The sequence below is a fragment of the Pseudomonas sp. B8(2017) genome (assembly GCF_002113575.1).
In the GTDB taxonomy this organism is placed as follows: domain Bacteria; phylum Pseudomonadota; class Gammaproteobacteria; order Pseudomonadales; family Pseudomonadaceae; genus Aquipseudomonas; species Aquipseudomonas putida_Z.
This window is the reverse complement of record NZ_NEIO01000001.1, coordinates 1-57,018: the sequence shown is the minus strand read 5'-3', so window position 1 is coordinate 57,018 and position 57,018 is coordinate 1. Positions and strand designations below refer to the sequence as shown.

General features: G+C 59.9%; 52 protein-coding genes (1 of these 52 only partly in view). 19 read left to right on the top strand and 33 right to left on the bottom strand.

Annotated features, from left to right (window positions below):
- Positions 1–1,632, bottom strand: partial view of a sodium-extruding oxaloacetate decarboxylase subunit alpha gene (gene oadA, locus CAG22_RS00260; RefSeq protein ID WP_025341144.1) — the 5' portion only. The gene continues 177 nt to the left of window position 1, outside the view; 1,632 of the gene's 1,809 nt are visible here — the first part of the coding sequence; it begins with the start codon at positions 1,630–1,632; its stop codon lies beyond the left edge, outside the window.
- Positions 1,633–1,643: 11 nt separating this feature from the next.
- Positions 1,644–3,059 carry an acetyl-CoA carboxylase biotin carboxylase subunit gene (locus CAG22_RS00255; RefSeq protein ID WP_013974837.1) on the bottom strand — a complete coding sequence of 472 codons (1,416 nt, stop codon included), beginning with the start codon at positions 3,057–3,059 and terminating at the stop codon, positions 1,644–1,646.
- A gap of 189 nt (positions 3,060–3,248) precedes the next feature.
- Here CAG22_RS00255 and CAG22_RS00250 point away from each other — a divergent pair, with 189 nt between their 5' ends.
- Entirely contained in the window at positions 3,249–4,211 is a 963-nt protein-coding gene (locus CAG22_RS00250; protein ID WP_046615347.1) for a LysR family transcriptional regulator, read from the top strand.
- Here the strand turns inward: CAG22_RS00250 and CAG22_RS28665 are convergent.
- Both CAG22_RS28665 and hexR read right to left on the bottom strand, forming a co-directional pair.
- Entirely contained in the window at positions 4,153–4,371 is a 219-nt protein-coding gene (locus CAG22_RS28665; RefSeq protein ID WP_080563834.1) for a PA3496 family putative envelope integrity protein, read from the bottom strand. The genes CAG22_RS00250 and CAG22_RS28665 overlap by 59 nt on opposite strands.
- Before the next feature lie 211 nt (positions 4,372–4,582).
- Positions 4,583–5,449: a transcriptional regulator HexR gene (gene hexR / locus CAG22_RS00240; RefSeq protein WP_011536461.1), complete on the bottom strand. Its 867-nt coding sequence runs from the start codon at positions 5,447–5,449 to the stop codon at positions 4,583–4,585.
- A gap of 103 nt (positions 5,450–5,552) precedes the next feature.
- Here hexR and zwf point away from each other — a divergent pair, with 103 nt between their 5' ends.
- The 5 genes from zwf to CAG22_RS00210 all read left to right on the top strand — a co-directional run bounded on the left by zwf (position 5,553) and on the right by CAG22_RS00210 (position 11,379).
- Positions 5,553–6,995, top strand: a complete 1,443-nt coding sequence (gene zwf / locus CAG22_RS00235; protein ID WP_085588862.1) for a glucose-6-phosphate dehydrogenase — start codon at positions 5,553–5,555, stop codon at positions 6,993–6,995.
- 88 nt (positions 6,996–7,083) lie between these two features.
- The gene (locus CAG22_RS00230) at positions 7,084–7,398 is read left to right on the top strand and encodes a hypothetical protein (RefSeq protein ID WP_085588863.1); all 315 of its coding nucleotides are present in this window, start codon (positions 7,084–7,086) and stop codon (positions 7,396–7,398) included.
- A gap of 130 nt (positions 7,399–7,528) precedes the next feature.
- Entirely contained in the window at positions 7,529–9,715 is a 2,187-nt protein-coding gene (uvrD, locus tag CAG22_RS00225) for a DNA helicase II (protein ID WP_025341147.1), read from the top strand.
- Positions 9,716–10,002: 287 nt separating this feature from the next.
- Entirely contained in the window at positions 10,003–10,857 is an 855-nt protein-coding gene (locus CAG22_RS00215; protein ID WP_013974842.1) for a Tim44 domain-containing protein, read from the top strand.
- A gap of 114 nt (positions 10,858–10,971) precedes the next feature.
- The gene (locus CAG22_RS00210; protein WP_025341149.1) at positions 10,972–11,379 is read left to right on the top strand and encodes an SMI1/KNR4 family protein; all 408 of its coding nucleotides are present in this window, start codon (positions 10,972–10,974) and stop codon (positions 11,377–11,379) included.
- A 261-nt stretch (positions 11,380–11,640) separates the two neighbouring features.
- Here the strand turns inward: CAG22_RS00210 and CAG22_RS00205 are convergent, their stop codons facing one another.
- Positions 11,641–13,401: a cation:proton antiporter gene (locus CAG22_RS00205; RefSeq protein WP_085588866.1), complete on the bottom strand. Its 1,761-nt coding sequence runs from the start codon at positions 13,399–13,401 to the stop codon at positions 11,641–11,643.
- A 343-nt stretch (positions 13,402–13,744) separates the two neighbouring features.
- On the opposite strand from CAG22_RS00205, the gene CAG22_RS00200 reads away from it, so the two are divergent.
- Positions 13,745–14,230 carry an acyl-CoA thioesterase gene (locus CAG22_RS00200; RefSeq protein WP_003260046.1) on the top strand — a complete coding sequence of 162 codons (486 nt, stop codon included), beginning with the start codon at positions 13,745–13,747 and terminating at the stop codon, positions 14,228–14,230.
- Here the strand turns inward: CAG22_RS00200 and pdxY are convergent.
- Positions 14,227–15,099 carry a pyridoxal kinase PdxY gene (gene pdxY, locus CAG22_RS00195; RefSeq protein WP_085703954.1) on the bottom strand — a complete coding sequence of 291 codons (873 nt, stop codon included), beginning with the start codon at positions 15,097–15,099 and terminating at the stop codon, positions 14,227–14,229. The two genes, CAG22_RS00200 and pdxY, sit on opposite strands and share 4 nt — an antisense overlap.
- A gap of 120 nt (positions 15,100–15,219) precedes the next feature.
- On the opposite strand from pdxY, the gene CAG22_RS00190 reads away from it, so the two are divergent.
- Positions 15,220–15,612, top strand: coding sequence for a DUF3301 domain-containing protein (locus CAG22_RS00190; RefSeq protein ID WP_015272369.1), 393 nt, complete (start codon positions 15,220–15,222; stop codon positions 15,610–15,612).
- Here CAG22_RS00190 and CAG22_RS00185 read toward each other — a convergent pair whose 3' ends face one another.
- The 3 genes from CAG22_RS00185 to zigA are packed head-to-tail and all read right to left on the bottom strand — an operon-like array spanning position 15,613 to position 18,456.
- Positions 15,613–16,584: a GTP-binding protein gene (locus tag CAG22_RS00185; RefSeq protein ID WP_085703952.1), complete on the bottom strand. Its 972-nt coding sequence runs from the start codon at positions 16,582–16,584 to the stop codon at positions 15,613–15,615.
- A gap of 40 nt (positions 16,585–16,624) precedes the next feature.
- Positions 16,625–17,251 carry a DUF1826 domain-containing protein gene (locus CAG22_RS00180; protein WP_075046795.1) on the bottom strand — a complete coding sequence of 209 codons (627 nt, stop codon included), beginning with the start codon at positions 17,249–17,251 and terminating at the stop codon, positions 16,625–16,627.
- Complete coding sequence (gene zigA / locus CAG22_RS00175) at positions 17,248–18,456, bottom strand: zinc metallochaperone GTPase ZigA (protein ID WP_085703950.1); 1,209 nt, start codon at positions 18,454–18,456, stop codon at positions 17,248–17,250. Before zigA ends, CAG22_RS00180 begins: the two co-directional genes overlap by 4 nt.
- A gap of 201 nt (positions 18,457–18,657) precedes the next feature.
- On the opposite strand from zigA, the gene folE2 reads away from it, so the two are divergent.
- Positions 18,658–19,563, top strand: a complete 906-nt coding sequence (gene folE2 / locus CAG22_RS00170) for a GTP cyclohydrolase FolE2 (protein WP_085703948.1) — start codon at positions 18,658–18,660, stop codon at positions 19,561–19,563.
- Here the strand turns inward: folE2 and CAG22_RS00165 are convergent.
- Positions 19,547–20,074 (bottom strand): DUF3617 domain-containing protein, encoded by a 528-nt coding sequence (locus tag CAG22_RS00165; protein ID WP_015272374.1) that lies wholly within the window; start codon positions 20,072–20,074, stop codon positions 19,547–19,549. The genes folE2 and CAG22_RS00165 overlap by 17 nt on opposite strands.
- A gap of 131 nt (positions 20,075–20,205) precedes the next feature.
- On the opposite strand from CAG22_RS00165, the gene cls reads away from it, so the two are divergent.
- Entirely contained in the window at positions 20,206–21,645 is a 1,440-nt protein-coding gene (gene cls / locus CAG22_RS00160; protein ID WP_084785309.1) for a cardiolipin synthase, read from the top strand.
- Between the two features lie 141 nt (positions 21,646–21,786).
- On the opposite strand, the gene cfaB is transcribed toward cls, so the two are convergent.
- Positions 21,787–22,971 (bottom strand): C17 cyclopropane fatty acid synthase CfaB, encoded by a 1,185-nt coding sequence (cfaB, locus tag CAG22_RS00155; protein ID WP_085703947.1) that lies wholly within the window; start codon positions 22,969–22,971, stop codon positions 21,787–21,789.
- A gap of 207 nt (positions 22,972–23,178) precedes the next feature.
- On the opposite strand from cfaB, the gene lpdA reads away from it, so the two are divergent.
- Entirely contained in the window at positions 23,179–24,585 is a 1,407-nt protein-coding gene (lpdA, locus tag CAG22_RS00150) for a dihydrolipoyl dehydrogenase (protein WP_085703945.1), read from the top strand.
- Positions 24,586–24,711: 126 nt separating this feature from the next.
- On the opposite strand, the gene glmS is transcribed toward lpdA, so the two are convergent.
- The 22 genes from glmS to CAG22_RS26925 all read right to left on the bottom strand — a co-directional run bounded on the left by glmS (position 24,712) and on the right by CAG22_RS26925 (position 45,614).
- Positions 24,712–26,547 carry a glutamine--fructose-6-phosphate transaminase (isomerizing) gene (gene glmS, locus CAG22_RS00145; protein ID WP_085703943.1) on the bottom strand — a complete coding sequence of 612 codons (1,836 nt, stop codon included), beginning with the start codon at positions 26,545–26,547 and terminating at the stop codon, positions 24,712–24,714.
- A gap of 3 nt (positions 26,548–26,550) precedes the next feature.
- A complete protein-coding gene (locus tag CAG22_RS00140) occupies positions 26,551–27,327 on the bottom strand; it encodes a DeoR/GlpR family DNA-binding transcription regulator (protein ID WP_015268400.1) in 777 nt (258 codons plus the stop codon).
- Between the two features lie 306 nt (positions 27,328–27,633).
- Positions 27,634–29,001, bottom strand: coding sequence for a bifunctional UDP-N-acetylglucosamine diphosphorylase/glucosamine-1-phosphate N-acetyltransferase GlmU (gene glmU / locus CAG22_RS00135; protein WP_085588874.1), 1,368 nt, complete (start codon positions 28,999–29,001; stop codon positions 27,634–27,636).
- Positions 29,002–29,122: 121 nt separating this feature from the next.
- Positions 29,123–29,542: a F0F1 ATP synthase subunit epsilon gene (locus CAG22_RS00130; protein ID WP_003260039.1), complete on the bottom strand. Its 420-nt coding sequence runs from the start codon at positions 29,540–29,542 to the stop codon at positions 29,123–29,125.
- Positions 29,543–29,585: 43 nt separating this feature from the next.
- Positions 29,586–30,962 carry a F0F1 ATP synthase subunit beta gene (gene atpD / locus CAG22_RS00125; RefSeq protein WP_013974904.1) on the bottom strand — a complete coding sequence of 459 codons (1,377 nt, stop codon included), beginning with the start codon at positions 30,960–30,962 and terminating at the stop codon, positions 29,586–29,588.
- 27 nt (positions 30,963–30,989) lie between these two features.
- Complete coding sequence (gene atpG, locus CAG22_RS00120) at positions 30,990–31,850, bottom strand: F0F1 ATP synthase subunit gamma (protein ID WP_013974905.1); 861 nt, start codon at positions 31,848–31,850, stop codon at positions 30,990–30,992.
- A 48-nt stretch (positions 31,851–31,898) separates the two neighbouring features.
- Positions 31,899–33,443, bottom strand: coding sequence for a F0F1 ATP synthase subunit alpha (gene atpA, locus CAG22_RS00115; protein ID WP_013974906.1), 1,545 nt, complete (start codon positions 33,441–33,443; stop codon positions 31,899–31,901).
- A gap of 21 nt (positions 33,444–33,464) precedes the next feature.
- Complete coding sequence (locus CAG22_RS00110) at positions 33,465–34,001, bottom strand: F0F1 ATP synthase subunit delta (protein WP_003253191.1); 537 nt, start codon at positions 33,999–34,001, stop codon at positions 33,465–33,467.
- 12 nt (positions 34,002–34,013) lie between these two features.
- Positions 34,014–34,484, bottom strand: coding sequence for a F0F1 ATP synthase subunit B (locus tag CAG22_RS00105; protein WP_003260032.1), 471 nt, complete (start codon positions 34,482–34,484; stop codon positions 34,014–34,016).
- Between the two features lie 56 nt (positions 34,485–34,540).
- Positions 34,541–34,798 carry a F0F1 ATP synthase subunit C gene (atpE, locus tag CAG22_RS00100; protein WP_003097235.1) on the bottom strand — a complete coding sequence of 86 codons (258 nt, stop codon included), beginning with the start codon at positions 34,796–34,798 and terminating at the stop codon, positions 34,541–34,543.
- 144 nt (positions 34,799–34,942) lie between these two features.
- Positions 34,943–35,812 carry a F0F1 ATP synthase subunit A gene (gene atpB, locus CAG22_RS00095; RefSeq protein ID WP_003260030.1) on the bottom strand — a complete coding sequence of 290 codons (870 nt, stop codon included), beginning with the start codon at positions 35,810–35,812 and terminating at the stop codon, positions 34,943–34,945.
- A 16-nt stretch (positions 35,813–35,828) separates the two neighbouring features.
- Positions 35,829–36,236 (bottom strand): F0F1 ATP synthase subunit I, encoded by a 408-nt coding sequence (locus CAG22_RS00090; protein ID WP_008092225.1) that lies wholly within the window; start codon positions 36,234–36,236, stop codon positions 35,829–35,831.
- Between the two features lie 149 nt (positions 36,237–36,385).
- On the bottom strand, positions 36,386–37,258 hold the full coding sequence (locus CAG22_RS00085; RefSeq protein WP_075046821.1) for a ParB/RepB/Spo0J family partition protein: 873 nt from the start codon (positions 37,256–37,258) through the stop codon (positions 36,386–36,388).
- A gap of 9 nt (positions 37,259–37,267) precedes the next feature.
- Positions 37,268–38,059: a ParA family protein gene (locus CAG22_RS00080; RefSeq protein ID WP_012274913.1), complete on the bottom strand. Its 792-nt coding sequence runs from the start codon at positions 38,057–38,059 to the stop codon at positions 37,268–37,270.
- A gap of 18 nt (positions 38,060–38,077) precedes the next feature.
- On the bottom strand, positions 38,078–38,728 hold the full coding sequence (gene rsmG / locus CAG22_RS00075; RefSeq protein WP_085703941.1) for a 16S rRNA (guanine(527)-N(7))-methyltransferase RsmG: 651 nt from the start codon (positions 38,726–38,728) through the stop codon (positions 38,078–38,080).
- Entirely contained in the window at positions 38,725–40,617 is a 1,893-nt protein-coding gene (gene mnmG / locus CAG22_RS00070) for a tRNA uridine-5-carboxymethylaminomethyl(34) synthesis enzyme MnmG (protein ID WP_015268403.1), read from the bottom strand. The genes rsmG and mnmG overlap by 4 nt, the downstream gene beginning before the upstream one ends.
- Before the next feature lie 635 nt (positions 40,618–41,252).
- The gene (mnmE, locus tag CAG22_RS00065; RefSeq protein ID WP_085588876.1) at positions 41,253–42,623 is read right to left on the bottom strand and encodes a tRNA uridine-5-carboxymethylaminomethyl(34) synthesis GTPase MnmE; all 1,371 of its coding nucleotides are present in this window, start codon (positions 42,621–42,623) and stop codon (positions 41,253–41,255) included.
- An 88-nt stretch (positions 42,624–42,711) separates the two neighbouring features.
- On the bottom strand, positions 42,712–44,394 hold the full coding sequence (gene yidC, locus CAG22_RS00060; RefSeq protein WP_085703939.1) for a membrane protein insertase YidC: 1,683 nt from the start codon (positions 44,392–44,394) through the stop codon (positions 42,712–42,714).
- Between the two features lie 2 nt (positions 44,395–44,396).
- Positions 44,397–44,642 carry a membrane protein insertion efficiency factor YidD gene (gene yidD / locus CAG22_RS00055; RefSeq protein ID WP_015268406.1) on the bottom strand — a complete coding sequence of 82 codons (246 nt, stop codon included), beginning with the start codon at positions 44,640–44,642 and terminating at the stop codon, positions 44,397–44,399.
- Positions 44,635–45,039: a ribonuclease P protein component gene (gene rnpA / locus CAG22_RS00050; protein WP_003253166.1), complete on the bottom strand. Its 405-nt coding sequence runs from the start codon at positions 45,037–45,039 to the stop codon at positions 44,635–44,637. The genes yidD and rnpA overlap by 8 nt, the downstream gene beginning before the upstream one ends.
- A gap of 13 nt (positions 45,040–45,052) precedes the next feature.
- Positions 45,053–45,187, bottom strand: a complete 135-nt coding sequence (gene rpmH / locus CAG22_RS00045; protein WP_003253163.1) for a 50S ribosomal protein L34 — start codon at positions 45,185–45,187, stop codon at positions 45,053–45,055.
- Positions 45,188–45,272: 85 nt separating this feature from the next.
- Positions 45,273–45,614, bottom strand: coding sequence for a hypothetical protein (locus tag CAG22_RS26925; RefSeq protein WP_139833368.1), 342 nt, complete (start codon positions 45,612–45,614; stop codon positions 45,273–45,275).
- Positions 45,615–45,782: 168 nt separating this feature from the next.
- Here CAG22_RS26925 and dnaA point away from each other — a divergent pair, with 168 nt between their 5' ends.
- From dnaA to CAG22_RS28910, 8 genes are all read left to right on the top strand, one after another.
- Positions 45,783–47,321: a chromosomal replication initiator protein DnaA gene (gene dnaA / locus CAG22_RS00040; protein ID WP_085703937.1), complete on the top strand. Its 1,539-nt coding sequence runs from the start codon at positions 45,783–45,785 to the stop codon at positions 47,319–47,321.
- Between the two features lie 40 nt (positions 47,322–47,361).
- Complete coding sequence (gene dnaN / locus CAG22_RS00035; protein ID WP_003260019.1) at positions 47,362–48,465, top strand: DNA polymerase III subunit beta; 1,104 nt, start codon at positions 47,362–47,364, stop codon at positions 48,463–48,465.
- Positions 48,466–48,478: 13 nt separating this feature from the next.
- Complete coding sequence (gene recF, locus CAG22_RS00030) at positions 48,479–49,582, top strand: DNA replication/repair protein RecF (protein ID WP_003260018.1); 1,104 nt, start codon at positions 48,479–48,481, stop codon at positions 49,580–49,582.
- Positions 49,583–49,586: 4 nt separating this feature from the next.
- The gene (gene gyrB, locus CAG22_RS00025; protein ID WP_013970249.1) at positions 49,587–52,007 is read left to right on the top strand and encodes a DNA topoisomerase (ATP-hydrolyzing) subunit B; all 2,421 of its coding nucleotides are present in this window, start codon (positions 49,587–49,589) and stop codon (positions 52,005–52,007) included.
- Between the two features lie 822 nt (positions 52,008–52,829).
- The gene (locus CAG22_RS00020; protein ID WP_085703935.1) at positions 52,830–53,468 is read left to right on the top strand and encodes a TnsA endonuclease N-terminal domain-containing protein; all 639 of its coding nucleotides are present in this window, start codon (positions 52,830–52,832) and stop codon (positions 53,466–53,468) included.
- Positions 53,449–55,410 carry a Mu transposase C-terminal domain-containing protein gene (locus tag CAG22_RS00015; RefSeq protein ID WP_085703933.1) on the top strand — a complete coding sequence of 654 codons (1,962 nt, stop codon included), beginning with the start codon at positions 53,449–53,451 and terminating at the stop codon, positions 55,408–55,410. The genes CAG22_RS00020 and CAG22_RS00015 overlap by 20 nt, the downstream gene beginning before the upstream one ends.
- Positions 55,407–56,342 carry a TniB family NTP-binding protein gene (locus CAG22_RS00010; RefSeq protein ID WP_085703931.1) on the top strand — a complete coding sequence of 312 codons (936 nt, stop codon included), beginning with the start codon at positions 55,407–55,409 and terminating at the stop codon, positions 56,340–56,342. Before CAG22_RS00015 ends, CAG22_RS00010 begins: the two co-directional genes overlap by 4 nt.
- 77 nt (positions 56,343–56,419) lie before the next feature.
- Positions 56,420–56,944, top strand: coding sequence for a TniQ family protein (locus tag CAG22_RS28910; protein ID WP_085703929.1), 525 nt, complete (start codon positions 56,420–56,422; stop codon positions 56,942–56,944).
- Positions 56,945–57,018 lie beyond the last annotated feature (74 nt).

The window sequence follows — 57,018 nt, the reverse complement described above, 5'->3', positions numbered from 1 at the left end:
GACGATGTTGCCTGGCATGGTGGTGCTGACGTGGCCCGGGGCACTGGCCTGCTTGCGCTTGCTGCTGCCGCCGCCGACGAATTCGTTGAGCGGCTCGAACACCACTTCTTCCGGCATGCCGTCGATCGACAGGTAGAAGTGGCGCTTGCCTTCGGCCTTCACGCCCACACCGGTGATGTCGACGCGGTAGGTTTCGCCGTGCACGTCGATGACGAACTCGGTCGGTACGCCTTCACCGCTATGGGACGCCACTGCGCCCGCTTCAGGAATTGGCAGCAGGACTTCAGGGGTCAGGGTGCCGGCTTCGCGTTCTTCGAGGAACTTGCGACCAATGTCCGGGAACATGGCGAAAGTCAGCACGTCTTCTTCGCAACGGGCCAGGGCGCCGATATCGGCACGCAGCTTGGCCATTTCCGGCTTCAGCAGGTCGGCCGGGCGCACGTCGATCACTTCTTCACTGCCGATCGCCTGACGGCGCAGCTGCTCGTTGACCACGCCCGGAGCCTTGCCGTAACCGCCTTGCAGGTACAGCTTCACCTCGTTGGTGATGGTCTTGTAGCGCTCGCCGGCCAGCACGTTGAAGAACGCCTGGGTACCGACGATCTGCGAGGTCGGGGTTACCAGCGGTGGGAAGCCGAGGTCTTCACGCACGCGCGGGATCTCAGCCAGCACTTCGTTCATGCGGTTGAGGGCGCCCTGCTCCTTGAGCTGGTTGGCCAGGTTGGAAATCATGCCGCCCGGTACCTGGTTGACCTGCACGCGAGTGTCCACGGCAGTGAACTCGCTTTCGAACTGGTGGTACTTCTTGCGCACGGCATAGAAGTACAGGCCGATTTCCTGCAGCAGCTCCAGGTCCAGGCCGGTATCGAATTCGCTGCCCTTGAGCGCGGCAACCATCGACTCGGTACCCGGGTGGCTGGTGCCCCAGGCGAAGCTGGAGATGGCGGTGTCGATGTGATCGGCGCCGTTTTCCACAGCCTTCAGCTGGCACATTGCGGCCAGGCCGGCAGTGTCGTGGGAGTGGATGAACACCGGCAGCGACTGCTCGGCCTTCAGCGCCTTGACCAGTTCGCCGGTGGCGAACGGGGTCAGCAGGCCGGCCATGTCCTTGATCGCCACCGAGTCGCAACCCATGGCTTCCATCTGCTTGGCCTGCTTCACGAAGGCTTCGATGGTGTGTACCGGGCTGGTGGTGTAGGCGATGGTGCCCTGGGCGTGCTTGCCGGCAGCCTTGACCGCTTCAATGGCCACACGCAGGTTACGCACGTCGTTCATGGCATCGAAGATGCGGAACACGTCGATACCGTTGACCGCTGCCTTGGCGACGAACGCCTTGACCACATCGTCGCTGTAGTGGCGGTAGCCCAGCAGGTTCTGGCCGCGCAGCAGCATTTGCAGGCGGGTGTTGGGCAGTGCCGCGCGCAGCTTGCGCAGGCGCTCCCACGGGTCTTCCTTGAGGAAGCGCACGCAGGCGTCGAAGGTGGCGCCACCCCAGACTTCCAGCGACCAGTAGCCGACCTTGTCAAGCTTGTCGCAGATCGGCAGCATGTCTTCGGTACGCATGCGGGTGGCCAGCAGGGACTGGTGGGCGTCGCGCAGGATCGTGTCGGTTACGTGAATTTTCTTGGACATTATGGGGTTCCTCACAGGCCTGCGTGGGCGGCGATGGCGGCGGCGATGGCCAGGGCCAGCTCTTCGGGTTTGCGCTTGATCGAGTAGTTGGTCAGTTCCGGGTGGCTTTCGACGAAGCTGGTGTTGAACTGGCCGCTACGGAATTCGGGATTGCGCAGGATTTCCTGGTAGTACGCGGCGGTGGTCTTCACCCCTTGCACGCGCATGTCGTCCAGGGCCCGCAGGCCGCGGTCCATGGCTTCTTCCCAGGTCAACGCCCACACCACCAGTTTCAGGCACATGGAGTCGTAGAACGGCGGAATGGTGTAGCCGGTGTAGATCGCCGTGTCGGTACGCACGCCCGGGCCGCCGGGGGCGTAGTAACGGGTGATCTTGCCGAAGCTGGGCAGGAAGTTGTTCTTCGGGTCTTCGGCGTTGATGCGGAACTGCAGCGCGTAACCGCGATGCTGGATGTCTTCCTGCTTGACCGACAGCGGCAAGCCCGAGGCAATGCGGATCTGCTCACGGACGATGTCGATACCGGTGATTTCCTCGGTGATGGTGTGTTCCACCTGCACTCGGGTGTTCATTTCCATGAAGTACACCTCGCCATCGGCGAGCAGGAACTCCACGGTACCGGCGTTCTCGTAGTTCACTGCCTTGGCCGCACGCACCGCCAGGTCGCCGATGTAGGCGCGCTGTTCGGGGGTGAGCTGTGGGCTCGGGGCGATTTCGATGAGCTTCTGGTTGCGGCGCTGGATCGAGCAGTCGCGCTCGAACAGGTGCACGACGTTGCCAAAGCTGTCACCGAGGATCTGCGCCTCGATGTGCTTGGGGTTGACGATGCACTTTTCCAGGAACACTTCCGCAGAACCAAAGGCCTTGGTAGCCTCGGAGATGACGCGGGGGAAGTTCTGTTCCAGTTCTTCACGGCTGTTGCAACGGCGAATACCACGGCCACCACCACCAGAAGTGGCCTTGAGCATGACCGGGTAACCGATGCGGTCACCTTCACTCAGGGCTTCGTGAATATCGGCAACGTTGCCTTCGGTACCCGGGGTTACCGGTACACCGGCGGCGATCATGGTGCGGCGTGCTTCGGTCTTGTCGCCCATCCGGCGAATGACCTCGGCGGCCGGGCCGATGAACTTGATCCCGCGCTCGGCGCAGATCTCTGCCAGTTCAGCGTTTTCCGACAGGAAACCATAGCCCGGGTGCAGGGCATCACAGCCGGTTTCCACAGCCAGGTTCACCAGCTTGCGCGGGTTCAGGTAACCGGCCAGCGGCTCGGCACCAATGCTGTGGGCTTCGTCGGCGCGCTTGACGTGCAACGCGTGGCGGTCGGCGTCGGAATAGATCGCCACCGAGCGAATGCCCATCTCGGCGCAGGCACGCACGATCCGAACTGCAATTTCACCTCGGTTGGCGATCAGGATTTTTTTTATCACTGGAGTCTTCCCAAAGCCGTAGGAACAGTCGAGCCGGTTCTCCCGGTCGGCGCGTGACCAGACGTTGCTGGCCAGTCGCACATTCACCCTAGCGCTGTAGGTTGATAAACAAAAATCAATATTTGTTAGGGGCTGTATTAGCAAAAGCTTATAGTGCGGTAACAAGGTGTTGCCGAAGGGCGGATAAAAATGCGTAAGTCCTTGATGCGTATGACTTTGCGTCAATTGCAGATCTTCAACGAGGTATGCGATTTGCGTTCGTACAGCCGTGCGGCGGAAGAGATGGCGCTGACGCAACCCGCCGTTAGTCTACAGATCCGCCAGCTCGAAGAGCTGATCGGCCAGCCGCTGTTCGAGTACGTGGGCAAGAAGCTCTACCTGACCGAAGCTGCCGAGGCCTTGCAACGCGCCAGCCGCGATATCTTCGGGCGCCTGGAGAGCCTGGACATGCAGCTTTCGGACATGCAGGGTTCATTGCAGGGGCAGTTGAAACTGGCGATCGAATCCAGTGCCAAGTACTTCGTGCCACACCTGTTCGCGGCCTTCAAGCAGCGTCACCCGGAGGTGAACCTGACCCTGACGGTGGTCAATCGCGCCCAGGCCATCCGCCGCCTGTCGGACAACCGCGACGACCTGATCATCATGTCCATGGTGCCGCAGGACATGGGCCTGGAGTTTCTGCCGTTCCTCAACAACCCGATCGTCGCGGTGGCACCGCCCGAGCACCCGCTGTGCAAGCTGGAGCAACTGCGCCTGCAGGACCTGGAGCCTCATACCCTGCTGGTCCGCGAACAGGGTTCGGGCACGCGCAAGGCTTGCGAGGAATACTTCAAGGACAAGCGCGTGCATTTCACCCAGACCCTGGAGGTGGCCTCGGCCGACGCCCAGCGCGAGTGCGTGATTGCCGGCCTGGGCATTGCCATGCTTACCCGCCATGCGGTCAACCTGGAGCTGGCCACCGGTGTGCTGAGGGAGCTGCCCGTGGAGGAACTGCCGCTGTATCGCAGTTGGTGCGTGGTGCAGTCCAAGGCCAAACGGCAGTCGCCGGTGGCCTTGGCTTTCCTGGCGTTCATCCGCAGCGAACGTGCGCTGATCAGCGCGCTGGTTGAGCGTTTTTCGGGGAAGCTGCTGCCGACGCCTGCCAGACCGTGAGCTCTTGCAGCTCGGGGTAGTCCACTAGTTCGCGGAGCAGTTGACGTTGGTCGCAATAGCTCTCGATCGCGCGGCGGTATTCCATGCGGCGCTGATCCTTTTCCTGCTGCTTGCGAGCCTTGGCGCTGGGTTGGTACGTACCGTCGAAGTCACGAGCCATTGCCTGTCTCCCAGATAGGATGCGGGAGTTTCAGACTGGCTTGAGTGGTTTACGGTTTGGCTGTGGAATGGTGACAGAATCGTGAATTTTCACTGCCTGTGCCGGCCCATTCGCGGGCTCGCCCGCTCCCACAGGTACTGTGCACCTGTTGAAATTGGCGCAATCACTGTGGGAGCGGGCAAGCCCGCGAAGAGGCCGGTGCAGGAAGAATTCAGTCGTCGGTAGCCTTGATCGACTTGGGCGACAAGCGCAGGCTGCGCAAGCTGCGCTTCACACTCTTCAGGTGGTTGACCAGGCTCGGCCCGCGCGCCATGGCAACGCCCATGGCCAGCACGTCGATCACCACCAGGTGGGCGATACGCGAGGTCAGCGGGGTGTAGATTTCGGTGTCTTCATGCACGTCGATCGCCAGGTTTACCGTCGACAGCTCCGCCAGTGGTGTCTGGCTGGGGCACAGGGTAATCAGGTTGGCGCCGCTCTCACGGACCAGGTTGGCGGTGATCAGCAGGTCCTTGGAACGGCCCGACTGGGAAATGCATACCGCCACATCACCCGGCTTCAGGGTCACCGCCGACATCGCCTGCATGTGCGGGTCGGAATAGGCTGCCGCGCTGAGCAGCAGGCGGAAGAACTTGTGTTGGGCATCGGCCGCTACCGCACCGGAGGCGCCAAAGCCATAGAACTCCACACGCTGCGCCTGGGCCATGGCGGTCACCGCCTGCTGCAGCGCCTGCGGGTCGAGGTGCTCGCGCACTTCCATCAGGGTGTGCAACGTGGTGTCGAAGATCTTCAGGCTGTAGTCGGCGACCGAGTCGTCTTCATGGATGGCGAACTGGCCGAAACTGGCCCCCGCAGCCAGGCTCTGCGCCAGCTTCAGCTTCAGGTCCTGGAAGCCCGAGCAACCGATCGCGCGGCAGAAACGCACGATGGTCGGTTCGCTGATACCCACGCTGTGCGCCAGGTCGGCCATGGAGCTGTGCATGACGGCAGCCGGGTCGAGTAGCACGTGGTCGGCTACTTTGAGTTCCGATTTGCGCAGCAGGTGGCGCGATTGGGCGATATGTTGCAACAGATTCACAGGCTGGACTCGGTTATGATCGGCTGGCCGGGTTGTAGCTATCTTGTAGTTATACTACATGGACGCCAACCCGCCCAGTTAAACGAACGTGGAGAGTGGTGGTTTGACTATTCCTTGCGACATTCTGGTCTTCGGCGGCACCGGCGATCTGGCCCTGCACAAACTGCTTCCGGCGCTCTACCACCTGTTTCGCGAGGCCCGTCTTAACAACGCCGTGCGCATCATCGCGCTGGCACGACGCAACTTGCCACGTAACGATTATCTCAAGCTCGCCGAGCGCCATTGCCGGGCACAAATTGCCCGCAACGACTTCGACGAAGAGGTCTGGCAGCGGTTTTCCGCGCGGGTCGACTATTTCGCCATGGATGCTTCGCAAAGCGCCGACTTCGGCCGCCTGGCGCGCTACCTGGGCGAACCCGGCGGCTTGACGCGCATCTTCTACCTGGCCACCGCCCCCAACCTGTTCGTGCCAATTGCCAAGCACCTGCATAACGCCGGCCTGGCCGACGCCGAAGCGCGCATCGTGCTGGAAAAGCCGATCGGCCACTCGCTGGAATCGGCTACCGCCATCAACGAAGCGATTGGCGCAGTGCTGGAGGAAAACCAGGTATTTCGCATCGACCACTACCTGGGCAAGGAAACCGTGCAGAACCTGATGGCCCTGCGTTTTGCCAACGCCCTGCTGGAGCCGGTGTGGCGCAACAACCAGGTCGACCACGTGCAGATCAGCGTTTGCGAGACCCTGGGTGTAGAGAATCGCGGCGCCTACTACGACCGCGCCGGGGCGACCCGCGACATGTTGCAGAACCACCTGCTTCAGCTGCTATGCCTGGTGGCCATGGAGCCGCCCGCGCAGTTCGAGGCCGAAGCGGTGCGTGACGAGAAGGTGAAGATCTTGCGGGCCCTCAAGCCCATCACTGGCCAGGACGTGCAGGACAAGACCGTACGCGGCCAGTATGGCGCCGGGCGCATCGGCGGCCAGGAAGTGCCGGCCTATTACTTCGAAAAGGACGTCGACAACGACAGCGACACCGAAACCTTCATCGCCATCGAGGCGCACATCGACAATTGGCGCTGGGCGGGCGTGCCCTTCTACCTGCGTACCGGCAAGCGCATGGCACGGCGCTCATCGCAGATCGTCATCCAGTTCAAGCCGGTGCCCCACGAGCTTTTCAATGGCGGCCAGGTCAACCAGCTGCTGATCCAGCTGCAACCGGACGAACGCATCAGCCTGCGCATGATGACCAAGAGCCCGGGCAAGGGCATGCGCCTGGAACCTGTGGACCTGGACCTGAACCTGGCCCAGGTGTTCAGCCAGACCCGCCGCTGGGACGCCTACGAGCGCCTGCTGCTGGATGTGCTGGAGGGCGACTCGACGCTGTTCATGCGCCGCGATGAAGTGGAAGCGGCCTGGGCCTGGATCGACCCGATCATCAAGGGCTGTGAAGAGCACTTCCAGGCACCGCGACCGTACCCGGCAGGCAGTAACGGGCCGGAGCAAGCCAACAGCCTGCTGGCCAGGCACGGCAGGCATTGGCATAGCTGAAGCACTGCCCTGCTCCCGTGGCAGGCGAAAGGGCAGAAAGTAGCCCCAGCGCGCTGGCGCTACTTTCAACCCGAGACAGGAGCAGACAATGGCTACTATCACCAACCTCGTTGCAATCAACGACATCGCCCACGGCAAGCAGGTTTTCAGGGTTCATGGCACCGTTACGGTCGCCTCTCCGGCCATCGAACCGGTGCTGGTCGAACCCAAGCTGCGCCACCGGGGTGGCTGGGAAGTGCTGGAGCTTCAACTGCTGGATAGCGGCGCAATCACCCCGCAGGTGCTGACCGAAAAAACCGTGGTTTTCGAACGTGCAGGCGGCACTGGCTGGAAAACCGTGGAGATCATCCATGCCGACGGTTCGCAGCGCTGCGAAATTCGCACCATCGAGGCGATTGACTGAACCGCTGCCTGCCAGGCCGCCCGAGCGGTGGCCTGGCACCTGCCATCGGCTCGATGAACGGGCATGCGGCAGGTGAATATTTATACAGTGGAGGTTTGCCCCATTTCCTGCCGCGCCCTAGAATGGCCCGATGCGCACAGACGACCTCTCCCTCCTGCTGAATTCCCTCAACGATGCCCAACGCCAGGCCGTAGCGGCCACGCTCGGGCGTCAACTGGTGCTTGCTGGCGCCGGTTCCGGTAAAACCCGCGTGCTGGTGCACCGCATTGCCTGGCTGATCCAGGTGGAGCAGGCATCGCCGCACTCGATCCTGTCGGTGACCTTCACCAACAAGGCCGCGGCAGAAATGCGCCAGCGGATCGAGCAACTGCTGGGCATCAACCCGGCGGGCATGTGGGTCGGCACCTTCCACGGCCTGGCCCACCGCTTGCTGCGGGCCCACTGGCAGGAAGCACGGCTGGTGCAGAACTTCCAGATCCTCGACAGCGACGACCAGCAGCGCCTGATCAAGCGGGTGATGCGCGAGCTTGGCCTGGACGAGCAGAAATGGCCGGCACGCCAGGCCCAGTGGTTCATCAACGGGCAGAAGGACGAAGGCCTGCGACCACAGCATATCCAGGCCGGGGGCGACCTGTTCCTGTCGACCATGCGCGACGTCTATACCGCCTATGAGCAGGCCTGCGAGCGCGCCGGGGTCATCGACTTCTCCGAGCTGCTGCTGCGCGCCCTGGACCTGTGGCGCGACCACCCGGGCCTGCTGGAGCATTACCAGCGGCGCTTCCGCCACGTGCTGGTGGACGAGTTCCAGGATACCAACGCCGTGCAGTACGCCTGGCTGCGCCTGCTGGCGCGCGGCGGTGACAGCCTGATGGCGGTGGGCGATGACGACCAGTCGATCTACGGCTGGCGTGGTGCCAAGATCGAGAACATTCACCAGTACACTGCCGACTTCCCCGACGCCGAGATGATCCGCCTGGAGCAGAACTACCGCTCCACTGGCGGCATCCTCAAGGCAGCGAACGCGCTGATCGCCAACAACAGCGGGCGCCTGGGCAAGGAGCTGTGGACCGACATGGGCGAAGGCGAACCGCTGACCCTGTATGCGGCCTACAACGAGCACGACGAAGCCCGCTACGTGGTGGAAACAATCGAGAGCCTGGTCAAGCAGGGCAATGCGCGCAACGAGATCGCCATTCTGTACCGTTCCAACGCCCAGTCGCGGGTGCTGGAAGAAGCCCTGCTGCGCGAACGCATCCCCTACCGCATCTACGGTGGCCAGCGCTTCTTCGAGCGCGCCGAAATCAAGAACGCCATGGCTTACCTGCGGCTGATCGAAGGCCGTGGCAACGATGCAGCCCTGGAGCGGGTGATCAACGTGCCGCCACGTGGCATTGGCGAAAAAACCGTCGAAGCCATCCGCGAGCACGCCCGCCACAGCCAGGTGTCGATGTGGGAGGCCATGTGCCAGCTGCTCGCCGCCAAAGCCCTGAAAGGCCGCGCGGCCAGTGCCCTGGGTGCGTTCATCGAGCTGATCGAGGGGTTGGCGGCGAAGGTCGTGGACATGCCACTGCATACCATGACCCAGACCACCATCGAGCAGTCCGGGCTGATCATCTATCACCAGGAAGAAAAGGGTGAGAAGGGCCAGGCACGGGTAGAAAACCTTGAGGAACTGGTCAGCGCAGCGCGCAACTTCGAGTCCACCGAAGAAGACGCCGACCTCTCGCCACTCTCGGCGTTTCTCGGCCACGCCTCGCTCGAGGCAGGCGATGCCCAGGCCGACGAGCATGAAGACAGCGTCCAGCTGATGACCTTGCACAGCGCCAAGGGCCTGGAGTTCCCGTATGTGTTCCTGGTGGGCATGGAAGAAGGCCTGTTCCCGCACAAGATGAGCCTGGAAGAGCCCGGCCGCCTGGAAGAGGAACGCCGCCTGGCTTATGTGGGCATCACCCGCGCCATGCGCCAGCTGGTCATGACCTACGCCGAAACGCGTCGCCTGTATGGCAGCGAGACCTACAACAAGGTGTCACGTTTCGTACGCGAAATTCCGGCAGGCCTGGTTCAGGAAGTGCGCCTGTCCAACAGCGTCAGCCGCCCGTTCGGCGGGGCCAAGACGGCCACGAACAGCAACCTGTTCGCCAATGCCAGCATTCCGCAGACCGCGTTCAACCTGGGCCAGCGTGTGCAACATGCGGTGTTTGGCGAGGGTGTGATCCTCAACTTCGAAGGCTCCGGCGCCCAGGCGCGGGTGCAGGTGAATTTTGCCGAAGGCAGCAAGTGGCTGATGCTGGGGTATGCCAAGCTCGAGGCCATCTAAAAGCCTGCACCGGCGCTGGTGGAGGCTTGCTCAAAGTTTTCAAAGCCTGCGCAATACCTGTGGGAGCGGGCATGCCCGCGAAGCCGGCAACTCAGTGTATGGCACCGGCTTCGCCGGTGTTCGCGGGCATGCCCGCTCCTACAGGTATTGCGCCAGCATTCCGAGGGCAGGTCGTGCCGGGTTTGTAACATTCAGGCAAAAGCTCGAAACATTATGTCGCTGGTCATGTGCCCGGGAACCTGTGCACCATGACGCGCGTGCAATCCACAACAGGGGATATCCCACTTATGCAACGTTTTCTTAGCATCGCTCTGGCGCTCTGCGTCGGCCTGACGCTGAGCCTGGACGCCAACGCCAAGCGTTTTGGCGGCGGCAAGAGCTCGGGCTCCGCGCCTATTCACCAGACCCGCCAGGCCACGCCAACCACGCCTGCCGCCGCGCCGACCGCACCTGGCCGTGCCGCTCCGGCCGCCAGCGGTGCTTCGCGCTGGTTGGGCCCTCTGGCCGGCCTCGCCGCCGGTGGCCTGCTGGCTTCCATGTTCATGGGCGACGGTTTCGAAGGCTTCCAGATCATGGACTTCCTGATCGTGGCGCTCATCGCCTTCCTGGTGTTCCGCTTCATCGCCGCGCGCCGCCGCCAGCAGCAGCCGCAAATGGCCATGCCGGGCCATGCGCCGATGCAGCGTGAAGCTCACGCGCAGCCTGCCCAGCCGTCGATCTTCGGTGGTTCGGCCGCACCTGCTGCCGCAGCCGCCCCGGTGATCAACGCCCCGGCCTGGTTCAACGAGCAGAACTTCCTGGCTGCTGCCCGTAACCACTTCCAGGCGCTGCAGCAGCACTGGGACGCCAACGAGATGGACAAGATCGCCGAGTTCGTCACCCCGCAGATGCTCGAGTTCCTCAAGCGCGAGCGCGCCGAACTGGGTGATGGCTTCCAGTCCACCTACATCGACAACCTCGAGGTACAGCTGGACGGTGTCGACGACCGCGCCGACCGTACCGACGCCACCCTGACCTTCCGTGGCGTATCGAAAAACTCGCGCTTCGACCAGGGCGAAGTGTTCAGCGAAAGCTGGCACATGGTTCGCGCCCAGGGCGAAAACCAGCCTTGGCTGGTGGCCGGTATCCGTCAAAACGGCTAACCGCTGCGTGCTGCACAAAAAACCCCGGGCCTGTCCCGGGGTTTTTGCTTTTGCCAGAGTGGCCTACTAGGGTATAACGCGCAGCGTTGTCATCTAGGTCAGAGGAAGTGAACCGTGGAAGAAGTGATCGAACAACTCCGTGAAGCCAACGAGCCAGTGCCGGTGCCCCTTGAGCTTCCCGACGAGGACCAGTTGGTCGAAATCGAGGAAGAGCTGTTCATCAACATTCCGTTCGTGTTCAAAGAGTTCCTGCTGACCGTCAGTGACGTGGTGTATGGCTCACTGGAGCCGGTGACCGTTACCGACCCACAGTCGCATACCTACCTGCCAGAAGTCGCCGCCAACGCCTGGGATGCCGGCGTGCCACGAGACCTGATTCCGCTGTGCCAGGACGGCGACAACTACTACTGCGTCGAAGAGGATGGGACCGTGGTGCTGTGGGATGCCGAAGAGGAAATCGTCGGTGAAGACAGCTGGGAATCGGTGTGGCACTGGGCGCGGGATGTCTGGCTGGAGAGCTGATTCCAACCTCTGATTTGATGCTGCCTGTGCCGGCCTCTTCGCGGGTAAACCCGCTCCCACAGGGATTGCACAGGTGCTGATCATTGTGCGGTACCTGTGGGAGCGGGTTTACCCGCGAAGAGGCCGGCCCAGAAATGGGAATTTTATGGCCTAGTGCTACCGGTATAGTTAATATCGCCAGGCTTTCTGCGCCTGGCGACATCGCTACCGCTCCATCCCCTCGGACGACGGTGAAATCTTGCGCAGGGAGCATTGCCCCCTTCAGTGCGTATTCTCGCGGCTGTTCTCCAGCGTCTCCAGCAAGGCAATCTGCATGCGCGTATGCACGCGGATAAACCAGCGCCACAGCAAGGCCACAACCACCGCAGCCACCACGGCAATCACCAGCAGCAGTTCGCTGGTGGGCAGAATGCTCGCCGACAGCGCCGACAGCAGCAGGAAAATCACCAGCAGCGACAACAGCGGAATCACCTCGGCAATCACACGGCGCACGCGCTGGGTATGCCGCCCGGCCGTTTCCGGTTTGACGCCCATCTCTGCCAGTAGCATCGACAGCGCCTTGAGCTTTCGATAGGCGGCAATCAGGAATGGCAGCGACAGCAACAACGCTGCGCCCCAGATCAGCGCTTTCTGTTGGCTGGCATCGCTGACCCACTCGCTGAGCCAGTTGCCGATCCGCCCGGCGAAATAGCCACCACTGAAGAAGATGGCGATCACCAGCGCCAGGTTCACCCCAACCTGCAACAGGATGCGCCGGATCATCGCCGCGAGCATGGCGCCCTCGCCCTGCGGCTGGATACTGCGCAACCATTCGCCATACAACGACAGCACCCGCGCCAGGCGGCTGGGCACCACCTTGCCCAGCTTGAGCGACAGCGGGTCGGCGGCACGGATCAGGTAGGGTGTCAGCAGCGTGGTGATTGCCGATACCGCCACAGCCACCGGGTAGAGGAAGTCGCTGGTCACCTGCAGGGTCATGCCCAGCGCGGCGATGATGAAGGAAAACTCGCCAATCTGCGAAAGCCCCATGCCCACCCGCAGCGATGTGCGCCCGTCATTTCCGGCAATGAACGCGCCCATGCCGCACGACAACATCTTGCCCAACACCACCGCCAGGGTAATGACCACGATCGGCCAGGCGTAGTCGATCAGCACCTGGGGGTCGATCATCAGGCCGATGGCGACGAAGAAGATGGCGCTGAACAGGTCGCGTACCGGTTCGATCAGGCTCTCGATTTTCAGCAACTGGCGCGATTCGGCCATGATCGCGCCAATCAGGAAGGCGCCAAGCACCATGCTGTACTCGAGCTTCACCACCAGCAGGCAGAAGCCGAAGCACAAGCCCAATACGGTTATCAGCAGCATCTCGTTGCTTTCGAACCTGGCCACGTAGGCCAGCAGGCGCGGCACCAGCAGGATGCCGATGACCAGCGCAACGATCATGAACAGCGACAGCTTGCCGACAGTGGAGAACACCTCGCCCGAGCTGACCGTGCCACTGACGGCGATGCCCGACAGCAGGGCGATGATGCCGATACCGAGGATGTCCTCGACGATCAGCACGCCGAATATCAGCTGGGCGAAACGCTCGTTCTTCATCTTCAGGTCGTTGAGCGCCTTGACGATGATGGTGGTCGAGGAAATCGCCAGGATGGCGCCGAGGAACAGCGAATCCATGGTGTTCCAGCCGAACCAGCGGCCGATCTCGAAGCCGATCCAGATCATCAGCACGATTTCCAGGAACGCCGCGATGAACGCCGTGGCGCCTACCTTGAACAGCTTGCGCAGGCTGAATTCGAGCCCCAGGCAGAACATCAGGAAGATCACCCCCAGTTCGGCGAGGGTCTTGATGGTGTCTTCGTCGTGGATCAGGCCGAACGGCGGGGTGTGCGGGCCGATGATGAAGCCGGCGACGATGTAGCCCAGCACCACAGGCTGCTTGAGGCGGTGAAAGAGAATGGTGACCACGCCAGCAACCAGCATGATGACTGCCAGGTCCTGGATGAAGCTGATGGCATGCATGGCGTGATACTCCTTTTCTCGTCCGTTGCTGGATGCCTGGGCAGACCGCTCCTCTGCCAAGGCAACCCTGAGCGAGCAGCAAGTACATACTTTTTTGAATGCAGGAAAAGCCCATGTTGCATGGGTGTAGTCAGGTTAACATCGCACCCCGCCGCAAAAAGGCGGTGCAATATGCAGAAACAGATCGGCTGGAAAAGCGCCGCTGATGGCATGATCGGCGTGACGATGGAGCGTCAGCCAACGTCCCGTACCAGGAAGGCAAATTCAAAAGAGGGGAACAGAAGTGTCTGCAGATAATGCCCCCCATTCGCCCGATTCAGCGCAACCTCACCGTGAGCACACTATGGAACCTGGAAACGCCCAGCTGAGCATGACCGTCCTGATGACCCCGGACATGGCCAACTTTTCTGGCAACGTACATGGCGGCACCCTGCTCAAGTACCTCGACGAAGTGGCCTATGCGTGCGCCAGCCGCTATGCCGGCAGCTATGTAGTCACCCTGTCGGTCGACCAGGTGATCTTCCGTGAGCCGGTGCACGTGGGTGAACTTGTGACCTTCCTGGCGTCGGTCAATTACACCGGCAACACCTCGATGGAGGTGGGCATCAAGGTGGTGACCGAGAACATCCGCGAGCGCTCGGTGCGCCATTCCAACAGCTGCTTCTTCACCATGGTCGCGGTCGACGACAACCGTCGCCCGGTGCAGGTACCGCCGCGCCAGCCGCAAAGCAGTGAAGAAAAGCGCCGCTTCCTGCAGGGCCAGCAGCGCCGACAGATCCGCCAGGAGCTGGAAAAGCGCTACCAGGACCTGAAAACCGACGCGATTTAAAGCGCCAGCATCTGTGCCTCGAAGCGCACCCTCGGGTGCGCAATGCGGTCCTGGGCCCGCACCAGCTGCAGTTCATAGCTGGAGCAGGCCTGGGTTTCGAGCAGCACTTCGTGTACGGCCGCAGCGGTGAATTCGAACGCCTGCACCCAGCTGTCGCCGAGCAGAACGCGGGCCAGGAACAGGCCTGAAGTCAGGTCCCCCACCCCTACCGGCTGCCGCGGGAACGCCAGCAGCGGGCGGCGCAGGTGCCAGCTTTGCTCGGCGGTCACCAGCAGCATCTCGAACTGGTCCTCGGCGCGCCCGGGGTAGGCCAGGTGCTTGACCAGCACCACCTGCGGCCCGCGCTGCAACAGGCTGCGCGCCATGTTCACGCAGTCCTCCAGCGACTGCGCTCGGCGGCCACAGAAGCTGTCCAGTTCCAGCTGGTTGGGGCACAGGATGTCAGCCCTGGCAGCCGCCTCGTCGAGCAGAAACTCGCTGACTTCCGCTGGCACGATGCAGCCCTTCTCAGGGTGCCCCATGACCGGGTCGCAAAGGTACAAAGCCTTTGGGTTGACTGCCTTGATCCGCTCGACGCCGGCCAGAATCGCCCGACCTTGTTCGGCGCTGCCCAGGTAACCGGACAGCACCGCGTCGCAATGGCCCAACTCGCCGATGTTGGAAATGCCTTCCACCAACGCAGGAATTTGCGCGGGGGCAAGCACTTCACCCGCCCACTGGCCATACTGTGTGTGATTGGAGAACTGCACGGTATTGAGCGGCCACACATTGACCCCGATACGCTGCATGGGAAACACCGCAGCGCTGTTGCCGGCGTGGCCGAACACCACGTGGGACTGGATGGCGAGCAGGTGCGGGGTACGTTTCATGCGGGAGGTTTCCAAAGCTGTTTCAGGGATTGTGCGCAACGCAGTATGAACTCGATTGCCACCTGTACGACAGGCCAGGGACGCAGTTAAGCTGGATCGACCTGTTTGGAGCATACGCAAATGTTGACCCTGGAAAACCTCTTCGTCCTGATGCTGGTCGCCACGGCAGGCGCCTGGTTGTGGCACAACCACGGGTTGCGCGAGAAAGCCCTGGAACGGGTCAAACAGCATTGCGCCAAGCTCGACCTCGAACTGCTCGACGACGCGGTCGCTCTCAAGCGTATCGCCTTTGTCCGTGACGCCAACGGCCGCAAGCGCCTGGCGCGCGTCTACGCATTCGAGTTCACCGTCACGGGCGAACAGCGCCACCCCGGTACCGTGACCCAGTTCGGCGCCCACAGCGTGCAGATTGAACTGGCGCCCTACCCGTTCGAGATCAAGACCCCACCGCGCACCGACAATGTCATCGAGATGCAGCAGTGGCGCCAGGAGCACAACCGCTGGCGCAACTGATCAGCTGACACGACATTCGCTCAACCCGGCCTGCAGCGCGGATTGCGATTGCGGCTGGTCGAAAATCAGCTCGATACGCGTATCCCTGCGCCAGTCGCTGGGCTGCCAGGCGGGCATGTCCCCATTCAGGCCATTGAATGATTGCCAGCCCTCCACGCTGTGGATAACCCCCTTCGCGCGCCGCCACGGCCAAGCCCGCAAGAACGCCTGCAGCCGCTGTGGATAAAACTGCTGGCCAGGGTGCCAGCGCCAGCCGATGCTCCAACCTCCCTCTCCCTGCTGTGCAAGACAGATCGGCTGCCCGGGGTCTGCCCATAGCGCTGTCGGTGGATTTACAAGATTGTCGACAATCCTGTTATCCACAACTGAGCTGTCGACAATGCCATTAGTTACAGCCGGAAGGTCCGACAAGGGCAGCCTACCTTGGACGGCCCAGAAGATTTTCTTTTGATGAAATCTATTAGTTATCAACAAGTTAGTACTTTCATCCACAGCCTCTGATTTGTTCAAGACAACGCTTTCAGCAGCATCGAACGCCTGCTGTTGAGCCTCCGGAAGCTGCTCGTTCCGGACCATCGACTGCGCGTCCACGACCATCAGAAGGGGCTGTATTGTCAGCACTCCAGCCCAAGGGGCTTTTTGCAACTGAGCAAGCAACTGCAAGGGATGACCCAGCCCGGACGGCTCGATGAACAGCCGGTCAGGGCGGGATTTGCGCAGCAGTCGGCCCAGGCCCACCTGAAACGGCATGCCATTGACGCAGCACAGGCAGCCACCTGCGACCTCGCCGATGGCGATGCCGTCTTCGTCACGGCTGAGCAAGGCCGCATCCAGGCCTACCAGGCCGAATTCGTTGATCAATACCGCCCAGCGCTCATTGGCGGGGCGCTGGGCCAGCAGGTGACGGATCAGGGTGGTCTTGCCGGCCCCCAGCGGGCCGGCAATCACGTGGGTGGGAATGTTCTGCAGCATGGGGCGGCTTCGGGCGATGGGGATGCCTCACTATGCGCTGTCAGGCCAGCCAGTCAAGGCTGAGCAGCAGGCGCCCCAGCTGCCCCGAGGGCGAGCGGTGCACCAGACCCGCGCCTTCGTTGCCCTGCCACTTTTCACCTTTGAGCACAGCCACGTCGCCAGCTTGCAGGTGCTGAACGTTATCCACAGGCAGTATTGCTGTGTGTAAGTTGCCACGAGGGCTCGCGTCCTCTTTCAACCACTCGCTACCTGGGCCTGCGTAGGTAGTGAGCAGACGCAGCGGAACGTTATCCACATGGAAGCGCGGGCACATCGGGCCTGTCAGTACCCGCAGGCGCAAACCTACCCGCTGCGCACCCACCAGGCAGGTATAGGCCGCCACCAGCCAGGCCACATCCGCCACGAATGCCTCATAGCCGTGCAAGTCGGCCGCTTCGCGCAAGAGTTCGGTGAATACCGGCATGTGCTGCTCGTCCACATCGATGACGCGCTGGTCTGCCAAGGGCTGGCCGAGGCTGACTACCAGCGCGGCAAAGTCCTCCAGTTGTGGCGGCAAGCGTCGGCGCCATACCGCCAGGTTCACGCCATCCTGCAGCACATCGGTCAGCACCTGCGGTGTCTCGCCAAATACCTGGAAAATATCCACAGGCTTGCGTGCAGGGTTCATGCTGCGGCCTCCTCATACCATGGACCGAACGGATCGGGTAGGCGCAACCAGCCCATGTGCCCCAATTCCATTTCCTGATCGGTCAAAAGGCATGCATCGAGTGCTGTGGATAATTTTTCGAAGTCAATATTCTGCCCGATGAACACCAGTTCCTGGCGGCAGTCACCGCTCTCGGCAACCCAGTTCTTCAAGATCGCGGCGGTGTTATCCACATCCTGTGGCCACTGCTCGCGCGGCACGAAACGCCACCAGCGGCCCGCCAGGCCATGGCGCATCATGCCGCCTGCCTGCGACCAGCTGCCGGCCTCCTGGTATTTGCTGGCCACCCAGAAAAAGCCTTTGGAACGCAGCAGTCGGCCATTGCTCCAGGGCGTGTGGATAAAATCGAAAAAGCGCTGTGGATGAAGGGGGCGCCGGGCCTGCCAGGTGGTGGCGGCAATGCCGTACTCTTCGGTTTCCGGCACATGCTCGCCGCGCAACTCTTGCAGCCAGCCCGGTGCCTGGGCGGCCTGGTCGAAGTCGAACAGGCCGGTGTCGAGGATGCGTTCCAGCGGTACCTGGCCCATGACCATGGGCACGATCTGCGCCCGGGCATTGAGGCTGCGCAGAATGGCTATAAGCTCTTCGCGTTCGTGCTGGCTGATCAGGTCGATCTTGCTCAGCAACAGTACATCGGCGAACTCGACCTGCTCGATCAGCAAGTCACTGATCGAGCGCTCGTCCTCCTCACCCAGGGTTTCGCCACGGCTGGCCAGGCTGTCTGCTGCCTGGTAATCACGCAGGAAGTTCAGGCCATCGACCACAGTGACCATGGTGTCCAGGCGCGCCATGTCGGACAGGCTGCGGCCCTGTTCATCGCGGAAGGTGAAGGTCTCGGCCACTGGCAGTGGCTCCGAGATCCCCGTGGACTCGATCAGCAAATAATCGAAACGCCCTTCTTCGGCCAGCCGCGCCACTTCCTCGAGCAGGTCTTCACGCAACGTGCAGCAGATGCAGCCATTGCTCATCTCCACCAACTTCTCCTCGGCACGGTTGAGGCTTACGTTGCGCTGCACCTCGCTGGCATCGATGTTGATTTCGCTCATGTCATTGACGATGACCGCAACCCGCAGGTTGTCGCGGTTACGCAGCACATGGTTGAGCAAGGTGCTCTTGCCGGCGCCAAGGAAGCCGGACAGCACGGTGACAGGGAGACGGTTGGACATGGCGAAACCTCTTCAGGCGAGCGCATTCGAAACGATGCATTGCACAATGTTATAAAGTAACAATACAATTTCGCCAAGCCGTTCGTGACGAACGAGTGCCCCCGGGAGGATAAATGAACCCGCCAAGTGCCAGGGTGCCCCTCCCGGCATTGCAGCTTGATCGGTGGTGGCCGCTGATCTCCCTTTTGTTTGGAATACCAGATGACTCAGCTCAAGCTCCCCGACATTGCCGCACAAACCCATGAATACGCCTTGCCTTTGAACTGGGTGGGTATGTGCGGGATCGCCCAACCTGTGCAGTTCGAGGGGCGCACAGCAGCTGCCACTGTCGATGCCGGCGTCAGCCTGGTAGACGGCAGCTCACGCGGTATCCATATGTCGCGGCTTTATCTCGCCCTTGAGTCGTTGGAGCATCAGCCTCTGACGCCGCTCACCATCCGCCAGCTGCTGGCTGACTTCCTCAGCAGCCACGAAGGCCTTTCTTCCGCCGCCTATCTGCGTCTGCGCTTCGAGCATCTGCTAAAAAGGCCTGCATTGATCAGCCCGCTGGAGGGTTGGAAAAGCTATGCCGTCACAGTCGATGCAAGGATCGAAAATGAAATGTTCCACGTGGAACTATCCGTTTCCGTCCCTTACTCCTCGACCTGCCCATGCTCGGCTGCACTTGCACGGCAGCTGATTCAGCAGCAGTTCCAGGCGCATTTCAGCGCCGAGCAGGTCGACAAATCTGCAGTCTTACAGTGGCTTGGCAGCGCCGAAGGCATCGTAGCGACGCCCCATAGCCAACGTAGTAGCGCGCAAATCCAGGTAAGACTGCGCAGCAATCAGCAGGTTCTGCCAATCACCGAGTTGATCGACCGCATAGAAGCAAGCCTGGGGACAGCGGTGCAGACCGCAGTGAAGCGCGCAGACGAACAAGCCTTTGCCTTGGCCAACGGCCAGAACCTGATGTTCTGCGAAGACGCCGCACGACGCCTGCACAAGGCGCTACGGCAAATGGAATGGACCACGGCCTTCAAGCTGCGCGTGGAACATGCAGAAAGCCTGCATGCCCACGATGCTGTCGCGACCAGCCAGTGGCAATGGGATGTCAGCTGCGCGGCTTGACCGAGCCGCAGTCATTACCCAACCACACGGCACGGGTGTTCATGCTGCCTTGCTGCTGTACACCCGAGGCGTTGAACGTACCGTTGACCTGGGTGGTGAATTCCCGGTCACTGAGGAATGTCGCCTGGCCACTGCCCTGCGCTTTGGGGCAGCTGAACTGAAATTTCCACACATTGCCGGTGCGGTCGGTGATCTTCTGGGTACACCCTGACTTCGGGTCCTGCAGTGGGATATCGTTGGTTGCCACCTGTTCTGGCGTCAGGCAAGAGCGCACCCCCTTACCCCCAACAGTCACTCCCTGCTTGGCCAGCACCCCTTCCATCATCGCGCGCTGCTCTGGCGGCAAGTTCTTCAACTGGCCGAGCATGAACTCCATGTCGGGTAACGGCTTGCCATCGACCTGCATGTTGCTGGTGGTCAGCTCCCACAAACCTGGCTGTAGCATCTGAGCATGCACCAGCGGGCTGCTCACACCTAGGGCCAACGCCAACAGTGGCAGACGAATCTTCATGGACGAACGCTCCTGGAAAAAGCCGGCCAAGCGGGCCGGGCTGAGCCTTAGACGCCAAATCCACCTGCAGGTTGCAAGGCGGACCGGGAACGTGTTCTGTTACTCAAGTGTACTCGGCAAGCAGGATGCATATGGACTACCACAGCCCCTACTTCTTCGGTTACCTACTCGGCCTGGTTCACCTGCTGGGTATCGTCGCCGCACTGCACGCACTGTTCACTGTGCGCACTGCCCAAGGCGCAATCGCCTGGGCCATGCCGTTGTTCTTCATCCCCTACCTCACCCTGATCCCTTACCTGATCTTCGGTGCGCGCTCGTTCTATGCCTACATCAAGGCCCGGCGCCAGGCCAACCAGGAAATGCATGTGGCCATGGCCAACCTCAACTGGCGGCCTTGGGTAGAAGAAGCCCTTACCGCCCGCGAGTCGGAAAGCTATGCGGCCTTGCGCGCCATGCCCAAGCTCGGGCGCATGCCCTGCCTTGCCAATAACGAGGTGAAGCTGCTGATCGATGGCAAGGCAACATTCGATGCAATATTCGCCGCCATCGAAAAAGCCCGCGACGTGGTGTTGGTGCAGTTCTTCATCATCCATGACGACAACCTTGGCAAAGCGCTGCAGCAACTGCTGCTGCGCAAGGCCGCCGAGGGGGTGCGGGTGTTCGTGCTGTATGACCGTGTCGGTAGCCATGCCTTGCCGGCAAGCTACAGCCAGTTGCTGCGCGACGGTGGTGTACAGATTCATGCCTTCGCAACCCGTCGTGGCTGGTTCAACCGCTTCCAGGTGAACTTCCGTAACCACCGCAAGATCGTGGTGGTGGATGGCTTGCTCGGTTTCATCGGCGGGCACAACGTGGGCGATGAGTACCTCGGTGGCCACCCGCAGCTCTCACCCTGGCGCGACACCCATGTGCAGATCAGCGGGCCGGTGCTGGCCTGCCTGCAGGAATCGTTCGCCGAAGACTGGTACTGGGCCACGCGCCAGCTACCGCCGCTGATTCTGCCGGATGCCTACCCGGACAACGGCGTGCTGTGCCAAGCCTTGGCCAGCGGCCCGGCCGACCCACAGGAAACCTGCTCGCTGTTCTTCCTTGAGGCGATCCATTCAGCCACCCGGCGCGTGTGGATCACCAGCCCGTACTTCATCCCCGACGAGGCGGTGTTCGCCGCGTTGCGTTTGGCGGTACTGCGTGGGGTCGATGTGCGAGTGCTGATTCCGTCACGCCCGGACCATCGCATCGTCTATGCCGCCTCCAGCCTTTTCGCCTTCGAAGCGGTACGTGCGGGTGTGCGCATGTTCCGCTACCAACCGGGCTTCCTGCATCAGAAGGTGGTGCTGGTGGATGACGATGTCAGCGCGATCGGCAGTGCCAACCTGGACAACCGCTCGTTCCGCCTGAACTTCGAAATCACCCTGCTCACGGTCGACCGCGGCTTCGCTGACCAGGTCGAGAACATGCTGAACAATGACTTTGAACAGGCACGGGAAATTACTGCGGAGGACAGCCGCGATACTCATCGGCTGCAGCAACTGGGGATGCGGATTGCGCGGCTGATTTCGCCGATTCTCTGATGCGAGTAGGCCCCTCTATGGGTATCGCGGACCTTGTGGGAGCGGGTTTATCCGCGAAGACGTCAGTGGCTGTACCGACGCATTCGCGGGTAAACCCGCTCCCACAGGGTACGGTGTCGCGCTTGCGTGCTTTGGAGCAATTCAGCGATACAGGTCTTCACGCGTCCAAGGCAGGTCATGGTGCCCATCGGCGTACGGCTTCACGGCCAGAATCTGATGCAGGTTGATCCAGCCCTTCTCGAAGGCATAGGCACACCCGGCCAGGTACAGACGCCAGATGCGCAAGGTCTTCTCGGGCACCAGCGCCGCCGCCTTGTGCAGCTGGTTCTCCAGGTTCTCGCTCCAGTGGTGCAAGGTCTTGGCGTAGTGCAAACGCAGGCTTTCCACGTCTACCACCTCCAGGCCCGCTTCACAGATGCTGGCACTGATCATCGACAGGTGCGGCAGCTCGCCATGGGGGAAGACGTAGCGATCGATGAACTCGCCAGCGCCACGCCCGACCGGGCGGCCATCGACATGCTTGGCGGTGATACCGTGATTCATCACCAGCCCCCCTTCCCTCACGGCACCGAACAGCTTCTGGCTATACAGCGCCAGGTTGGCATGCCCCACATGCTCGAACATGCCAACGCTGACAACCTTGTCGAAGCGGCCATCCTGAGGCAGGTCGCGGTAGTCGAGAATCTGCAGGTCGACCTTGTCGGCCAACCCCTCTGCCTTCACCCGCTCGCGACCGAGCTTGAGTTGCTCCTTGCTCAAGGTGATACCAAACACCTTGGCGCCATATTCACGAGCAGCGAAACGCGCCAGCCCGCCCCATCCGCAGCCGACGTCGAGCAGGTACTCTCCTGCATCCAGGCGCAGCTTGCGGCACAGATGATCGAATTTGTCCTGCTGTGCCTGATCCAGGGTGTTGTCCGGCTCGCGGAAGTAGGCGCACGAGTAGGCCATGTCCTGATCCAGCCATAGCTGGTAGAACTCGTTGGAAACATCGTAATGGTAGGAAATGGCTTCGGCGTCGGTGCTCTTGTCATGGGCCCGGCGCTCCGGTGGAGCGTCGTCCTCATCGGTCAGTAGCGCTTCGCTCAGCTCATCGCATACGCGGATGGCTTCACCAATATCGCCCTCCAGCTCCAGCTTGCCTTCGACGAAAGCTGTGCCCAGCTGGTCCATGCTCGGGTGGCTCAACTGGCTGATCAGCTGTGGCTCCTTGACCAGGATGGTGACCTGCGGGCTAGGCCCCAGATCGAACTGGTTACCGTCCCACAGTTTCAGCCGCAGCGGCAGATGCAGGCTTTGCAGTGCCGGTGGAAGTTGCGCAAGCATGAACGACCCTCCTGTCCGTATTTGGCCACGACGCCTGATATTTCGAACGTCGCCGGATCAGAGTAGTTCATTCGTGGGATGTTTCCTCTAAACGAGACCATGGTCTAGAACCAACTGATCTTATCCACGCAGCAGATTGTATACAATTTTTGCATCTCAGCTTAACCTTGTGCCCCTCTTGCGCTTCTTCATCCTGGAGTTGAACCCATGAAATCCTATGACGTGGTGATCATCGGCGGTGGCCCTGGCGGCTACAACGCAGCCATCCGCGCCGGCCAACTGGGCCTGAGCGTAGCCTGCGTGGAAGGCCGCTCGACATTGGGTGGCACCTGCCTGAACGTGGGCTGCATGCCCTCCAAGGCACTGCTGCATGCTTCCGAGCTATATGAAGCCGCCAGTGGTGACGAGTTCGCCCACCTCGGTATCGAAGTCAAACCTAACCTCAACCTCGCCCAGATGATGAAACAGAAGGACGAGAGCGTGGCCGGCCTGACCAAGGGCATCGAGTACCTGTTCCGCAAGAACAAGGTCGACTGGATCAAGGGCTGGGGCCGCCTGGATGGCGTCGGCAAGGTCGTGGTCAAGGCTGAGGACGGTAGCGAAACCGCACTGCAGGCCAAGGACATTGTCATTGCCACCGGCTCCGAACCTACGCCCCTGCCGGGCGTGACCATCGACAACCAGCGCATCATCGACTCGACTGGCGCGCTGTCGCTGCCACAGGTGCCCAAGCACCTGGTCGTCATCGGCGCCGGCGTGATCGGCCTTGAGCTGGGTTCGGTATGGCGCCGCCTGGGCAGCCAGGTCACGGTCATCGAATACCTCGACCGCATCTGCCCGGGCACCGACGAAGAAACCGCCAAGACCCTGCAGAAGGCCCTGGCCAAGCAAGGCATGGCGTTCAAGCTGGGCAGCAAGGTGACCCAGGCCAGCGCCAGCGCCAGCGCCGAAGGCGTGAACCTGACCCTGGAGCCGGCCGCCGGTGGCACCGCAGAAACGCTGCAAGCTGACTATGTACTGGTCGCCATCGGCCGCCGCCCCTATACCAAAGGGCTCAACCTGGAAAGCGTGGGCTTGGAAACCGACAAGCGCGGCATGCTCGGCAACGACCACCACCGCACTTCCGTGCCGGGTATCTGGGTGATTGGCGACGTCACCTCCGGCCCGATGCTGGCGCACAAAGCCGAAGACGAAGCGGTGGCCTGCATCGAACGCATCGCCGGCAAGCCCCACGAGGTCAACTACAACCTTATCCCTGGCGTGATCTACACCCGCCCGGAGCTGGCCACCGTGGGCAAGACCGAAGAGCAGCTCAAGGCCGAAGGGCGTGCCTATAAAGTCGGCAAGTTCCCGTTCACGGCCAACAGCCGGGCCAAGATCAACCACGAGACCGAAGGCTTCGCCAAGGTCATCGCCGATGCCGAGACCGACGAAGTGCTGGGTGTACACCTGGTAGGCCCAAGTGTCAGCGAGATGATCGGTGAGTTCTGCGTGGCCATGGAGTTCTCGGCCTCGGCGGAAGACATCGCCCTCACCTGCCACCCCCACCCGACCCGCTCCGAGGCCTTGCGCCAGGCAGCGATGAATGTGGACGGGATGGCGATGCAGATTTGATGTGAGATAGCCGAGAAGCTGCTTTGCAGCCCATCGCGACACAAGGCCGCTCCTACAGGAAATTGCGTTCTCCTGTAGGAGCGGCCTTGTGTCGCGATGGGGCGCAAAGCGCCCCTGGCTTCTGGCTTACTCGACCGTAACCGACTTGGCCAGGTTACGCGGCTGGTCCACGTCGGTGCCCTTGAGCACGGCGACGTAGTAAGACAGCAGCTGCAGCGGGATGGTGTACAGGATTGGCGCCAAGGCGTCGGCGATGTGCGGCACCTTGATCACGTGGGTACCTTCGCCATTGGTCATGCCGGCCTGCTCGTCTGCAAACACTACCAGCTCGCCACCACGGGCGCGTACTTCCTGCAGGTTGGACTTCAGCTTCTCCAGCAGTTCGTTGTTCGGCGCAACGGTTACCACCGGCATGTCGTTGTCCACCAGCGCCAGCGGGCCGTGCTTCAGCTCGCCTGCCGGGTAGGCTTCGGCGTGGATGTAGGAGATTTCCTTGAGCTTGAGCGCACCTTCCATCGCCACCGGGTACTGCGCACCGCGGCCGAGGAACAGGGTGTGGTGCTTGTCAGCGAACAGCTCGGCGATTTTCTCGACGGTGGCGTCCATGGCCAGGGCTTCGCCCAGGCGGGCCGGCAGGCGGCGCAGTTCTTCGACCAGCCCGGCTTCGACGCCGGCTTCCAGGGTACCGCGCACCTGGCCCAGGGCCAGGGTCAGCAGCATCAGCGAAACCAGCTGAGTGGTGAAGGCCTTGGTCGAGGCCACGCCGATTTCCGGGCCGGCCAGGGTCAGCAGGGTCAGGTCCGACTCACGCACCAGCGAGCTGATACCGACGTTGCAGATCGCCAGGCTGCCGAGGAAGCCCAGCTCCTTGGCGTTGCGCAGTGCGGCCAGGGTGTCGGCGGTTTCGCCAGACTGCGAGATGGAGACGAACAGGGTGTCCGGCTGCACTACCACCTTGCGGTAACGGAACTCGCTGGCCACTTCGACCTGGCACGGGATCCCGGCCAGGCTTTCCAGCCAGTAACGGGCGACCATGCCGGCGTGGTAGCTGGTACCGCAGGCAACGATCTGCACGTTACGCACCTTGGCGAACAGTTCGGCAGCCTGCGGGCCGAAGGCCTGGACCATCACGTTGTCCTTGCCCAGGCGGCCTTCCAGGGTGCGCTGCACCACGCTTGGCTGCTCGTGGATTTCCTTGAGCATGAAGTGGCGGTAGGTGCCTTTGTCGGCAGCTTCGGCACCTTCGTGGTACTGCACGGTTTCGCGCTGGACCTTGTGGCCATCCTGGTCCCAGATGGAGACCTGGTCACGGCGGATTTCAGCAATGTCGCCTTCTTCCAGGTACATGAAGCGGTCGGTGACCTGGCGCAGGGCCAGCTGGTCGGACGCCAGGAAGTTCTCGCCCAGGCCCAGGCCGATGACCAGCGGGCTGCCACTGCGTGCGGCTACCAGGCGGTCAGGCTGCTTGGCACTGATCAGCGCCAGGCCGTAAGCACCATGCAGGCGCTTCACCGCAGCCTTCAGGGCATCGGTCAAGTCCGGAACGCTCTTCAGGGTATGGTGGATCAGGTGGACGATGACTTCGGTATCGGTCTGCGAAGTGAAGACATAGCCAAGGCCCTTCAGCTCTTCGCGCAGTTCTTCGTGGTTCTCGATGATGCCGTTGTGCACCACGGCCACTTCATTGCCCGAGAAGTGCGGGTGGGCGTTGCCCTCGGTCGGCGCACCGTGGGTGGCCCAGCGAGTGTGGGCGATGCCCAGCTGGCCGGCCAGTGGCTCGGCGGCAACAGCGGCTTCCAGTTCACTGACCTTGCCGATACGGCGACGGCGCTGCAGTTCACCGTTCTGGGTGAGGACGGCCAGGCCGGCGCTGTCGTACCCGCGGTACTCAAGACGCTTGAGGCCTTCGATCAGGATGGCTGTGATGTTGCGCTCGGCGACGGCACCAACGATTCCACACATGGTTTATTGCTCCTGGCTGATCGCGGCGCAGATCAGGTTGATGCCGCGGGCTTGAATTTGTTCGCGTGCCGCTGCAGGCAGGCGTTCGTCAGTAATAAGGGTGTGCACGCTGCCCCAGGGCAGCTCGAGGTTGGGGATCTTGCGCCCTACCTTGTCCGATTCGACCATCACGATCACTTCACGGGCGACTTCGGCCATGACCCGGCTCAGCCCGAGAAGTTCGTTGAAGGTGGTGGTACCACGACCGAGGTCGATGCCGTCGGCGCCGATGAACAGCTGGTCGAAATCGTAGGAGCGCAACACCTGCTCGGCCACCTGGCCCTGGAACGACTCCGAATGCGGGTCCCAGGTGCCACCGGTCATCAGCAGCACCGGCTCGTGTTCGAGGTCGCAGATAGCGCGGGCCACGTTCATCGAATTGGTCATCACCACCAGGCCAGGATGGCGCCCCAGTTCGGGGATCATGGCTGCCGTGGTGCTACCGCTGTCGATGATGATGCGCGCATGTTCGCGGATACGTGCCACGGCGGCGCGGGCGATGGCCTTTTTATAGGAAGACACCGGCTGGGCAGGTTCACCGAGCAACTCTTGTGGCACCGGGACCGCGCCACCGTAGCGCCGTAGCAACAGGCCGTTGGTTTCGAGGGCAGCGAGGTCCTTGCGGATGGTGACTTCCGAGGTAGCGAAACGCTTGGCCAACGCGTCCACACTCACCTCGCCCTGCTCGCTGAGCAAAGCCAGGATGTTGTGCCGCCGCTGAGGGGTGTTTCGTTTCGACATGAGCGCTTAAGTTTCGATTCGAAAGATAATGGTGGCAATCAAAACCTAAGATGAGCGATTCGTCAAGGTGTCACTGCCTGTGGATAGTTTCTTCCGGCAATCGCCATGCCCTTGTGGGAGCGGCCTTGTGTCGCGAAAGGGCCGCAAAGCGGCCCCAATGATTTCACAGGTAACGCGAATATTGCCGGGGCTGCTTCGCAGCCCTTTCGCGACACAAGGCCGCTCCCACAAGTAACACCAAACGACCAAGAAAAAAGCCGACTTATTCACATAAGTCGGCTTTCGATCGAAACAGCTGTGTATAACTCAGCTCTTCTTGATCTTCTCCGGCCGCTTCCAACCCGAGATGTTGCGCTGACGGGCACGAGCCACCGCCAGGTCGCCTGCCTCCACGGTCTGGGTGATGGTCGATCCGGCAGCAGTGGTCGCACCAGCCTTGATTTCCACAGGCGCTACCAACGAGTTGTTCGAGCCGATGAACACGTCCTCGCCCATCACGGTCTTGAACTTGTTGGCGCCATCGTAGTTGCAGGTGATGGTGCCGGCGCCGATGTTGGTGCGTGCACCGATTTCGGCATCGCCCAGGTAAGTCAGGTGACCGGCCTTGGCGCCTTCCCCGAGGTGGGCGTTTTTCAGTTCGACGAAGTTACCCACATGGGCCTTGGCGTCCAGCACACTGCCCGGGCGCAGGCGGGCGAACGGGCCGGCATCGCTGCCCTCGCCCATCACGGCGCCTTCGAGGTGGCTGTTGGCCTTGACCACTGCGCCTTTGCGCAGGGTGGTGTTCTTGATCACGCAGTTAGGGCCGATCTGCACATCGTCCTCGATGACCACCTTGCCTTCGAGAATCACGTTGATGTCGATCAGCACATCACGGCCAACGGTCACTTCACCGCGGACATCGAAGCGCGCCGGGTCGCGCAGGGTCACACCCTGGGCCATCAGGCGACGGCCTTCGCGCAACTGGTAGTGGCGCTCCAGCTCCGACAACTGGCGGCGGTCGTTGGCACCTTGCACTTCCATCGGGTCGTGCGGCTGTTCGGTAGCCACCACCAGGCCATCGGCCACAGCCATGGCGATGACGTCGGTCAGGTAATACTCGCCCTGAGCGTTGTTGTTCGACAGACGGCCCATCCAGTCGGCCAGGCGCGCGGCTGGCAGGGCCAGAATACCGGTGTTGCCTTCCTTGATCGCTTTCTGCGCATCGTTGGCGTCCTTGTGCTCAACGATGGCGGTCACCTTGCCCTGCTCGTCACGCACAATGCGGCCATAGCCGGTCGGGTCGTCGAGGGTCACCGTGAGCAGGCCCAGCTGCTGCTCGTTGGCCTTGGCCAGCAGACGCTGCAGGGTTTCCACTTCGATCAACGGCACATCACCGTACAGCACCAGCACGGTTTCGGCGGTCAAGCCCGGTAGTGCCTGGGCAACCGCATGGCCGGTACCCAGCTGCTTGTCCTGCATGACGAAGTTCAGGTCGTCGGCGGCCAGGCGCTCGCGAACCAGCTCGGCCCCATGGCCAATGACCACATGAATACCTTGCGGCTGCAGCTGGCGCGCGCTGTGGATAACATGGCCGAGCATGGAGTTGCCGGCTACCGGGTGCAGCACCTTGGGCAGCGCCGAGCGCATGCGGGTGCCTTGGCCGGCGGCGAGAATAACGATATCGAGTGACATTACTGGCTACCAATCCTGGGTGGTCAGTGAAATGACCGGGGGGAGAAATCAGAAAAAGAAAAAGGGTAGCCGAGGCTACCCTTTTACTCAATCGCTACAGAAGTTATCAGCCGAGGGCCGATTACTTGCCTCTGCGCATTTGCTGGACGGTACGCAGCTGAGCTGCGGCCTCGGCCAGACGTGCGGCGGCGGCGCCGTAGTCGAAGTCCGCGCCTTTCAGATTCAGGGCGTTCTCGGCAGCCTTGAGGGCTTCCTGAGCCTGAGCTTCATCCAGGTCTGCAGCACGTTGCACGGTATCGGCAAGCACCTTGACCATGTTCGGCTGAACCTCGAGGAAACCACCAGAGATGTAAAACACCTCTTGGGCGCCACCCTGCTTGGTCAGCGTGATCGGACCAGGCTTGAGATTGGTGATCAGCGGCGCGTGACCCGGAGCGATACCAAGATCACCTAGGTTACCGTGCGCAACTACCATCTCGACCAGGCCGGAGAAGATCTCTCCTTCCGCGCTGACGATATCGCAATGGACTGTCATAGCCATCTGCTTGCCTCAACCTGATAGCGCCCCTTGCGGGGCGCAGGAATTACAGTTTCTTGGCTTTCTCGATCGCTTCGTCGATGCTGCCGACCATGTAGAACGCCTGTTCTGGCAGGTGGTCGTAGTCACCTTTGAGGATGCCGCTGAAGCCAGCGATGGTGTCTTTCAGGGAAACGTACTTGCCTGGCGAACCGGTGAAGACTTCGGCCACGAAGAACGGCTGCGACAGGAAGCGCTGGATCTTACGAGCGCGGGCTACCAGTTGCTTGTCGGCTTCGGACAGTTCGTCCATACCCAGGATCGCGATGATGTCCTTCAGCTCTTTGTAGCGCTGCAGAACATACTGAACGCCACGAGCGGTCTCGTAGTGCTCGTTGCCGATCACGTTCGGGTCCAGCTGGCGCGAAGTCGAGTCCAGTGGGTCGACCGCTGGGTAGATACCCAGGGAGGCGATGTCACGGGACAGAACGACGGTGGCGTCCAAGTGGGCGAAGGTGGTCGCTGGCGACGGGTCGGTCAAGTCGTCCGCAGGTACGTATACGGCCTGAACGGAGGTGATCGAACCTTCCTTGGTGGAGGTGATACGCTCTTGCAGAACGCCCATCTCTTCAGCCAGGGTCGGCTGGTAACCTACTGCCGAAGGCATACGGCCCAGCAGTGCGGATACTTCGGTACCGGCCAGGGTATAACGATAGATGTTGTCGACGAACAGCAGAACGTCGTTACCTTCGTCACGGAACTTCTCGGCCATGGTCAGGCCGGTCAGCGCTACGCGCAGACGGTTTCCTGGTGGCTCGTTCATCTGACCGTAGACCAGCGCTACCTTGTCGAGAACGTTGGAGTCCTTCATCTCGTGGTAGAAGTCGTTACCCTCACGAGTACGCTCACCCACACCAGCGAACACGGAGTAACCGCTGTGTTCCATGGCGATGTTACGGATCAGTTCCATCATGTTTACGGTCTTGCCGACACCGGCACCACCGAACAGACCAACCTTACCACCCTTGGCGAACGGGCAAACCAGGTCGATAACCTTGATGCCGGTTTCCAGCAGGTCGTTGCCGCCTGCCTGGTCAGCGAACGAAGGCGCTGGCTGGTGGATACCGCGACGCTCTTCTTCGCCAATCGGGCCGGCCTCGTCGATCGGGTTGCCCAGTACGTCCATGATACGGCCCAGGGTGGCCTTACCAACAGGAACGGAAATGGCAGCGCCGGAGTCAACGACTTCCAGACCGCGCTTCAGGCCTTCGGTCGAGCCCATCGCAATGGTACGAACCACGCCGTCGCCCAGCTGCTGCTGAACTTCCAGGGTGGTTTCCGCGCCTTGTACTTTCAGCGCGTTGTAAACACTCGGCACGACGTCACGTGGGAATTCCACGTCGATGACGGCGCCGATGATTTGAACGATACGTCCGCTACTCATAGCTGGATCCTCTGAATATTTGAACCGTTAAACCGCGGCAGCGCCGCCGACGATTTCCGAGATCTCCTGGGTGATCGCAGCCTGACGCGCCTTGTTGTAGATCAACTGAAGCTCTTTGATCAAATCACCGGCGTTGTCTGTGGCGTTCTTCATGGCGATCATCCGGGCCGCTTGCTCAGCAGCGTTGTTCTCGACCACCGCCTGGTACACCTGCGACTCCACGTAACGCACCATCAAGCCGTCCAGCAGCTCTTTTGCGTCGGGTTCGTACAGGTAATCCCAGTGATGCTTGAGATCCTGATCCGGGGTTGCCACCAACGGTACCAATTGCTCGACCGTTGGCTTCTGGGTCATGGTGTTGATGAACTTGTTCGAAACCACCGAGAGGCGATCGATACGGCCGTCCAGGTAGGCGTCCAGCATCACTTTGACGGAGCCGATCAGATCGTTGATCGATGGCTCTTCGCCCAAGTGGCTGATCGCGGCTACGACGTTGCCGCCAAAGATGCGGAAGAAAGTCGCACCCTTGCTGCCGATCACGCACAGGTCGATTTCCACGCCCTGTTCGCGGTTTTCGTTCATGTCCTTGACCAGGGCCTTGAACAGGTTGGTGTTCAAGCCACCGCACAGACCACGGTCACTGCTCACCACGATATAACCGGCGCGCTTTACAGGGCGCTCGATCATGAACGGGTGGCGGTATTCCGGGTTGGCGTTGGCCAGATGACCGATCACCTGGCGGATACGCTCCGCGTAAGGACGGCTAGCAGCCATGCGCATTTGTGCCTTGCGCATCTTGCTGACCGCCACTTTCTCCATGGCGCTGGTAATTTTTTGCGTGCTTTTGATGCTCGCAATCTTACTGCGAATCTCTTTTGCGCCTGCCATGTATCACCTATCAGGTTAGCAAGCGGGGGCCTGAGCCCCCGCTGCGGCTTACCAGGTCTGGGTGGCCTTGAACTTCTCGATACCGGCTTTCAGGCCTGCGTCGATTTCGTCGTTGAAGTCACCCTTCACGTTGATCTTCGCCATCAGTTCAGCGTGATCACGGTTGAAGAAGGCGATCAGTGCTTGCTCGAAGCTACCGATCTTGGAGACTTCTACGTCAGTCAGGAAGCCACGCTCAGCGGCGTACAGCGACAGGGCCATGTCCGCGATGGACATCGGCGCATACTGCTTCTGCTTCATCAGCTCGGTAACGCGCTGACCATGCTCCAGCTGCTTGCGGGTCGCTTCGTCCAGATCGGAAGCGAACTGGGCGAATGCAGCCAGTTCACGGTACTGAGCCAGAGCGGTACGGATACCACCGGACAGCTTCTTGATGATCTTGGTCTGAGCGGCACCACCTACGCGGGATACCGAAACACCGGCGTTCACTGCAGGGCGGATGCCCGAGTTGAACATGGCCGATTCCAGGAAGATCTGACCGTCGGTGATGGAAATCACGTTGGTCGGAACGAACGCGGAAACGTCGCCAGCCTGGGTTTCGATGATCGGCAGGGCGGTCAGGGAACCGGTTTTGCCAGTCACTGCACCATTGGTGAACTTCTCGACGTACTCTTCCGAAACGCGCGATGCACGCTCCAGCAGACGGGAGTGGAGATAGAACACGTCACCTGGGTACGCTTCACGTCCTGGTGGACGGCGCAGCAGCAGGGAGATCTGACGGTAGGCAACGGCCTGCTTGGACAGGTCATCGTAAACGATCAGGGCGTCTTCACCGCGGTCACGGAAGAACTCGCCCATGGTGCAGCCGGCGTATGGCGCCAGGAACTGCAGTGCGGCGGATTCCGAAGCACTGGCAACGACCACGATGGTGTTGGCCAGGGCACCGGCTTCTTCCAGCTTGCGAACGATGTTGGCAACGGTGGAACGCTTCTGGCCGACAGCAACATAAACACAGAAAATACCGGAGTCTTTCTGGTTGATGATGGCGTCGATGGCCATGGCGGTCTTGCCGATCTGACGGTCACCAATGATCAGCTCGCGCTGGCCACGGCCGACAGGGATCATGGCGTCGACGGACTTGTAGCCAGTCTGTACAGGCTGGTCTACCGACTTACGCCAGATCACGCCTGGAGCGACCTTTTCGACCGCGTCGGTTTCGGTGGTGGTCAGAGGACCTTTGCCATCGATCGGGTTACCCAGAGCGTCGACGACGCGGCCCAGCAGGCCTTTGCCGACCGGAACTTCCAGGATGCGACCGGTGCACTTGGCGCTCATGCCTTCGGCGAGGGTGTCATAGGCACCCAGGATCACTGCACCAACGGAGTCTTGCTCCAGGTTCAGGGCCATGCCGAATACGCTGCCAGGGAACTCGATCATTTCGCCGTACATGACGTCGGCCAGACCGTGGATCCGCACGATACCGTCGGATACCGAAACAACGGTACCTTCGTTACGGGCTTGGGAGCTCACATCGAGGTTGTCGATGCGGCCCTTGATGATTTCACTAATTTCGGAAGGATTGAGTTGCTGCATTGCTCTGCTGCCCCTTCAAACTCAAGATTTCAATGCTTCGGCCAGTTTCGCGATTTTGCCGCGAACAGAGCCATCGATTACCAGGTCACCAGCGCGGATGACGACGCCGCCAATCAGGCTGGCATCCTCCGACGCGTGCAGGCGCACTTCCTGGCCTAACCGTGCACTGAGAACCTTGGCGAGTTTGTCTTGCTGTTCTTGGTTCAACGCGAAGGCACTGGTGACTTCCACGTCCACGGATTTCTCTTGCTCGGCCTTGTACAGGTCGAACAGGGCGGCAATCTCCGGCAGAAGCAGGAGACGGTCGTTTTCCGCGGCAACATGAATGAAATTCTGTGCCTGTGCATTGAACTTGTCACCGCACACGTCAATGAACGTGGCGGCCTTTTCTGCGCTCGTCAGTCGCGGGGCCTTGAGCAGGCGCTGCATGGTGTCGTCTTGCGACACCGCAGCAGCCAGGCCGAGCATGGCTGACCAATTGGCCAGTTGCTGATGGGCCTGGGCATGCTCAAAGGCAGCCTTAGCGTAAGGTCGGGCCAACGTGGTCAGTTCTGCCATGATCGCCCTCGCTTAAATTTCAGCGGCCAGTTTGTTAACCAGCTCCGCATGCGCGTTTTGATCGATTGTGGCGCCAAGGATCTTTTCAGCACCACCAACGGCCAGGGCACCCACTTGGGCACGCAGGGCGTCTTTAGCGCTGTTCAGTTCCTGTTCGATCTCGGCCAGAGCCTGAGCTTTCACACGGTCAGCTTCGACGCGGGCCTGATCACGGGCTTCCTCGACAAGCTGAGCAGCGCGTTTCTTGCTTTGCTCGATGATTTCGGCTGCCTGTGCTTTAGCTTCACGCAGTTGCTGACCCGCTTTCTCTTGGGCCAGCTCCAGGTCGCGAGCTGCGCGGTTGGCAGCGTCCAAGCCGTCGGCAATCTTCTTTTGGCGCTCTTGCAGGGCAGTGATGACCGGAGGCCATACATACTTCATGCAGAAGAGTACAAAAATCAGAAAAGCAACGGATTGGCCAATCAGGGTTGCATTAATGTTCACGCCAACACCTCGCTCGGTCTTAATTCATACAGCCATCAACTCGTGGTGACGAGTGATTAGCCGGCGATCTGACCAACGAACGGATTCGCGAAGGTGAAGAACAGAGCGATACCAACACCGATCATGGTTACGGCGTCGAGCAGACCGGCAACGATGAACATTTTAACCTGCAGCATCGGAACCATTTCTGGTTGACGAGCAGCGCCTTCCAGGAACTTGCCGCCCAGCAGGCCGAAACCAATGGCGGTACCCAGAGCACCCAGGCCGATCAGCAGAGCAACAGCGATAGCGGTCAGACCAACTACAGTTTCCATCTTTCCTCCCGACTTTTACGTCGTATTGGTTAGGTTTTTAGTTTGAAGCGGTAAAACAAATCGTTTGGTACAGCATGCCCTTGCGGACTTTTTAAGCCCTCCCCCCGAACAGGCGGGGAAGGCTATCAGACACGCCAGGCGGTCTTAATGGTTATCTTCGTGAGCCATCGACAGGTAGACGATGGTCAGCATCATGAAGATGAAAGCTTGCAGGGTGATGATCAGGATGTGGAACACAGCCCACGCCCATTGCAGCACCACACCCAGGCCGCTGAGCCACAGCAGGCCGGAGCCGAACATTACAGCGATCAGGATGAACACCAGTTCGCCGGCATACATGTTGCCGAACAGACGCAGTGCCAGCGAGATCGGCTTGGCGATCAGGGTGACGAATTCCAGCAGGAAGTTGACCGGAATCAGCAGGATCTGAACGAAGATGTTCTTGCTGCCGAACGGGTGCAGGGTCAGCTCACCGATGAAGCCGCCCAGGCCCTTGACCTTGATGCTGTAGAAGATGATCAGGGCGAACACGCAGAAGGCCATGGCCAGGGTCGCGTTCGGGTCGGTGGTCGACACGGCGCGGAACGGAATGTGCGGGTCACCGGAGATCAGGATGGCCAGCTGAGGAATCCAGTCGACCGGTACCAGGTCGACGGCGTTCATCAGGAATACCCAGACGAAAATGGTCAGCGCCAGCGGAGCGATTACCGGGCTACGGCCGTGGAAGGAGTCCTTCACGCTGCCGTTGACGAAGTCCACCATCACTTCTACGAAGTTCTGCAGGCCGCCAGGTTGGCCGGAAGTCGCCTTCTTGGCCGCCATGCGGAAGATGAACAGGAAGATCAGACCCAGCGCGACGGACCAACCCAGGGTGTCCAGGTGGAACGCCCAGAAGCCCATTGCCTTGGCTTCTGCAGCCGAATGGGCGAAGCCCCAGCTGCCGTCTGGTAGTTGACCGTAGGTCAGGTTCTGCAAGTGGTGCTGGATATAGCCCGAAGCGGTTTCTGCTGCCATGGTTGCCTCAAACGCCCTAAGGTCTCGAAAGTCTTTTATTCATCAGCAGGGGCGCGAACCAGCTGACCAAAAGGGTCAACACGAAGACGCCGAATACTGCTAACGGCGCCAGTGGCTTCACTCCTGCGAAGGTCAGTGCAAAAAGCACTGCCGTCAAAATCATCTTGCCTGCCTCGCCAGCGTAGAACGACTTGACGATGGCTTGTGCCGCCCGGGCCCCGCTGAAGCGAAAAGCCTTCCAGGCGAAATACACATTGGGTAGCCAGGCAATCAAACCTCCGCAAAGGCCTGAATATCCACTGACCGCCCCTTTCCACTGCCACAACACCAACGTTGCCAGCAGCAGTACGACGAATTGAGCCAGCAGTACCGGGAAAACCGCCCAGCGATGGAAAGGCAGGCGGTTTGGCGTGCGGATTTCCATCACAACTGCTCCTCGGAAGTCGACCAGCAAGTCAGTTATGACTTGGCATAATTTGTGCCGACAAAATGCGCGCAGAGTATAGGGGTGGATTAACCCCTATTCAACTATTCGGTAGTGATTTCCGACTGCGCGCTACAACGGGAATTGTTTCAGCGGATGTGAGCAAGCACGCCTTGCAACTCGTCAAGCGAGTTGTAGCGAATAACCAATTGGCCTTTGCCCTTGTTGCCATGGCGGATCTGCACGGCCGAGCCCAGGCGCTCTGCGAGCCGCTGTTCAAGGCGTGCGATATCCGGATCAGGTTTGCTCGGTTCGACAGGATCAGGTTTGTCGCTGAGCCACTGACGAACCAGTGCCTCGGTTTGGCGCACGGTGAGGCCACGTGCGACAACATGACGCGCCCCCTCTTCCTGGCGGTGTTCTTCCAGGCCGAGCAATGCACGGGCGTGGCCCATCTCCAGGTCGCCATGGGCGAGCATGGTCTTGATCGCGTCAGGCAGGGTGATCAGGCGCAGCAGGTTGGCCACGGTTACCCGCGACTTGCCCACGGCATCGGCCACCTGTTGCTGGGTGAGCTCGAACTCCTGCTGCAGGCGCTGCAGGGCCAGGGCCTCTTCCAGCGGGTTGAGGTCTTCGCGCTGGATGTTCTCGATCAGCGCCATGGCGATGGCGGCTTCGTCGGGCACTTCGCGGACCATCGCCGGGATCTTGTCCAGGCCAGCCTGCTGGGTGGCGCGCCAGCGGCGCTCACCGGCGATGATCTCGAAGCGGTTGCCATCGATCGGGCGCACCACGATCGGTTGCATCACGCCATGGTTGCGAATCGAGTGCGCGAGCTCTTCCAGCGCCTCCGGGTCCATGTCCCGGCGCGGCTGGTACTTGCCACGCTGGATCAGCTCGACCGGCAGGTGTTGCAGTTCTTTCTGGTCGATCTTCACAGCCTGCTCTTCGAGCGCGCTGACGGAAGGACCACTGAGCAGTGCATCCAACCCACGTCCGAGACCCCGTTTCTTGACGGCCATACGGATTCCTTAAGTTGTTTGTGCAGTGCGTGATTGACGGCGTTGACGGCGTACCAGTTCCCCGGCCAGCGCCAGATAAGCCAGCGCGCCTCGCGATTGCTTGTCGTAGGCCAGGGCCGGCATGCCGAAGCTCGGGGCCTCGGCCAGGCGAATGTTGCGCGGAATGACCGTGTCGTACAGCTGCGGGCCAAAGTGCTCCTTCAGCTGCGCCGAGACATCGTTGTTCAGGCTCAGGCGCGGATCGTACATGGTCCGCAGCAGGCCCTCGATCTTCAGCTCCGGGTTCAACCGGGCGGCGATGCGCTTGATGTTATCCACAAGGTCGCTGAGACCTTCCAGTGCGTAGTACTCGCACTGCATCGGGATGATCACGCCATCGGAGGCGACCAGGGCGTTGAGCGTGAGCATCGACAGCGACGGCGGGCAGTCGATGAGGATGTAGTCGTAGTTCTCGCGAATCGGCGCCAAGGCGTTGCGCAGGCGGCTCTCCTTGACCTGCATTTCCAGCAGCACCACTTCGGCGGCGGTCAGGTCACGGTTGGCCGGCAGCAACTGGAAACCACCGTGCTCGGAGTAATGCATGGCCTGGGCCAGGTCGCATTCCCCGATCAACAGGTCGTAGACCGAGTGCTCGAGCTCGTGCTTGTCCACACCGCTGCCCATGGTGGCGTTGCCCTGCGGATCGAGGTCGATCAGCAGCACACGACGCTTGGTCGCGGCCAGCGAGGCGGCGAGATTGATACAGGTGGTTGTCTTGCCCACACCACCTTTCTGGTTCGCGATTGCGAATACCTTAGCCATTGTTGCGTGTGTTCCCAGTCATGCCTTGCGGCGCAGTATCAGCAGATGGCGCTGGCCCTGGCAACCTGGAACGGTCAGGGCCTGCTCGCTTTCCACTGTGAAGTCTGCGGGCAATGCTACCAGTTCATCGGCAGGATGCAGCCCCTTCATTGCAAGCCATTGCGTCCCGGTGTCGCCCAGGTGGCGGGTCCAGCTGGTGAAGTTCTCCATGCTGCTGAAGGCGCGGGAGATGATTCCGCTGAACGGTTGTGTCGGCTGGAAGGCTTCGACCCGACTGTGGATAACCGTGAGGTTGTCCAGCTTGAGCTCCATTTTCACCTGGGTCAGGAAGCGGGTCTTCTTGCCATTGGCGTCCAGCACCGTCACGCGCTTGTGCGGATGCAGGATAGCCAATGGGATACCGGGCATGCCACCGCCACTGCCGACATCCAGCCAGTTGTCACGCTCGCTGTGGATAAACGGCATGACACTGAGGCTGTCGAGCAGGTGACGCGACACCATCTCGTCGGGGTCGCGCACGGCGGTGAGGTTGTAGGCTTTGTTCCATTTGATCAACAGGGCCAGGTAGCCGAGCAGCTTTTCATGATGCTCGGCGCTCAGCTCGACACCGAGCTGGCGCGCACCTGTGGACAACTCTTCAGCGTGTTGCGGGGTGACCAGGGAACTCAAGCGCTTTGCTCCAATTCGCGGCCAGCGCCGCGTTTTTTCAAGTGAATCAGCAACAGGGAAATCGCCGCTGGGGTCACGCCCGGGATACGCGAAGCCTGACCCAGGGTTTCCGGACGGGTCTGGCCCAGCTTGCCCTGGATTTCCTTGGACAGGCCGGAAATCGTCGAGTAATCGATATCCACAGGCAGGCGGGTGTCTTCGCTGGCGCGCAGACGTGCGATTTCATCCTGCTGGCGGTCGATGTAGCCGGCGTACTTGGTGCGGATTTCGACCTGCTCGGCGACCTGTGGATCGATCGCTTCGCCGCCGGTTGCCTCGATCAGCCCGGCGTAGTCGATTTCCGGGCGCGCCAGCAGGTTGAGCAGGCTGTACTCGTGGCTGAGCGGGGTACCGAACTTATCCACAATGGCCTGGCCTTGCTCGGTGTTCGGGCGTACCCAGGTCGACTTCAGGCGCTGCTCCTCGCGTTCGATGCCGTCGCGCTTGGCACAGAAGGCGGCCCAACGCTGGTCGTCGATCAGGCCGAGTTCGCGGCCCTTTTCGGTCAGGCGCAGGTCGGCGTTGTCTTCGCGCAGGATCAGGCGGTACTCGGCACGCGAAGTGAACATGCGGTACGGCTCCTGGGTTCCCAGGGTAATCAGGTCGTCGACCAGTACGCCGATGTACGCCTCGTCGCGGCGCGGGCACCAGCTGTCTCGGCCCTGCGCCCGCAGGGCGGCGTTGGTCCCGGCCAGCAAACCCTGGGCGCCGGCTTCTTCGTAACCGGTGGTGCCGTTGATCTGGCCGGCGAAGAACAGGCCGCCGATGACTTTGGTCTCGAGGCTGTACTTGAGGTCGCGCGGGTCGAAGTAGTCGTATTCGATGGCATAGCCCGGGCGAACGATGTGGGCGTTCTCCATGCCGCGGATCGACCGCACCAGCTCCAGCTGCACGTCGAACGGCAGCGAAGTGGAAATACCGTTGGGGTACAGCTCATGGGTGGTCAGGCCTTCCGGCTCGATGAACACCTGGTGGCTTTCCTTGTCGGCGAAGCGGTGGATCTTGTCTTCGATCGACGGGCAGTAGCGGGGGCCGACACCTTCGATGACACCCGAGTACATCGGCGAACGGTCGAGGTTCGAGGCGATGATCTCGTGGGTGCGCGCATTGGTGTGGGTGATCCAGCAGCTCACCTGGCGCGGATGCATCTGGGCGTTGCCCATGAACGACATCACCGGGATCGGCGTATCGCCTGGCTGCTCGGTCATCACCGAGAAGTCCACCGAGCGGCCGTCGATGCGTGGCGGGGTACCGGTTTTCAGGCGGCCGACGCGCAGCGGCAGTTCACGCATGCGGTGGGCCAGGGCGATCGAAGGTGGATCGCCGGCGCGACCACCGGAATGGTTTTGCAAACCAATGTGGATAAGCCCGCCGAGGAAGGTACCGGTCGTCAGTACCACCGATTCGGCGAAGAAACGCAGGCCCATCTGGGTCACCACGCCTTTGACCTGGTCCTGCTCGACGATCAGGTCGTCGCAGGACTGCTGGAATATCCACAGGTTCGGCTGGTTTTCCAGGATTTCGCGCACCACTGCCTTGTAGATGGCGCGGTCGGCCTGTGCACGGGTGGCGCGTACGGCCGGGCCCTTGCGGTTGTTCAGAACGCGGAACTGGATGCCGCTCTTGTCGGTGGCCAGCGCCATGGCGCCGCCGAGGGCATCGATCTCTTTGACCAGATGGCTTTTGCCAATACCGCCAATGGCGGGGTTGCAGCTCATGTGACCGAGGGTTTCCACGTTATGGGTCAGCAGCAGGGTTTTCACACCCATGCGTGCAGACGCAAGCGCAGCCTCGGTACCGGCATGGCCGCCGCCGATGACGATCACTTCAAAACGGGAAGGGAAATCCACCACGCACCTCGTGCCTGTTTTTGCGAATAGAGAAGGTAAGCGGACAAGTATAGGGACTTCACCCCCTTTAAAGAAACCGTCTGAGCAAATTTTGACCAGTCTGTGGATGAGTGGCAGCCAACAGAAATCAAAGAGGAAAAATTTAAAAAAGCTTTGTTTTTATGTTTATTCTTATGCACAAGCTTTGCTGTGGATAAGGTTATGTAGGCCTTTATTCATGCCGTGTAGAGAAAAATTAAACCCTGTGGCTGGAGTACCATGAGGGCTATGGATAACACGATTTAGCCTGTGGATTAAATGGCTGCTTACCCACAAGCGGGTTTGTCCTCAGAAAAAAAGCCTGCTTATCAACGGGGCTGAAGGCGAGTTTTCCACAGGGCTCCTGCGCCCCGTAGTCAGCCTGAGATTGAAAAAATCCTCGAGCTGGCGGCCAGATACGGACAAGGTGGGAGCGGGCGAGCCCGCGAATGCGTCGGTACAGCCACACAGACTCAGGGCTGGTAAGGGCCTCTTCGCGGGCACGCCCGCTCCCACTGGTACTCGGTTCGCCTGAACACAGTCATCTGTTGCAAAGAATTTGAGGCAAAAAAAAGCCGCTCCCGAAGGAGCGGCTCTTGGTTTTGCCTGGCTGTGAATTATTTGCCGATGCAGAAGCTGGAGAAAATCCGCCCCAGCAGGTCATCAGAGCTGAATGCCCCGGTAATCTCCCCCAGGGCCTGCTGCGCCTGCCGCAGGTCTTCCGCCAACAGCTCACCCGCGCCAGCCAGGGTAAGTTGTGCACGGCCATGTTCCAGGTGCTCACTGGCCTGGCGCAGGGCATCCAGATGGCGCCGGCGAGCGCTGAAACCACTCTCGGCCGTCTGTTCATAACCCATGCAGGCCTTCAGGTGGTCACGCAGCAACTGCAGCCCTGCATCGTCCCCTTTGGCACTGAGGGTGATCGTTACATGGCCGTCATCGCACTGTTCCAGCGCTACCCGCTCACCACTAAGATCGGCCTTGTTCCGAATCAGCGTCACCTTGGCCGGGTCTGGCCGCTGGTCGAGAAATTCTGGCCACAGGGCGAACGGGTCGCTGGCCTCGGGCGCGGTGGAGTCCACCACCAACAACACCCGGTCAGCCTCGCCAATGGCCTTCAGCGCACGTTCCACGCCGATCTTTTCCACATGGTCATCGGTGTCGCGCAAACCGGCAGTATCGACCACGTGTAGCGGCATGCCGTCGATGTGGATATGTTCGCGCAGGATGTCCCGCGTGGTGCCGGCAATATCAGTCACGATGGCCGCTTCCCGCCCGGCCAGCTGGTTCAGCAGGCTCGACTTGCCGGCATTCGGCCTACCGGCGATGACCACAGTCATGCCGTCACGCAGCAAGGCCCCCTGCCCGGCTTCACGCTGTACTTTGGACAACTCTCCCCGCACCGTATCGAGCATCGTCAGCACATGGCCGTCGGCGAGGAAGTCGATTTCCTCTTCAGGGAAGTCGATCGCCGCCTCGACGTAGATGCGCAGCGCAATCAACGCCTCGGTCAGGAAGTGCACGCGCTTGGAGAACTCCCCCTGTAGCGAACGCAGGGCATTGCGCGCAGCCTGGCTGGAACTGGCTTCGATCAGGTCGGCAATGGCTTCGGCCTGGGCCAGGTCGAGCTTGTCGTTGAGGAATGCACGCTCGCTGAACTCACCCGGGCGAGCCAGCCGGCAACCAACCTGTACACAGCGCTGCAGCAGCATATCCAGCACCACCGGGCCACCGTGGCCCTGCAGTTCCAGCACGTCCTCGCCGGTGAACGAATTAGGCCCAGGGAAGAACAGCGCAATCCCTTCGTCCAGCACCAGGCCTTCCTCGTCGCGGAACGGGCCGTAATGGGCGTGGCGCGGGGTAAGCGTACGGCCGGTGATCAACTGGCCGGCCTTGGCAGCCAGAGGGCCGGACAACCTGACAATACCCACACCGCCGCGGCCCTGGGCGGTGGCGATGGCGGCGATGGTTTCACGCACAGTGTTCATGCTCGAAAGCCTCTACGACAAAAACGACAGATAGCAAAAACGCCCCACTAGGGGGCGTTTTTTATTCACAGGCTAGCGCAGTAGCCTGTCAAGCAGCAGCTTTTTTGCTGGCTGCTTCGATGCTGCGGGTGATGTACCACTGCTGTGCGATCGACAGGCAGTTGTTCACAACCCAGTACAGCACCAGACCAGCCGGGAACCACAGGAAGAAGAAGGTGAAGATGATCGGCATCATTTTCATCACCTTGGCCTGCATCGGATCCGGCGGCGTCGGGTTCAGGCGCTGCTGGATGAACATGGTGGCGCCCATGATGATCGGCAGGATGAAGAACGGATCCTTGATCGACAGGTCGGTAATCCACAGCATCCATGGAGCCTGGCGCATTTCCACGCTTTCCAGCAGTACCCAGTACAGGGCCAGGAACACTGGCATCTGCACCAGGATCGGCAGGCAGCCGCCCAGCGGGTTGATCTTCTCTTTCTTGTACAGCTCCATCATCGCCTGAGACATCTTCTGGCGATCGTCACCGAAGCGTTCCTTCAGTGCAGCGAGCTTCGGCGCAACGGCACGCATGCGCGCCATCGAACGGTAGCTGGCAGCCGACAGCGGGAAGAACAGGCCTTTGATCAGCATGGTCAGCACGATGATCGACCAGCCCCAGTTACCCAGCAGGCTGTGGATATGTTGCAGCAGCCAGAAGATCGGCTGGGCGATGAACCACAGGAAGCCGTAGTCGACGGTCAGTTCCAGGCCTGGGGACAACTCTTTCAGCTTGGACTGGATTTTCGGGCCGGCGTACAGCATGGCGCTGGTTTCGACCTTGCCGCCAGCAGGCACGCTGATGGCCGGGCCAGTGTAGCCGATGATGTAGTTGCCCTGGCTGTCCTTGCGGGTCTGGACAACGTTGTTGTCCGACTTGGCCGGAATCCAGGCGGTCACGAAGTAGTGCTGCAGCCAGGCAACCCAGCCGCCGGACACATTTTCTTTCAAACTACCTTTGTCGATGTCCTTCATCGAGACCTTTTTGTAAGGCTCGGAAGCAGTCCACAGGGCAGCGCCCAGGTAGGTGGCGGTGCCGGTGGCAGTGCTCGACGACGGATCGGAGCTGGCGTCACGCTTGAGCTGGGCAAACATGTTGCCGCTCCAGGCCTGACCGCTCTGGTTGTCGATCAGGTAGCTGACGGTCAGGTCGTACTCGCCGCGCTTGAAGCTGAAGCGCTTGATGTAGTTGACGCCGTTGTCGCTGAACTTCAGGTCGACCACCAGTTGTTCCTGGCCATCGGCCAGCTGGTAACCCTTCTTGTCGGTAGCGTACAGAGGGCGACCGGCAGGACGGGCATCCGGACCGTTGACGCCGGTCAGGCCGCTTTGTGCCAGGTAGACACGCTCGCCACCGTTGTCGAACAGCTGGAACGGAATGTCCGGGTGGTCCTGGCGACGTGGGTACTGCGGCAGGTTCAGCTGGACGATGTCACCACCGACCGGATCGATAGCCAGCTCCAGGACATCGGTCTTGACCCGGACCAGGTCCTTGCTGACCGCAACCGGTGCCAGTTCGGCTGCGCTGGTTTCGGCGTTGGCGCTTGGCACATCGGCGCTGGCGCCGGCGTTACCGGCCGGTACGCCATCCGGCAAACCCGGGGCAACGGTGCTGGCAGCAGTATTCTGAGTCGGCAGGGCAGCCTGGCCGTAGTCCTGGTTCCACTTGAGGACCATGACGTAGGACACGATTGCCAGGGCGACGATCAGGATCGTGCGTTTAATATCCATGATTACTCGGCTATCGAAGAAGTTCGGGAGGAAGGAGCGGGAGGAACGGGATCGAAACCGCCGTCGTTCCACGGATGACAACGCCCCAGGCGACGAACGGCTAGCCACCCACCACGCCAGAGGCCGTGGTTTTCGATGGCTTCATAAGCGTAACAGGAGCAACTGGGGAAGAAACGACAGTGGTTGGCCATCAGAGGACTAATGGCGTAACGGTAAAACTGGATCGGAACGAGCGCCAGTTTACGCATCTTGACTGTCTACCCCTGCGGAATTGGCGGTCACTGCTGGAGTGGGCCGGCTGCGCGCCAGGCGTTTCCAGAGTTTGCCAAAGTGTTGGTGCAATTCCGGGTTTTCTATCTCACCCAATCCCTTGCGCGCGACGATCACAATGTCCAACCCGGCAAGCAATTGCTGGTTCAGGCGAAAGGAATCGCGCATCAAGCGCTTGAGGCGGTTGCGTTGAACGGCGAGCTTGACGCTCTTCTTGCCGATCACCAGGCCAAGGCGTGGGTGATCGAGGCCGTTCTCGCGAGCAAGGATCAGCAGGTTTTTCCCTGGAACCTTGCCGGTTGGGGAGTCGAAGACCGCTTTGAAATGTCGGGGTGTAAGCAGTCGCTTTTCCCGACTGAAGTCCTGACTCACCACCTGTGCCGAAAAATCAAATGGCCAGACGCTTACGGCCTTTGGCACGACGACGCGACAGAACAGCGCGGCCGTTCTTGGTAGCCATACGGGCACGGAAGCCGTGGGTGCGCGCGCGCTTGATGGTGCTTGGTTGGAAAGTACGTTTCATGGCTTGTTACCTGGTTTGTCGACGACGGGCCGGGATGGCCCCCTTTTTAAGAGACCGGCGATTCTAGAGAAAGCAAGACCGTAGGTCAATTTCCAACCAGTCTTTCCATATAGAGCACGTGATGGACGGTGCGTGCTTGTCCATCCCCCAAGGGTGCTTGATCGGACACACGAATTGGGGACAACATGAAAAAAAAGAAGAGACATATAAAAAGCTTTTCTGAAGAATCTATAAATCTTAAGTGGATAACCTTCTGTGGATAACCTGCTTTAGGCCATAAAATCCGGGCTGTACAGAGTTTTACAACTGTGTTCTCAACCGGTGCTGCGCTTGTTTTCTTCGTGGTCAAAAGCTGTGGATTAAATAGCCGCTTATCCACAGCAGAGTTATCAACAGGCTTGAGCTCAGGGTTGTGCATAGCGCTCATGGCTGCTTATCCACAGGGCTTATTCACAGTGCGAAGAAGCCGTTTTGGTCGATAAATGGCTGTTTTGTCATGGTTCCTAACGTGTCCACATGTGGATAACTGAACGCTCGACCGGTACAATGGCGGTTTGTTTTTGCCTCATCCGGCTTTCAAACTCAGGGGATATCCGTGTCAGTGGAACTTTGGCAGCAGTGCGTGGAGCTTCTGCGCGATGAACTGCCTGCCCAGCAATTCAACACCTGGATCCGTCCGCTACAGGTCGAAGCCGAAGGCGACGAGTTGCGCGTCTATGCGCCTAACCGTTTCGTTCTCGATTGGGTCAATGAAAAGTACCTGGGTCGTTTGCTCGAGCTGTTGGGCGAAAACGGCAGCGGCATTGCGCCTGCCCTTTCCTTGTTGATCGGCAGCCGTCGCAGCTCTGCGCCACGTGCCGCACCCAACGCGCCAGTAAGTGCTGCGGTGGCCGCCTCGCTGGCCCAGACCCAGGCCCAGAGCCAGACACAGAAGGCAGTGCCGGCAGCGGTCGAACCCGTCGCCGTGGCGGCGGCCGAGCCTGTGCTGGTCGATGAGCTGGCCGAGTCATCCTCGCGTGACAGCTTCGATGCCATGGCCGAGCCGGCTTCTGCGTCGGCTGGCAGTGCCCGGACCGAACAGCGCACCGTGCAGGTTGAAGGTGCGCTCAAACACACCAGTTACCTGAACCGCACCTTCACGTTCGACACCTTCGTCGAAGGTAAGTCGAACCAGTTGGCGCGCGCGGCTGCCTGGCAGGTGGCAGACAACCCCAAGCATGGTTACAACCCGCTCTTCCTTTATGGTGGTGTGGGCCTGGGTAAAACCCACCTAATGCATGCTGTGGGTAACCACCTGCTGAAGAAAAACCCGAACGCCAAGGTCGTGTACCTGCATTCGGAGCGCTTCGTCGCGGACATGGTCAAGGCGCTGCAGCTCAACGCCATCAACGAATTCAAGCGTTTCTACCGCTCGGTGGATGCGTTGCTGATCGACGATATCCAGTTCTTTGCCCGTAAAGAGCGCTCGCAGGAAGAGTTTTTCCACACCTTCAACGCCCTGCTCGAGGGTGGTCAGCAGGTAATCCTTACCTCTGACCGCTACCCCAAGGAGATCGAAGGCCTGGAAGAGCGTCTGAAGTCGCGCTTTGGTTGGGGCCTGACAGTTGCCGTCGAGCCACCAGAGCTGGAAACCCGCGTGGCGATCCTGATGAAGAAGGCCGACCAGGCCAAAGTCGAACTACCGCATGACGCGGCCTTCTTCATTGCCCAGCGCATCCGTTCCAACGTCCGTGAACTGGAAGGCGCATTGAAGCGGGTGATCGCTCACTCGCACTTCATGGGCCGCGACATCACCATCGAACTGATTCGTGAGTCGCTCAAGGACCTGCTGGCGCTCCAGGACAAGCTGGTCAGTGTGGATAACATTCAGCGTACCGTCGCCGAGTACTACAAGATCAAGATCTCCGATCTGTTGTCCAAGCGTCGTTCGCGTTCCGTGGCACGTCCACGTCAGGTGGCCATGGCCCTGTCCAAGGAACTGACCAACCACAGTCTGCCGGAAATCGGCGACATGTTCGGTGGTCGCGACCATACGACCGTGCTGCACGCCTGCCGAAAGATCAACGAACTGAAGGAATCCGACGCGGACATCCGCGAGGACTACAAGAACCTGCTGCGGACGCTGACGACCTGATGGCCGTCTGCGCAGCTAATTGAAGGCAAGGGACTAGACCATGCATTTCACCATTCAACGCGAAGCCCTGTTGAAACCCCTGCAACTGGTCGCCGGTGTCGTCGAGCGCCGCCAGACCTTGCCGGTCCTGTCCAACGTATTGCTGGTCGTGCAAGGCCAGCAACTGTCGTTGACTGGTACCGACCTGGAAGTCGAACTGGTAGGCCGCGTGCAACTGGAAGAGCCGGCCGAGCCTGGCGAAATCACTGTCCCGGCACGCAAGCTGATGGACATTTGCAAAAGCCTGCCGAACGACGCCCTGATCGATATCAAGGTCGACGAGCAGAAACTGTTGGTCAAGGCCGGTCGCAGCCGCTTTACCCTGTCGACCCTGCCAGCCAATGACTTCCCGACCGTGGAAGAAGGCCCGGGCTCGCTGACCTGCAACCTGGAACAGAGCAAGCTGCGCCGCCTGATCGAGCGCACCAGTTTCGCCATGGCCCAGCAGGATGTGCGCTACTACCTCAACGGTATGCTGCTGGAGGTTTCCCGCAACACCCTGCGAGCTGTGTCCACTGACGGTCACCGCCTGGCGCTGTGCTCCATGAGCGCACCGATCGAGCAGGATGATCGCCACCAGGTCATCGTGCCACGCAAAGGTATCCTCGAACTGGCACGCCTGCTGACCGACCCGGAAGGCATGGTCAGCATCGTCCTGGGCCAGCACCATATTCGCGCCACCACTGGTGAATTCACCTTCACTTCCAAGCTGGTGGACGGCAAGTTCCCGGACTACGAGCGCGTACTGCCCAAGGGCGGTGACAAGCTGGTGGTCGGCGACCGTCAGGCGCTGCGTGAAGCCTTTAGCCGTACTGCGATTCTTTCCAACGAAAAGTACCGCGGTATCCGCCTGCAACTGGCTGCTGGCCAACTGAAGATCCAGGCCAACAACCCCGAGCAGGAAGAAGCTGAAGAAGAAATCAGCGTGGACTACGAAGGTAGCTCGCTGGAAATCGGCTTCAACGTCAGCTACCTGCTGGACGTGCTGGGCGTAATGACTACCGAGCAAGTTCGTCTGATCCTGTCCGATTCCAACAGCAGTGCCCTGCTGCAGGAAGCTGGCAATGACGATTCTTCCTACGTTGTCATGCCGATGCGTCTGTAACGTAGCAGGCGAAATGTCTCTTCGACGTATCATGGTCACCGCGGTGCGCAACTTGCACCCGGTGACACTCTCACCGTCCCCCCGCATCAACATCCTTTACGGCGCCAACGGCAGCGGCAAAACCAGCGTGCTGGAGGCCGTGCACCTGCTCGGGCTGGCGCGCTCGTTCCGCAGCACCCGCCTGAACCCGGTTATCCAGTACGAACAACCGGCCTGTACCGTGTTCGGCGAAGTGCAATTGGCCGAGGGTGGCAGCAGTAACCTGGGTGTATCCCGGGAGCGGCAGGGGGAGTTCACTATTCGCATCGATGGGCAGAATGCGCGGAGTGCGGCGCAACTGGCTGAATTGCTACCGCTTCAGCTCATCAATCCAGACAGTTTCCGCTTGTTGGAAGGCGCTCCGAAAATACGCCGCCAGTTCCTGGATTGGGGGGTGTTCCACGTGGAACCTCGTTTTCTGCCAGCCTGGCAACGGCTGCAGAAGGCACTGCGGCAGCGGAACTCATGGTTGCGGCATGGTACACTTGACCCAGCTTCGCAAGCCGCCTGGGACCGGGAATTGTGCCTGGCCAGTGCGGAAATAGATGAATACCGTCGCAACTACATCAAGGCCTTGAAGCCCGTCTTCGAGCGAACCCTGAGCGAACTGGTCGAACTGGACGGGTTGACCCTTAGCTACTACCGAGGCTGGGACAAGGACCGGGAACTGCAAGAAGTACTCGCTTCCTCTCTCCTTCGCGATCAGCAGATGGGCCACACCCAGGCCGGTCCGCAGCGTGCTGATCTGCGTCTTCGTCTGGCTGCCAACAATGCAGCCGACATCCTGTCGCGTGGTCAGCAAAAGCTGGTGGTGTGCGCATTGCGCATTGCCCAAGGCCACCTCGTTAGTCAGGCTCGCCGCGGTCACTGTATTTATCTCGTGGATGACTTGCCGTCCGAACTGGACGACCAGCATCGCCGCGCGCTGTGTCGCTTGCTTGAAGAATTACGCTGCCAGGTGTTCATCACCTGTGTAGATCACGAATTACTGAGGGAAGGCTGGCAGACGGAAACGCCAGTTGCTTTGTTCCACGTGGAACAAGGCCGTATCACCCAGACCCACGACCATCGGGAGTGAATGCATGAGCGAAAATCAAACGTACGACTCCTCCAGCATCAAGGTGCTGAAAGGTTTGGATGCCGTGCGCAAGCGCCCCGGCATGTACATTGGCGACACCGATGATGGTAGCGGCCTGCACCACATGGTCTTCGAGGTGGTCGACAACTCGATCGACGAAGCCCTCGCCGGTCACTGCGATGACATCACCGTCATCATCCACCCGGACGAATCCATCAGTGTGCGCGACAACGGTCGCGGCATTCCGGTCGACGTGCATAAAGAAGAAGGCGTTTCCGCAGCCGAGGTCATCATGACCGTGCTGCACGCTGGCGGTAAGTTCGACGACAACTCCTACAAGGTATCCGGCGGTCTGCACGGCGTAGGTGTTTCTGTTGTGAACGCCCTGTCCGAGAAACTGGTACTGACCGTTCGCCGTAGCGGCAAAATCTGGGAACAGACCTACGTTCACGGTGTTCCCCAGGCGCCGATGGCGGTTGTCGGTGACAGCGAAACCACCGGTACCCACATCCACTTCAAGCCTTCGGCTGAAACCTTCAAGAACATTCACTTCAGCTGGGACATCCTGGCCAAGCGTATCCGCGAGCTGTCGTTCCTCAACTCGGGCGTTGGCATCCTGCTGAAGGATGAACGTAGCGGTAAGGAAGAGTTCTTCAAGTACGAAGGCGGCCTGCGTGCGTTCGTTGAATACCTGAACACCAACAAGACCCCGGTCAACTCCCAGGTATTCCACTTCAACGTCCAGCGTGACGATGGCGTGGGTGTTGAAGTCGCCCTGCAGTGGAACGACAGCTTCAACGAAAACCTGTTGTGCTTTACCAACAACATTCCGCAGCGTGATGGCGGTACTCACCTGGTGGGCTTCCGTTCCTCGCTGACCCGTAGCCTGAACAGCTACATCGAACAGGAAGGCCTGGCCAAGAAGAACAAGGTGGCGACCACTGGCGACGACGCCCGTGAAGGCCTGACTGCGATCATCTCGGTTAAGGTGCCGGACCCTAAGTTCAGCTCGCAGACCAAGGACAAGCTGGTCTCCTCGGAGGTGAAAACCGCCGTGGAACAGGAGATGAACAAGTACTTCGCCGACTTCCTGTTGGAAAACCCGAACGAGGCCAAGGCCGTCGTTGGCAAGATGATCGATGCTGCCCGTGCCCGTGAAGCGGCACGTAAAGCCCGTGAAATGACTCGCCGTAAAGGCGCGCTGGATATTGCCGGCCTGCCAGGCAAACTGGCGGACTGCCAGGAAAAGGACCCTGCCCTTTCCGAACTGTACCTGGTGGAGGGTGACTCCGCGGGTGGCTCGGCGAAGCAAGGCCGCAACCGTCGTACCCAGGCAATCCTGCCGTTGAAGGGTAAAATCCTCAACGTCGAGAAAGCGCGCTTCGACAAGATGATCTCGTCCCAGGAAGTGGGCACGCTGATCACTGCATTGGGCTGCGGTATCGGCCGCGAAGAGTACAACATCGACAAGCTGCGTTATCACAACATCATCATCATGACCGATGCTGACGTTGACGGTTCGCACATCCGTACCCTGCTGCTGACCTTCTTCTTCCGTCAGCTGCCGGAGCTGGTCGAGCGCGGCTACATCTACATTGCCCAGCCACCGCTGTACAAGGTGAAGAAAGGCAAGCAGGAGCAGTACATCAAGGACGACGAGGCCATGGAAGAGTACATGACCCAGTCGGCCCTGGAAGATGCCAGCCTGCACCTGGACGAGTCGGCACCAGCGGTTTCCGGTGTACAGCTGGAAGCATTGGTGAATGAATTCCGTAGTGTCATGAAGACACTCAAGCGTCTGTCTCGCTTGTACCCGGAAGAGCTGACCGAGCACTTCATCTACCTGCCGGAGGTCAGCCTGGAACAGCTGGGTGACCACGCTGTGATGCAAGCCTGGCTGGCCCAGTTCCAGGAACGTCTGAACAACAGCCAGAAGTCCGGCCTGGTTTACAAAGCCAGCCTGCGCGAAGACAAAGAGCGCAACGTATGGTTGCCAGAAGTGGAAGTTACCTCCCACGGCCTGGCCAGCTACGTCACCTTCAACCGTGACTTCTTTGGCAGTAATGACTACCGTACCGTAGTCAACATTGGTGCCAAGCTGTCCAGCTTGTTGGGCGAAGGTGCTTACGTGCAGCGCGGTGAGCGCCGCAAGGCAATTGTCGAGTTCAAGGAAGGCCTGGACTGGCTGATGAACGAAACCACCAAGCGCCACACCATCCAGCGATACAAAGGGCTGGGCGAGATGAACCCTGAGCAGCTGTGGGAAACCACCATGGACCCAACCGTCCGCCGTATGCTCAAGGTCACCATCGAGGATGCGATCGCAGCCGACCAGATCTTCAACACCCTGATGGGTGATGCGGTCGAGCCGCGTCGTGACTTCATCGAAAGCAACGCGCTGTCGGTATCGAACCTGGACTTCTGATCCGGTGTAGGTTCACAGAAAAGCTGCACGCTTTCACAAATAGATGACCGGCCGGGCCCAAATCTTGGTCTCCGCCGGTCAACATCAAGCCCGCATTAGCGGGTTTTTTTTTGCTTCCAATTCCTGCGGGCACCCTGCCCCCAACGGCTGGTCTGAGGCTGGCCGTCTGCGTACGGATGTGGAAAGGAAGATCAGGCCGAAGGGCTCGGCGGATGAATCTGGAAGGGAGTAGCGAATCCAGAAAGTCTTTAATAATGCACCGGAATACAAGCAGATTAATTAAATCTGCTTGTATTAATTTAATACAGATAACAGGAAACTGTAAGAAACACCAAACTGGCTAGTTGGATTAACTGTAGATTTCAATGGAGTGTTTGAATAAGATCTATGACCGCATTTTCTAGCTTCCAGATTGGGTGTTTATGCCAATCAGACAGTTGAAGCAAAAACCTAAGATCAAATTGAAACTGCTGGTGCGGTGACAAGCGTCTTGCTTAGAAAGAAAGAGATCAAGGCGATCTCTGGAAATTCTGATTAGTCATCAAATCCAGACCACTCCAGCAGAAAATGGAGGCCCAAATGTAGAAAAACGCGACCAAAACCGAGAGGTTCTGACCGCGCTTAGCGAAGCGGACTTGCGACGTGAGAAACCGCAATGTCTGCTTTTTCGAAGCCCCTGTCAATCCTCTCCCATCTTTTCGACCTTAGCGAGGCCACTCGACGGCACAGTGTTGCCTGTCGAAAGGCCTCCCTTAGCCTGCCCTGCGCCTCATTTTTTTGGTGCAGCGGCGGCGCTCGTTTCGAGATTTTTGGAGGTGTTTCATGACGGTGAGAAAGGTAGTCACACGTCGGTCTAACCATTTCCGCGGGTATTTTCCATCGCTGAAAAATCAAAAGCCTGTGCCCTGGGAATCCCAGCTGGAGGGAGCTTTCTTTCGGCTTCTTGAGCTGTCGCCTGCCGTCATCAGCTACGTCGTTCAGCCCAGTGAGGAGCGTGTTCCCTCAGCTCAGGGGTATTTCAAATACTACCCCGACGTACGAGTTTTCCTCTCAGATGGGCGGGACTGGTGGTTTGAGGTGAAGCCGGAAGAACGCCTAAACATAGCCAGAGTCAGAGATCGGCTGGAAACAGCTGAACGCCATTTCATATCTACCGGCCGTAACTTTTCGGTAGTCACTGACAAGCTGATTGAAGAAGAGCCCCTTGCTAGCAACCTTCGTCACTTGATGTCTCACCGGCGTGGTCCAGTGCTTTCGGCTGAGAAGCTTGAGGAGGTGCTCACTGTCCTCAATGACCAGGTCCCCAAGACTGTTTCCGATCTTTTGTTAGCTGTGGGTGAGAGGCCGGGTTGGCGTCTGCTTGGGTTGGGCATTGTGGGTATCGAACTCAATAAGCCCCTCGACACTAACTCCCCGATCTTCCTTCAGGGAGGGCACCGTCATGCAGACCTTTTCCCTTAGGGTGAAATTGGTCGTCATTGTGCGTGGCGTCCTGATGGTCCTTGAGAAGAGGCTCATTGACCGGAGGTTGCTCTTTTTCGATGAGCTCGGCGAACCCACGAAGCTGTCCGAGAAAGAGTTTTATCAAGGCTATGAGAGGCGTGAGATTGAGGTCGCTGCTGATCAGCCTTACCTCGGGAGGGTTCCGTATGTCCGGACCATCCCTCCAGACATTTCATGCTTCCCCGAAAAGCACAGGGGTGAGGCCTTGCGTCGACGCGAGTATCTGAACGCGTTGACTGAGCGCGGTAAAAACAAGCTGCCGAGTGAAGAAGACATGATTGTAGATATTAAGAGAATCGCCCAGAAAATTGGGGATGCCTGTGCACCTTCCATATCAACGATCCGACGTTGGGCCTCCAAATACATAGGAGACAATGTCACGAAGCTTATCCCTCAGCATGCCAAAAAAGGGCGGACTCCTGCGATCCAGGGAGAGCTCAAGGAGATACTCGATGGTGTGATCAAAAAAAGCTACCTCAAGGACGTGCTGCCTGGCGTTAGTAAGGTCGCGGCTCAGTTCAAAACTAAAGTAGAGGAGGAAAACTTATCCCGATTGCCCTCCAATCAGCTCAGGATTCCATCTGCGATGACTGTCCGTAGGTATATCGCAGCTCTGGATCCGTACTTAGTTGATGAAGCTAGGCTGGGGAAACACGCCGCCAAGCAAAAACACCGCACGGCCATAGGTATGCTGCGCGTTCATGAGATCTTGGAGCGGTGGGAGATTGATCACACTCAACTAGACGTACAGCTGGTGGATGAAACCACGGGACTCAGTATCGGACGCCCCTACCTGACGATTGTCATGGACCGATTCTCCCGGATGGTGATGGGCTATCTGCTTCACCTCTCGGCGCCGAACACAGAGACCGTTCTTCGGGTCATTGAGCGCGCTATTCGTCCCAAAGCCGAGCTGCTCACGCGCTTTCCTAAGGTGCGGAATGAATGGTGGGCCCGAGGCTTACCGACACGGATCGTTCCGGACAACGCAGCTGAATTTCACGCTGGTGACCTCATCATGGGGTTCAACGAACTGGGTATTGAGATTATGTACCCCGCTTCCAGGTCTCCTCAGAAGAAAGGTGCGGTGGAACGTTTTTTCAGTACCCAGAACCTGGGGCTGATTCATAACCTACCTGGAACCACCTTCTCGAATATTCAACAACGTGGTGACTACGACTCCGAGAAGAATGCTTGCTTCACTCTGCCCCAACTGGAAGCGGTGCTGGTGAAATGGATTGTGGATGGTTATCACCAAACGCCGCACCGGGGACTAGCGATGCGGACTCCTGCCCAGGTCTGGGCGACCAGCGAGGCGAATCACGTCATCTCTCTCCCCGTAGACCTAGATTCGTTGGAATGCATCTTGGCCAAGCGCAGCTCGGTGAAGGTTCACCATTACGGAGTCGAGGTTGGAAAGTTGTTCTATCACTCCACGGAGCTCGCAGAACTGCGCATGCGTCTGGCAGAGGGTGAGAAGGTTAACGTTCGTTATCGCGATGAGGCCGGACACGTTTGGGTGCACGATCGCTTCAGAAACTTGTTCTTTCAAGTACCAGCGAAAGACAAGCGCATGGTTGGCAAGAGCCGGGAGCTGTGGAGGGCTGCAGAAAAAGCGCTGCGGGAAAAAAACGGTGAGCAACCAAGCTTCGAAGCTACTCACCAGTGCTATCAGGAAATCATGGAGGATGTCGAAGAGGCTCGCCTTTCGCAGAAGCTCAGGCAGAGACGCGAAGCTGCCCGAGCCAAAATTGATAAAGAAGGCCGCAAGAGCGAGATCGAGCCTCCTCCTAAAGTACTCGGCGAAATGGAATGGGCCGACGATTCGATTGATCACATACCACCCGCTGCTGCTTTCAAAGTTTCGTTCCGTTCGCCTGCAGGGAGTAACAAACCATGAATGTCTCTGAGTCGCCAAAGCTCGCCTTCTCGCTACGACACAGGTTTATCCACAGCTCCCAGGCGGTACGAGCGTTGACCCGTCTCAGCGAGGTGCACGCCGATAGTCGGCGCGCCGGGACGAGTAACGGTTTACTGATCCAGGGCCCTAGTGGCGTAGGCAAAAGCACTCTGATCATGGAATACATTCGGTCATTAGAGGATGCCGGCAGCATTGATTCAGAAAAGCGGACTGTTTTGTTTGTAGAGATACCTTCGTCGCCCACCAAGAAGAGTCTCGCGGCAGCGATGCTTACAGCGCTTAAGGATCCATTCGCAACAGCGCGGGGACATTCTGGCGAGGTGAAATTTGCCCGTGTGGTCCTGCTCTTGAAGAATCTCGGTGTGGAGGTGGTAGCGCTCGATGAGGTACAGCACCTGGTCGACTATCACCGACACGGCGCTTATGAGACAGCAGACTGGATCAAGAGCTTGATGAACGATACGAGCATCACGTTCGTTTTGCTTGGTCTGAAGCGTACTGAGCGTTTACTTAAAGCGAACGAGCAACTGCGCCGCAGGTTTTCGGCCACGGTGGATTATGACCGCTTCACCTTGACCGGCAAATCCTCAGTCCAGTTCGTGATGCTTCTTGGGGCGATTCAGGGCGAACTGCCTGTTCCTACGGTGAGTTTCACTGAGCCAACAATGATCAAACGCTTTCACCTAGCCTCCTATGGCTTGATTGATTACCTCATCAAGATCGTGGATCGAGCCGTCTGGCTGGCCGTAAGTCGTGGCATAGCAGGAATTGAGCTACCCGTACTCGCAGAGGCGTTCGAGGATGAGGTATGGAGCAGAGCCACAGAGGAACGTAACCCCTTCAGTGGGAGTTTCAATTTCCAGCCACTGATTGGGATGGACGAGCCGTTCGCGAAAGTTGAAGAGGACTAGTGCTCATGATGAGGGCTGGGTGTAGCCCGGCCCTACTCCTCTGATCTTTATTTCTTCGATTTCATGGATGTGTAGGAATGTTTGGTCTTCTAATTAACCCTCGACCTCATCACGACGAAAGCCTCTCAGGCTATTTGCAACGGCTCGCCCTGGCTAACGGGCTCACCAGTAACGACGCGCTCAGAGCTTTCAAGCAGGCGGATGACTCTGACGTTAAAGAGTGGATCCGCCATTGTGGTACACCGCGGAGTTGGCATGAGGCTGCAGTAGAGCTTCGCTCACCCATAACCAGGCCTTTTAAGATTTGGTCGGTGCGCAGTGTCAGGTTCTGCGCGCAGTGCCTGGCTGAGGGAGGCTACTGGAAGGAAACTTGGGAAATCACTTTGGTCACCTCGTGTACTTCCCACCGAACGGAACTCTTAAACTGCTGCCCACATTGCAGTTTGAAAACCTGTCATAACTCGATGCTCGATAACAGATGCAAAGCATGCGGGTTTTCGCTTGCTAGCCCCGGCGCTGAGGAATACACACGGTTAGCTAGCGAACCGTGCCAGTGGCTGTCCTCGGCGCTGGAGAAGATCGTGTCCCGGGAAGTGGTGTAACTCATCATGGCTTTGGCCATTGAGCTTGCCGTTTAGTTGATCACGGCCGACAGCTTGGCCTGTGGATTATCGCT

What these genes read in the sequence shown, in the direction of transcription:
- CAG22_RS00250 (WP_046615347.1), top strand. Translation starts at nt 3,249, where the DNA reads ATGCGTAAGTCCTTGATGCGTATGACTTTGCGTCAATTGCAGATCTTC.
- CAG22_RS28665 (WP_080563834.1), bottom strand. Translation starts at nt 4,371, where the DNA reads ATGGCTCGTGACTTCGACGGTACGTACCAACCCAGCGCCAAGGCTCGC.
- CAG22_RS00230 (WP_085588863.1), top strand. Translation starts at nt 7,084, where the DNA reads ATGGCTACTATCACCAACCTCGTTGCAATCAACGACATCGCCCACGGC.
- uvrD (WP_025341147.1), top strand. Translation starts at nt 7,529, where the DNA reads ATGCGCACAGACGACCTCTCCCTCCTGCTGAATTCCCTCAACGATGCC.
- CAG22_RS00215 (WP_013974842.1), top strand. Translation starts at nt 10,003, where the DNA reads ATGCAACGTTTTCTTAGCATCGCTCTGGCGCTCTGCGTCGGCCTGACG.
- CAG22_RS00205 (WP_085588866.1), bottom strand. Translation starts at nt 13,401, where the DNA reads ATGCATGCCATCAGCTTCATCCAGGACCTGGCAGTCATCATGCTGGTT.
- CAG22_RS00200 (WP_003260046.1), top strand. Translation starts at nt 13,745, where the DNA reads ATGGAACCTGGAAACGCCCAGCTGAGCATGACCGTCCTGATGACCCCG.
- pdxY (WP_085703954.1), bottom strand. Translation starts at nt 15,099, where the DNA reads ATGAAACGTACCCCGCACCTGCTCGCCATCCAGTCCCACGTGGTGTTC.
- CAG22_RS00190 (WP_015272369.1), top strand. Translation starts at nt 15,220, where the DNA reads ATGTTGACCCTGGAAAACCTCTTCGTCCTGATGCTGGTCGCCACGGCA.
- CAG22_RS00185 (WP_085703952.1), bottom strand. Translation starts at nt 16,584, where the DNA reads ATGCTGCAGAACATTCCCACCCACGTGATTGCCGGCCCGCTGGGGGCC.
- CAG22_RS00180 (WP_075046795.1), bottom strand. Translation starts at nt 17,251, where the DNA reads ATGAACCCTGCACGCAAGCCTGTGGATATTTTCCAGGTATTTGGCGAG.
- zigA (WP_085703950.1), bottom strand. Translation starts at nt 18,456, where the DNA reads ATGTCCAACCGTCTCCCTGTCACCGTGCTGTCCGGCTTCCTTGGCGCC.
- folE2 (WP_085703948.1), top strand. Translation starts at nt 18,658, where the DNA reads ATGACTCAGCTCAAGCTCCCCGACATTGCCGCACAAACCCATGAATAC.
- CAG22_RS00165 (WP_015272374.1), bottom strand. Translation starts at nt 20,074, where the DNA reads ATGAAGATTCGTCTGCCACTGTTGGCGTTGGCCCTAGGTGTGAGCAGC.
- cls (WP_084785309.1), top strand. Translation starts at nt 20,206, where the DNA reads ATGGACTACCACAGCCCCTACTTCTTCGGTTACCTACTCGGCCTGGTT.
- cfaB (WP_085703947.1), bottom strand. Translation starts at nt 22,971, where the DNA reads ATGCTTGCGCAACTTCCACCGGCACTGCAAAGCCTGCATCTGCCGCTG.
- lpdA (WP_085703945.1), top strand. Translation starts at nt 23,179, where the DNA reads ATGAAATCCTATGACGTGGTGATCATCGGCGGTGGCCCTGGCGGCTAC.
- glmS (WP_085703943.1), bottom strand. Translation starts at nt 26,547, where the DNA reads ATGTGTGGAATCGTTGGTGCCGTCGCCGAGCGCAACATCACAGCCATC.
- CAG22_RS00140 (WP_015268400.1), bottom strand. Translation starts at nt 27,327, where the DNA reads ATGTCGAAACGAAACACCCCTCAGCGGCGGCACAACATCCTGGCTTTG.
- glmU (WP_085588874.1), bottom strand. Translation starts at nt 29,001, where the DNA reads ATGTCACTCGATATCGTTATTCTCGCCGCCGGCCAAGGCACCCGCATG.
- CAG22_RS00130 (WP_003260039.1), bottom strand. Translation starts at nt 29,542, where the DNA reads ATGGCTATGACAGTCCATTGCGATATCGTCAGCGCGGAAGGAGAGATC.
- atpD (WP_013974904.1), bottom strand. Translation starts at nt 30,962, where the DNA reads ATGAGTAGCGGACGTATCGTTCAAATCATCGGCGCCGTCATCGACGTG.
- atpG (WP_013974905.1), bottom strand. Translation starts at nt 31,850, where the DNA reads ATGGCAGGCGCAAAAGAGATTCGCAGTAAGATTGCGAGCATCAAAAGC.
- atpA (WP_013974906.1), bottom strand. Translation starts at nt 33,443, where the DNA reads ATGCAGCAACTCAATCCTTCCGAAATTAGTGAAATCATCAAGGGCCGC.
- CAG22_RS00110 (WP_003253191.1), bottom strand. Translation starts at nt 34,001, where the DNA reads ATGGCAGAACTGACCACGTTGGCCCGACCTTACGCTAAGGCTGCCTTT.
- atpE (WP_003097235.1), bottom strand. Translation starts at nt 34,798, where the DNA reads ATGGAAACTGTAGTTGGTCTGACCGCTATCGCTGTTGCTCTGCTGATC.
- atpB (WP_003260030.1), bottom strand. Translation starts at nt 35,812, where the DNA reads ATGGCAGCAGAAACCGCTTCGGGCTATATCCAGCACCACTTGCAGAAC.
- CAG22_RS00090 (WP_008092225.1), bottom strand. Translation starts at nt 36,236, where the DNA reads ATGGAAATCCGCACGCCAAACCGCCTGCCTTTCCATCGCTGGGCGGTT.
- CAG22_RS00085 (WP_075046821.1), bottom strand. Translation starts at nt 37,258, where the DNA reads ATGGCCGTCAAGAAACGGGGTCTCGGACGTGGGTTGGATGCACTGCTC.
- CAG22_RS00080 (WP_012274913.1), bottom strand. Translation starts at nt 38,059, where the DNA reads ATGGCTAAGGTATTCGCAATCGCGAACCAGAAAGGTGGTGTGGGCAAG.
- mnmE (WP_085588876.1), bottom strand. Translation starts at nt 42,623, where the DNA reads ATGAACACTGTGCGTGAAACCATCGCCGCCATCGCCACCGCCCAGGGC.
- yidC (WP_085703939.1), bottom strand. Translation starts at nt 44,394, where the DNA reads ATGGATATTAAACGCACGATCCTGATCGTCGCCCTGGCAATCGTGTCC.
- yidD (WP_015268406.1), bottom strand. Translation starts at nt 44,642, where the DNA reads ATGCGTAAACTGGCGCTCGTTCCGATCCAGTTTTACCGTTACGCCATT.
- rpmH (WP_003253163.1), bottom strand. Translation starts at nt 45,187, where the DNA reads ATGAAACGTACTTTCCAACCAAGCACCATCAAGCGCGCGCGCACCCAC.
- CAG22_RS26925 (WP_139833368.1), bottom strand. Translation starts at nt 45,614, where the DNA reads ATGAGCGCTATGCACAACCCTGAGCTCAAGCCTGTTGATAACTCTGCT.
- dnaN (WP_003260019.1), top strand. Translation starts at nt 47,362, where the DNA reads ATGCATTTCACCATTCAACGCGAAGCCCTGTTGAAACCCCTGCAACTG.
- recF (WP_003260018.1), top strand. Translation starts at nt 48,479, where the DNA reads ATGTCTCTTCGACGTATCATGGTCACCGCGGTGCGCAACTTGCACCCG.
- gyrB (WP_013970249.1), top strand. Translation starts at nt 49,587, where the DNA reads ATGAGCGAAAATCAAACGTACGACTCCTCCAGCATCAAGGTGCTGAAA.
- CAG22_RS00020 (WP_085703935.1), top strand. Translation starts at nt 52,830, where the DNA reads ATGACGGTGAGAAAGGTAGTCACACGTCGGTCTAACCATTTCCGCGGG.
- CAG22_RS00015 (WP_085703933.1), top strand. Translation starts at nt 53,449, where the DNA reads ATGCAGACCTTTTCCCTTAGGGTGAAATTGGTCGTCATTGTGCGTGGC.
- CAG22_RS00010 (WP_085703931.1), top strand. Translation starts at nt 55,407, where the DNA reads ATGAATGTCTCTGAGTCGCCAAAGCTCGCCTTCTCGCTACGACACAGG.
- CAG22_RS28910 (WP_085703929.1), top strand. Translation starts at nt 56,420, where the DNA reads ATGTTTGGTCTTCTAATTAACCCTCGACCTCATCACGACGAAAGCCTC.